Annotated in this window: 41 protein-coding genes and 1 tRNA gene (1 of these 42 running past the window's edge); 26 read left to right on the top strand and 16 right to left on the bottom strand. The window is 52.6% G+C overall.

Going from position 1 to position 57,671, the window contains the following annotated elements; all coding sequences use genetic code 11:
* Positions 1-1,861 carry the 3' end of an HYR domain-containing protein gene (locus FUA23_RS11615; protein ID WP_147930912.1) on the top strand. 8,783 nt of this gene lie to the left of the window's left edge, so only the last 1,861 of its 10,644 coding nucleotides appear in the window; its start codon lies beyond the left edge, outside the window; the stop codon is at positions 1,859-1,861.
* Positions 1,862-1,986: 125 nt separating this feature from the next.
* Here FUA23_RS11615 and FUA23_RS11610 read toward each other — a convergent pair whose 3' ends face one another.
* The 5 genes from FUA23_RS11610 to FUA23_RS11590 all read right to left on the bottom strand — a co-directional run bounded on the left by FUA23_RS11610 (position 1,987) and on the right by FUA23_RS11590 (position 9,911).
* Positions 1,987-3,552, bottom strand: coding sequence for a class I adenylate-forming enzyme family protein (locus tag FUA23_RS11610; protein ID WP_147930911.1), 1,566 nt, complete (start codon positions 3,550-3,552; stop codon positions 1,987-1,989).
* 11 nt (positions 3,553-3,563) lie between these two features.
* Positions 3,564-4,553, bottom strand: coding sequence for a 3-oxoacyl-ACP synthase III family protein (locus FUA23_RS11605; RefSeq protein WP_147930910.1), 990 nt, complete (start codon positions 4,551-4,553; stop codon positions 3,564-3,566).
* Positions 4,554-4,564: 11 nt separating this feature from the next.
* Entirely contained in the window at positions 4,565-6,064 is a 1,500-nt protein-coding gene (locus tag FUA23_RS11600; RefSeq protein WP_147930909.1) for a sodium:solute symporter family transporter, read from the bottom strand.
* 151 nt (positions 6,065-6,215) lie between these two features.
* Positions 6,216-8,705 (bottom strand): TonB-dependent receptor, encoded by a 2,490-nt coding sequence (locus FUA23_RS11595; RefSeq protein ID WP_246144172.1) that lies wholly within the window; start codon positions 8,703-8,705, stop codon positions 6,216-6,218.
* A gap of 255 nt (positions 8,706-8,960) precedes the next feature.
* A complete protein-coding gene (locus FUA23_RS11590; RefSeq protein ID WP_147930908.1) occupies positions 8,961-9,911 on the bottom strand; it encodes an alpha/beta fold hydrolase in 951 nt (316 codons plus the stop codon).
* Between the two features lie 232 nt (positions 9,912-10,143).
* Here FUA23_RS11590 and fabG point away from each other — a divergent pair, with 232 nt between their 5' ends.
* On the top strand, positions 10,144-10,887 hold the full coding sequence (gene fabG / locus FUA23_RS11585) for a 3-oxoacyl-[acyl-carrier-protein] reductase (protein WP_147930907.1): 744 nt from the start codon (positions 10,144-10,146) through the stop codon (positions 10,885-10,887).
* 108 nt (positions 10,888-10,995) lie between these two features.
* Positions 10,996-12,399, top strand: coding sequence for a tetratricopeptide repeat protein (locus FUA23_RS11580; RefSeq protein ID WP_147930906.1), 1,404 nt, complete (start codon positions 10,996-10,998; stop codon positions 12,397-12,399).
* 234 nt (positions 12,400-12,633) lie between these two features.
* On the opposite strand, the gene nadA is transcribed toward FUA23_RS11580, so the two are convergent.
* Entirely contained in the window at positions 12,634-13,641 is a 1,008-nt protein-coding gene (nadA, locus tag FUA23_RS11575; protein ID WP_147930905.1) for a quinolinate synthase NadA, read from the bottom strand.
* Positions 13,642-13,994: 353 nt separating this feature from the next.
* Here nadA and FUA23_RS11570 point away from each other — a divergent pair, with 353 nt between their 5' ends.
* Positions 13,995-15,551 carry a T9SS type A sorting domain-containing protein gene (locus FUA23_RS11570; RefSeq protein WP_147930904.1) on the top strand — a complete coding sequence of 519 codons (1,557 nt, stop codon included), beginning with the start codon at positions 13,995-13,997 and terminating at the stop codon, positions 15,549-15,551.
* Positions 15,552-15,585: 34 nt separating this feature from the next.
* Here the strand turns inward: FUA23_RS11570 and FUA23_RS11565 are convergent, their stop codons facing one another.
* Both FUA23_RS11565 and FUA23_RS11560 read right to left on the bottom strand, forming a co-directional pair.
* On the bottom strand, positions 15,586-17,274 hold the full coding sequence (locus FUA23_RS11565) for a hypothetical protein (protein WP_147930903.1): 1,689 nt from the start codon (positions 17,272-17,274) through the stop codon (positions 15,586-15,588).
* Between the two features lie 123 nt (positions 17,275-17,397).
* The gene (locus tag FUA23_RS11560) at positions 17,398-18,561 is read right to left on the bottom strand and encodes an acyl-CoA dehydrogenase family protein (RefSeq protein ID WP_147930902.1); all 1,164 of its coding nucleotides are present in this window, start codon (positions 18,559-18,561) and stop codon (positions 17,398-17,400) included.
* A gap of 507 nt (positions 18,562-19,068) precedes the next feature.
* On the opposite strand from FUA23_RS11560, the gene FUA23_RS11555 reads away from it, so the two are divergent.
* The 7 genes from FUA23_RS11555 (at position 19,069) to FUA23_RS11525 (ending at position 25,822) form a co-directional block, all read left to right on the top strand.
* Positions 19,069-19,761 carry a response regulator transcription factor gene (locus FUA23_RS11555; RefSeq protein ID WP_147930901.1) on the top strand — a complete coding sequence of 231 codons (693 nt, stop codon included), beginning with the start codon at positions 19,069-19,071 and terminating at the stop codon, positions 19,759-19,761.
* 10 nt (positions 19,762-19,771) lie between these two features.
* Positions 19,772-21,157 carry a HAMP domain-containing sensor histidine kinase gene (locus FUA23_RS11550; protein ID WP_147930900.1) on the top strand — a complete coding sequence of 462 codons (1,386 nt, stop codon included), beginning with the start codon at positions 19,772-19,774 and terminating at the stop codon, positions 21,155-21,157.
* Between the two features lie 121 nt (positions 21,158-21,278).
* Positions 21,279-21,764: a hypothetical protein gene (locus tag FUA23_RS11545; RefSeq protein ID WP_147930899.1), complete on the top strand. Its 486-nt coding sequence runs from the start codon at positions 21,279-21,281 to the stop codon at positions 21,762-21,764.
* Between the two features lie 32 nt (positions 21,765-21,796).
* Positions 21,797-23,473: a SulP family inorganic anion transporter gene (locus tag FUA23_RS11540; protein WP_147930898.1), complete on the top strand. Its 1,677-nt coding sequence runs from the start codon at positions 21,797-21,799 to the stop codon at positions 23,471-23,473.
* Between the two features lie 547 nt (positions 23,474-24,020).
* Entirely contained in the window at positions 24,021-24,563 is a 543-nt protein-coding gene (locus tag FUA23_RS11535; RefSeq protein WP_187270989.1) for a TlpA disulfide reductase family protein, read from the top strand.
* Between the two features lie 40 nt (positions 24,564-24,603).
* Positions 24,604-25,359, top strand: a complete 756-nt coding sequence (locus tag FUA23_RS11530) for a thioredoxin family protein (protein ID WP_222707028.1) — start codon at positions 24,604-24,606, stop codon at positions 25,357-25,359.
* A 166-nt stretch (positions 25,360-25,525) separates the two neighbouring features.
* On the top strand, positions 25,526-25,822 hold the full coding sequence (locus FUA23_RS11525; protein ID WP_147930896.1) for a DUF3817 domain-containing protein: 297 nt from the start codon (positions 25,526-25,528) through the stop codon (positions 25,820-25,822).
* 8 nt (positions 25,823-25,830) lie between these two features.
* On the opposite strand, the gene FUA23_RS11520 is transcribed toward FUA23_RS11525, so the two are convergent.
* On the bottom strand, positions 25,831-26,622 hold the full coding sequence (locus FUA23_RS11520) for a hypothetical protein (RefSeq protein WP_147930895.1): 792 nt from the start codon (positions 26,620-26,622) through the stop codon (positions 25,831-25,833).
* Positions 26,623-26,879: 257 nt separating this feature from the next.
* Here FUA23_RS11520 and FUA23_RS11515 point away from each other — a divergent pair, with 257 nt between their 5' ends.
* The 3 genes from FUA23_RS11515 to FUA23_RS11505 are packed head-to-tail and all read left to right on the top strand — an operon-like array spanning position 26,880 to position 27,708.
* Positions 26,880-27,158, top strand: a complete 279-nt coding sequence (locus tag FUA23_RS11515; protein WP_147930894.1) for a transposase — start codon at positions 26,880-26,882, stop codon at positions 27,156-27,158.
* Positions 27,159-27,178: 20 nt separating this feature from the next.
* A complete protein-coding gene (locus tag FUA23_RS23120) occupies positions 27,179-27,589 on the top strand; it encodes an IS3 family transposase (RefSeq protein WP_147930893.1) in 411 nt (136 codons plus the stop codon).
* Positions 27,586-27,708: a helix-turn-helix domain-containing protein gene (locus tag FUA23_RS11505; protein WP_147930892.1), complete on the top strand. Its 123-nt coding sequence runs from the start codon at positions 27,586-27,588 to the stop codon at positions 27,706-27,708. Before FUA23_RS23120 ends, FUA23_RS11505 begins: the two co-directional genes overlap by 4 nt.
* Here the strand turns inward: FUA23_RS11505 and FUA23_RS23115 are convergent.
* Positions 27,683-28,042, bottom strand: coding sequence for a CHC2 zinc finger domain-containing protein (locus tag FUA23_RS23115; RefSeq protein WP_147930891.1), 360 nt, complete (start codon positions 28,040-28,042; stop codon positions 27,683-27,685). The two genes, FUA23_RS11505 and FUA23_RS23115, sit on opposite strands and share 26 nt — an antisense overlap.
* A 177-nt stretch (positions 28,043-28,219) precedes the next feature.
* Between FUA23_RS23115 and FUA23_RS11495 the strand changes: the two genes are divergently transcribed.
* The gene (locus FUA23_RS11495; RefSeq protein ID WP_147930890.1) at positions 28,220-28,558 is read left to right on the top strand and encodes a helix-turn-helix domain-containing protein; all 339 of its coding nucleotides are present in this window, start codon (positions 28,220-28,222) and stop codon (positions 28,556-28,558) included.
* A gap of 58 nt (positions 28,559-28,616) precedes the next feature.
* On the opposite strand, the gene FUA23_RS11490 is transcribed toward FUA23_RS11495, so the two are convergent.
* Genes FUA23_RS11490 through FUA23_RS11480 form a run of 3 tightly spaced genes read right to left on the bottom strand, consistent with a single transcriptional unit; the run spans position 28,617 to position 32,025 of the window.
* Positions 28,617-29,054, bottom strand: a complete 438-nt coding sequence (locus tag FUA23_RS11490) for a hypothetical protein (RefSeq protein ID WP_147930889.1) — start codon at positions 29,052-29,054, stop codon at positions 28,617-28,619.
* A gap of 11 nt (positions 29,055-29,065) precedes the next feature.
* Positions 29,066-29,794 (bottom strand): RHS repeat-associated core domain-containing protein, encoded by a 729-nt coding sequence (locus FUA23_RS11485; protein WP_147930888.1) that lies wholly within the window; start codon positions 29,792-29,794, stop codon positions 29,066-29,068.
* 14 nt (positions 29,795-29,808) lie between these two features.
* On the bottom strand, positions 29,809-32,025 hold the full coding sequence (locus FUA23_RS11480) for a RecQ family ATP-dependent DNA helicase (protein WP_147930887.1): 2,217 nt from the start codon (positions 32,023-32,025) through the stop codon (positions 29,809-29,811).
* Positions 32,026-32,328: 303 nt separating this feature from the next.
* On the opposite strand from FUA23_RS11480, the gene FUA23_RS11475 reads away from it, so the two are divergent.
* From FUA23_RS11475 to FUA23_RS11445, 7 genes are all read left to right on the top strand, one after another.
* A complete protein-coding gene (locus FUA23_RS11475; protein WP_147930886.1) occupies positions 32,329-33,303 on the top strand; it encodes a KpsF/GutQ family sugar-phosphate isomerase in 975 nt (324 codons plus the stop codon).
* Between the two features lie 499 nt (positions 33,304-33,802).
* Complete coding sequence (gene dusB, locus FUA23_RS11470; protein ID WP_147930978.1) at positions 33,803-34,801, top strand: tRNA dihydrouridine synthase DusB; 999 nt, start codon at positions 33,803-33,805, stop codon at positions 34,799-34,801.
* A gap of 175 nt (positions 34,802-34,976) precedes the next feature.
* Positions 34,977-36,125: an AraC family transcriptional regulator gene (locus FUA23_RS11465; protein ID WP_147930885.1), complete on the top strand. Its 1,149-nt coding sequence runs from the start codon at positions 34,977-34,979 to the stop codon at positions 36,123-36,125.
* 156 nt (positions 36,126-36,281) lie between these two features.
* Entirely contained in the window at positions 36,282-37,391 is a 1,110-nt protein-coding gene (locus tag FUA23_RS11460) for a serine hydrolase domain-containing protein (RefSeq protein ID WP_147930884.1), read from the top strand.
* Between the two features lie 335 nt (positions 37,392-37,726).
* On the top strand, positions 37,727-38,251 hold the full coding sequence (locus FUA23_RS11455; RefSeq protein ID WP_147930883.1) for an RNA polymerase sigma factor: 525 nt from the start codon (positions 37,727-37,729) through the stop codon (positions 38,249-38,251).
* Positions 38,252-38,305: 54 nt separating this feature from the next.
* The gene (locus FUA23_RS11450) at positions 38,306-38,773 is read left to right on the top strand and encodes an Hsp20/alpha crystallin family protein (protein WP_147930882.1); all 468 of its coding nucleotides are present in this window, start codon (positions 38,306-38,308) and stop codon (positions 38,771-38,773) included.
* A 211-nt stretch (positions 38,774-38,984) separates the two neighbouring features.
* Complete coding sequence (locus FUA23_RS11445; protein ID WP_246144168.1) at positions 38,985-39,320, top strand: phosphoribosylpyrophosphate synthetase; 336 nt, start codon at positions 38,985-38,987, stop codon at positions 39,318-39,320.
* Between the two features lie 72 nt (positions 39,321-39,392).
* On the opposite strand, the gene FUA23_RS11440 is transcribed toward FUA23_RS11445, so the two are convergent.
* The 3 genes from FUA23_RS11440 to rlmN all read right to left on the bottom strand — a co-directional run bounded on the left by FUA23_RS11440 (position 39,393) and on the right by rlmN (position 42,662).
* Positions 39,393-39,463, bottom strand: a tRNA-Cys gene (locus FUA23_RS11440).
* Positions 39,464-39,634: 171 nt separating this feature from the next.
* On the bottom strand, positions 39,635-41,386 hold the full coding sequence (locus tag FUA23_RS11435; protein WP_147930880.1) for a T9SS type B sorting domain-containing protein: 1,752 nt from the start codon (positions 41,384-41,386) through the stop codon (positions 39,635-39,637).
* Between the two features lie 223 nt (positions 41,387-41,609).
* Complete coding sequence (gene rlmN / locus FUA23_RS11430) at positions 41,610-42,662, bottom strand: 23S rRNA (adenine(2503)-C(2))-methyltransferase RlmN (RefSeq protein ID WP_147930879.1); 1,053 nt, start codon at positions 42,660-42,662, stop codon at positions 41,610-41,612.
* A 224-nt stretch (positions 42,663-42,886) separates the two neighbouring features.
* On the opposite strand from rlmN, the gene FUA23_RS11425 reads away from it, so the two are divergent.
* From FUA23_RS11425 to FUA23_RS11410, 4 genes are all read left to right on the top strand, one after another.
* Positions 42,887-43,813 (top strand): tetratricopeptide repeat protein, encoded by a 927-nt coding sequence (locus tag FUA23_RS11425; protein WP_147930878.1) that lies wholly within the window; start codon positions 42,887-42,889, stop codon positions 43,811-43,813.
* Positions 43,814-44,535: 722 nt separating this feature from the next.
* Positions 44,536-49,161 (top strand): cadherin-like domain-containing protein, encoded by a 4,626-nt coding sequence (locus FUA23_RS11420; RefSeq protein WP_147930877.1) that lies wholly within the window; start codon positions 44,536-44,538, stop codon positions 49,159-49,161.
* 104 nt (positions 49,162-49,265) lie between these two features.
* Complete coding sequence (locus tag FUA23_RS22280; RefSeq protein ID WP_187270987.1) at positions 49,266-54,341, top strand: hypothetical protein; 5,076 nt, start codon at positions 49,266-49,268, stop codon at positions 54,339-54,341.
* 111 nt (positions 54,342-54,452) lie between these two features.
* On the top strand, positions 54,453-57,671 hold a 3,219-nt coding region (locus FUA23_RS11410), incomplete at its 3' end, for a hypothetical protein (RefSeq protein WP_147930876.1).

Genomic DNA, 57,671 nt, shown 5'->3' with positions numbered 1-57,671 from the left:
TACCGACGACTGTTCCGACGCGCAGGTAACTGCTCAGCTCGACCTCGACTTCAACGAAACGGCCGGCTTTGTGTCTACCCGCCAACTCACGCCGGCAGAACTGACGATCGACGTGACCGGCACCTACATCATCCGCCTCAATGAGGCGCCCGTGGGTGCACACGCTATTCTCATCAATGCCAACGACGGTTGTGGAAATTCCGAAAACGTCATTCTTGAGTTCTGTGTAGATCCGGTGCTGGCTCCGACCCCAATCTGTGTTCAGACCCTCACCGTTACCCTCTCCGACGACGGTAACGGAGGAGGAGCAGCAGCCATCTGGGCTTCCGACTTCATTGCCAGTCCGATTACGGACTGCTTCGGCAATGAGATCGACTCCTACAGCCTCTACTCCGAAGCGGAAGCATCCACCTTTGGCTTCATCGCGGAGGAAGACCAATTGGGAATAACCCTTACCTGTACTGAACTCGAAGAAATTGGCAGCAGTGGCTATCCTGTCCGGGTCTATGCTTTCGATGCTGCGGGAAATAACGACTACTGTACCGTCTTTGTCGAAATTCAGGAGGGCTCCACCTCTCCCTGCGAATTTGGCGAATTGCTCGGCCATCTCGCCGGAGTGATCGTTGACGGAGAGATGAACCCAATTGAAGGAGTTACGGTAAACCTCACCGGGCCAACCGGCATGAACACCGATCTGACAACTCCTGCTGAAGGAACATTCACCTTCTCCGGCCTTCCGCTTGGTCAGGACTACACCATCAGCCCCACTCATTTCGAGGACTATGGCAATGGCGTCCGCACCTCAGACATCGTCGCTGTCACCCGTCATATACTGAGCACCCAGTCGTTACCAAATGTATTCAGTATGCTTGCTGCCGACGTCGACGGCAATACAAGCATTGACGTGGGAGACATCATTTCCATTCGTCGTCTCATCCTGGGGCTGTCGGATGCTTTCCCCGCAGGTATGCCAAGCTGGATGTTTATTCCTGCGGACTATGACTTCCCTGCTGCACTCGACCCCTGGTCTGCAGAATTCCCGAATGTTAGTAATTACAACAACCTCGTCGGCACCATAGCCGACGCCGATTTCATCGGGGTGAAACTTGGAGACGTCAACCAGTCCGCACAACCAAATTCACTGGTTAGTGGTGCCCCGAGGAACCTGAACGGAACCCTGGAATTCGAGATCAACGAAGCAGAACTCCTCCGTGGTCAAACATACCTGGTGCCCGTTTATGCATCCGCCCTGGATGAGGTTGATGGCTACCAGTTCACGCTCCGGTTCAACCCGTCCGTTCTTGAGGTCACAAGCATAGAACCAGGTCTGGTAGCCGCAGGTAACTTTGGCTGGAATTTCGCTGATCAAGGTTTAATCACGACCAGCTGGAACTGGGCAAGCGGAAACGTTGCTTCAGACTGGCAGGCAGACGAAGTGCTCTTCACCCTCAACGTTCAGGCCAACGCCAACGGAAAAATCAGTGAAGGCCTCGAGATCAACAGTCGCTACACCCATGCGGAAGCGTACGAACGCGACAGTGGCAACCTGCGCAACCTCGCCTTAGTTTTCAACGAGGATGCGTTGAGCGTGGGTACCAACGAGTTACTGCAGAACGTACCCAACCCGGTACGGAATCAGACCCTGATCGGTTTCCGCCTTGCGACCGCTCATCCCGAGGTAGTTGTTTCTGTCCGTGATGCCGCTGGCCGCCTTGTGGGTGAATTCAAGCAGGAAGGTCTTGCGGGAAGTAACAGCCTTGTAATCGACAACCGTTTGCTTGGCACACCTGCCGGCGTTTACTCCTACACGGTAAAAGCCGGTGACTGGGTAGCTACAAAACGGATGATTATACTCCGGTAAGTACACTCGGTACAAACGATAAAAACGCCGTCTTCCTTCGGGTAGGCGGCGTTTTTACTTTACCGAAGGGGCATCCGGGCGCGGCCGCGGGTGCAAAGAAAAGCTTGGGGAAACAGAGACGCTCCTCAGAGATTGGCCAATGCCCGACGGTCAATTTTCCCCGTAGCGTTTTTAGGTAGTTCCGTTACCAGGAGGAAATACTTAGGCACCTTGAACCGGGCCAAACCTTCCCGACAATAACCACCAAGTGATTCTGCCGAAGGAGAATGGCCGGGCACCGGAACAACGAAAGCGCTTCCAACCTCCCCCCATTTTTCATCTTCGGTTCCGACGACGGCAACCTCCGCGATTTCCGGATGCTTCTCCAGCCAGCGTTCGATCTCGGCGGGGTAGACATTTTCACCTCCGGAGATGTACATCTCTTTCAGACGGCCAACGACAAAGAAGTAGCCATCTTCGTCCCGTTGTACGACATCTCCCGTTTTGAACCACTCGCCCTGAAAGGCAGATTGGGTCGCAGCCTCATTTTGCCAGTAGCCCGGCGTTACCATCGGGCCACGCAGGAGCAATTCTCCGGAAACGTTAGCCGGGCAATCTCTGCCGTTCTCATCTACTATTCTGGTCTCAACGTAGAAATTGGGACGACCGATAGACCCGATCTTTCGGGTAGCATCGTTTTGGTGGAGTGAGAACAGATTTGGCCCGACTTCCGTCATCCCGAAGCCTTGCCGAATGGGAATCCCCCTTCGGTGCCACTGCTCGATAACCGGTAAAGGCAAAGGCTCGCCGCCAACAATGATGTAGCGCAAGCTCGTGAGATCCGCAGTTGCAAAAGCCGGGTCGTCCGTCAGCATACGCAGCATAGTGGGCACGGCCATGAATACCGTCGACTTGCTTTTTTCAAGCCATTCCAACACCCCGCCGGCAGAGAACTTCCTCAGTAGAACGGTATGTCCGCCCCGGTGAAGCAGCGGAGTGACCAGCACATTCCAGCCTCCGGTATGAAACGGCGGCATAACGTTGAGCGTGCGGCTCTCGGAATTGATGACCAACGAAAGCGCTGTATTCACGCTGTTCCAGAACAGCATCCGGTGGGTGTACAAAGCCCCCTTCGGGAAGCCGGTCGTACCGGAAGTGTAGAGAATGAAAATTGGGTCTGTTTCTGACACTGTTGGCCATCGAGGTGTGCCCAACTGACGGCTGGTTCTTTGTGGTTCTTCGCCCTCTCCCCCGGCCGCTCTCCTTCGGAGAGGGGGTACGGCTCCGGTTGCTTCTACGGCATGGTTGAACACTTCTTCCAGTAACCAGCATTCCGGGTTAAGTCCGGACTGTTGGCAGGCAGCAGCCGCCAATGCTGAAAATTGTGCTTCTGCGATCAACAGAGCAGGTGCGGCATCCTTCAGGATATAGGCGAGTTCGTGCGCGCTGAGCCGGTAGTTGACCGGAACGAGCACGAAGCCGGCTTTCTGAGCAGCGACGAAGAGCAGAGGATAAGCCAGACTATTTTCGGCCAGAATTGCGATGCGGTCTCCGTGACCCAAACCAAGGGTTGAAAGAAAATGAACGACGAGGTTCATCCCTCCCTGGTTCAGTTCTCCGTAAGTAAGTTCTTCTCCCGTATCCCCATCCGTAAACGCGATGGCTTCTGGCGAGTACCCGGCCCAGCGGGCGGCCCAATCTGTGGCAGTCATGGTTTTTGTTTTTACATCCTGAAAGCAGCGCTGGCAAAAGCAAGTCCGCCCCCCGAGCCAATAAAGTACACCAACTCACCGGGTTTGACCAAGCCTTTCTCCCAGGCATCATTAAAAGCCATCGGGATGCAGGCCGAGCCGGTATAGCCGTAGTGATGCATTATGGTGTGCGCCTTCGCTTCGTCCGCTTCCAGCAGGTTCAGGGTTTCCCGGATGGCGTTGATGTTGATCTGAGTGATAAAGTAATGGTCTACCTGAGGAGGAGCCACGTTGGTTCGGTCCGATAGTTTCCGGGCCATATCGCTCCAGGTAAGCGGGTTCAGTTCTTTGGGAAAACGATGGACAAACTGAAGTTGGTGCTGGTGGTTAGCCATACTCTCCGGGGTATTCGGGTAGCGGGTGGCGCCGCCGTAAATGCCCATCCATTCGTTGTACTCCCCTTTAGACCGGAGCTCGCTGGCCAGGAAGCCTTCGCCTTCTTTTTCGGTGGACTCAAGTACAACGGCTCCGGCCCCATCGGCGAACAGGGTAACAGTCTTTTTATCCTCCATATTGAGGTATTTGCTCATGGCGTAAGCACCTATGATCAGGACGCGGTTGTAGGCCTCGTCGCTACGGACGTACTTGGAGCCAATGTCCAGCGCGGTGACGAAGCCCGCGCAGGCAGTGTTTATATCGAATGTACCAGCGTTGCCCGCCCCGAGGCGGGCCTGCACAACGGACGCCGTGGAAGGAGAGACAAACTCCGGTGTATCGGTTGCAACGATGATCAGGTCCAACTGGTCCGCTTTCAGGCTGGCGCGTTCGAGTGCCTGACGGGCAGCGTGCTCGGCCAGATCGGCACAACTCTCATCTGGTGCAGACCAACGCCTTTCAAATATTTCGACGTTGGTGCGCAGCCAGGTATCTACGTCTTCGCCCAGTAATTCGTTGAAATAAGCGTTGGGGATGACACGTGCGGGAGCGTAAGCGCCGCACGCACTGATTTTTGCGTTTCGCATAAATAGAGATTTTAGTCCTTTACGGGAGCAGGCCGGTTACGGAGGGCCCAGGAGATTATGGTTGAAGGAACGGCCGTTGCGAGCAGGGCAATTGCGGCCGTAACGCCGGGGTTGGCAAACGCCAGCGTTGTGTCGGGGAACCAGATGGTTCCGTAACGGTAAAGCGTAAAATGGATAAGCAGAGCCAGGACGGAGAAGGCCCAGACAAGGCCTTTATGAACATTTGTGAACAGCACACCAGCGAGTAAGGGCGGGACCGCTGCAAGCACCAGCCCGTAAACCCCCACCTGTCCGAAAATGCCCAGTAGTTGCGGTGGGTGCAACGCGACAAAAAATGCAGCAATGGCCACCAACACCAGCACCAGTTGGCTGACCCGCATGGCCAGCCGCAGTTGTTTTTCTTCGTCTCCTTCCTTCTTCCTGCGGAGCAGATTGAGCACCAGGTCGTTGGCGGTGATCGTTGAGATACCCACCAGCAAGCCATCGAGGGTCGACATAGCTGCGGCCAGCAGAACCACACTGACGATGGTGAAGAGCCAGTCGGGAAAGGTTTCTTTCAGGTAGGCCGTCATCACCAGGTCCTGGCGAAAGAGCCCGGTAGCAGGATCGGTCAGTGCTTCGGCTGGCACCGCAACGTGGGCCCAGAAGCCCACGAGCAAGAGCATCGTGAAGAGGAGGTACACCACCGAAAAGATGGCGATGTAGCGGCCGACTTCCCGGTTGGTTTTTACGTACAGCGCCTTAGTCAGGATATGCGGCTGACAAACCAGGGCACCACCAATACAAAACCCGGCGATATACGTCGAGAAAACATCTTTGAAGAACCGGCTTTCGGGGTTAACGTACCCCATTAACCCTTCCCCGGCACCTGCGATCGCGCCCCAAAAATCTTCGGTACCGGCCATGAGTACGATGCCAGACCCGATAACCAGCACCGATACACCCACCATCAGGAAGCCCTGAAACATATTGGTGTAAACGTGGGCGTAGGTGCCCCCGATCAGTACGTAGCCCGTAACGAAAACGAGCGTAATGGCCAGCGCAACCAGGTTGGAAACCTCCAGAAGTTGCTGCATCACGATCGATATCCCACCAACCAGCAACACGATGAAAGCGAAGCTCAGAAGGTTGATGACCGCGAAGTAGAGGGAAAAATTCCGGGAGTTGTACCGTTTACCGATCCAGTCAGGAATGGTCAGGGCGTGAAACGCCGAGCCAAGCTCCCGAAAACGAAACGAGAGCAACAGCAACATGAGGACGAAACCTAAATACACGCTCAGTCCCAGGTGCATGAAAGCCGCCAGTCCATCGACGTAAACGAAGCCCGGGTTGATGATGAAGGTTGCCGCCGAGGCCGTTGCGGCCGCCAGGGTAACCCCCACCTGCAAAGGAGACAGGTCTCCCTTACCAATCGCAAAGCTGCTGAACCCGTCGGTTTTTTTCAGGCCCAACCACCCGAGGTAGGAGGTACCCAGCAGGTAGAGTAAGAAAAGCGTCCAGGCAAGTACCATTTGGAGGGTTAATATTCGAAGAATCTTGAGTTTCCCAAAGCTAACCCACGGGAGAGTCAGGCGGTATGCCTACTCCCCCGGCGGGCAGACTATGGGGTTAGGGTTCCGGTTTCTACATCCGGGGCTGTGCCAATCGGAATTCCAGCGCAGCTTACTTCTTACCACTACGGATAGCCGGCAGATTGAAGCGGAGCTCGAGGGTGTAGAGCCCTTTAGTTGGCGCAGCAGCGGTGAATTCGCGCAGTTCGGTATTGAAGAGATTGTTGGCGGCGGCAGACAGGGTAACCTTTTCGCTGAAACGGTAACCGAGGCTGGCATCGAAGGTAACGAAGCCACCGAGCGGACCGTAGTTGAAGGAGTCACCCGAGCGGGCACCTTCAATGATCGGGAGGCCCCGGTAGGTGAGTTCGGGGTAGCTGCGGCTGGCGATCTGGAAACTGCTGAAGTAATCGTACTCCTGCACCCAACGGCCGAAAAGGCTGCCGAACCACTTATCGCCGGAGTAATTCAGGCCGGCTCCCATTTTGTGGGTAGGCGCATTTACCAGCAGGTCGAGGAAGTTGACCACACCGTCGTTGTTGAAATCGTTTTCCGGGTCGTCTTCGTCGGCGCTGTAGTCGAAGTAAGAATAGTTGAGGAACCCGCTGAATTCGGGTGTGAAGTAATAGGTGAGGCCAATGTCGAGGCCGTAGGTATTGATTTCACCGAAGTTGACGTAAGTAGCCACCAGGCCACCGTACACCGCGAAGGCATCCTGAACGTCGGCGATGGGCGTGTCTCCCCTCTCGGTCGTAACGCCAACTACGGTCACCGGACTGAGGAAGTCTTTGGACTTATTATAGTAGGTATTTGCGTCGATGAACAGCTTGTTCTTGATCAGCTGCCCGCGGTAGCCCAGCTCGAGGGTAGAGATTTTCTCCACACGTTGCTTTTCCACTTTGGAACCGTCGGTAAGGGTGAATCCCTCGGCGTTGCCGAGGATGAGGCCACCAAAGAGATTACCGTACAGGTTGAGAATGGTTGGCGCGGCGATGCCCTGACCGTACGTCAGGCGCCAGGTTCCCATCTTGCCGATGTTCAGCAAGCCGACTTTGGGTACGAAGTTGAAATCGTACACCTCGTGGTTATCGGCTCGTGCCGCCGCCAGGGCCCGCCAGCCACCACCGAAGTCGTAGGTAAGGTGAGCGTAGGCACCGAGCTGAGATACGGTGATGTAGTCATCAGCGTTTTCGTCCAGCAGGTAACTCCCCCGGCTGTTGGCATTGTCCAGTTGGTACTGTACCCCACCAACTACCTTCAGGTCACCAAAAGAATTATTGTACTGCGCCTCGGCGTTCACCCGGTTTGAGGCATCCTGGAAGATGGCTCCCGTCGAGTAAGAGAGCGGGCCACGGGCTACGGCGTCGGATTGGCCGGCATCGAGGAGCGAGTAGTAGGCCTTCGTCCGGTCATCAATGGAATAGGTACTGTCGGTTTTAGAGGTAGTGTAGTAAGCCTGGGCGAACCAGTGCTCGCCACTGGCCTTGAGCTGAACGTAGCCTACCTGCCAGTCTTTGATCTGGTTGCGGCCAACGTTGGTGGGCGAGAGGTAAGTACTGTTGCTCATACCGCCCGCGAGTTCAAGCTTGAGCTTATCGGACGGATCGTAGTGCAGGGCAAATTCACCGCGCATGAACTCGACATCGCGGTCCAGTTCCAGCTCTTCGTATCCTTCTTTGATACCATCGGGGATAGCGTTGCCCATATCATCAAAGGCTCCGGTCCGGTCGATGAATACCGAATCGGTGTATTCAAACTCCGTACCGGCGGTGTATTCTGCGGTTACCTTGAAGGCAAATTTGTCGTTGAGGGCCTGCGCGTGACGAATCCGCGCGCTGTAGTAAGCGTCGCCGTCGCCGGTCACTCCCGGGTTAAGGGTAATCGTGGTTCCCTGGTACTGCCGTGGGTCTTTGGTGATGGTATTGAGCAAACCATTGTGGGCATTCGGACCATAGAGCGTTGAGTTGGGCCCCAGAATCAGCTCAACCTGTTCGATGTCTTCTTTGATCGTGGTGTTCAGAGGCCCCAGTGGTAGTCCCGTAGCCACCAGCGTACTGAAACGGCCATCGGTTACCTGCAGGTTCTTGGCGTTGAAGTTGGAGTTGAAGCCCCGGATGTTGAAGGCCGGCGCAGCGAGGCCCGCGCGGAAGTAATCCACGCCTTTTTGCCGGGCGACGAGCTCCGCCGGATTACCGGCGTACTCCAGAATTTCGCGGGAGTAGATTGTTTCGATCGTAGCCGGGCTTTCGGTTATCCTTTCCGGTTTCCGTGATCCGGAAACCACAATTTCGCTGAGTTCGAAGCCCTCCTTCAGCATGAAGTCGAGGGTCGCGGCTTCGCCGGCAGCAACCGTAACGGTTGCTTTTTCTACCGAAAACCCCGTAAAACTTACCTGAACGATGTAAGTGCCCGCCGCCAGCGAAAGAGAGTATTCCCCGTCTTCGTCAGAGAAGGTACCCAGGGAGCTGTTCTCTACCCCAACCGTGGCACCGGGCAGAGGCTCACCATCTCCGGTAGCCACTCTTCCCGATAGCGTTGCCTGCTGGGCCATGGCCGCCGTGGTGAAAAGACTTAAGATTAAAACCAGTAGTGTATTATGCATGATCTCTAATTTAAAAACAGTCACATATTTGGCAAATAGTTTCATTTTCGGACACGAACCCAAATACTGGCCCATCCCTCCAAACAATATTTACTTTGCCAATGTATGCGCAGGCAGGAAAGCCAGACACTGTATTTTTCAATAATACGGGGTTGACTGAAAAGACACTATACCCCTAAAAATTCCACAAAACCTAGAAATACTGTAAATTATACACCTCTCAAAAAAGGGTTGACCGAAAATTTCGAAATCCTGTTATTTTTTTTCGATGAAAGCCCGCACCTCATTATTGAAGGCCTGTGCCTGGTCCCACTGAACGAAGTGTCCTGCTTCATTAAGAAAGACAAGTTTGGACCCTTGAATTGATTGTTGGCCAAATTCGCCAACCGCTTCAACGCTCAATTCCGGGTGCAATAATTTGTTGGGGATCAACTGGTCTTCGTAACCAAAGATCAGGAGCGTCGGCAGGTCCAGGGCAGCCAGCCGGTCGGCGACCGGCTCATCGAGCATTCCCAGTACGCAGCGGGGAATCATTTCGGAGTAATAGTGGTAAGCCTGGGAGTCTTCCCGCATCTCCAGCCGGTCTTCCACCATGAAGCGGGCATCCTCGGGCATGTCGTAAAAATTCATGGCAAAGTTGGCCTCAATCTGCGCCTCGGTGGCCGCCCTCACGATGTGCGGTTGCACATAGGTGGCAAAAAACACCCGGTTTTCGGCCGAGAAGGTTTCCAGTCCGGCGGGCGCGGCCAGCACCAGTTGCTTCAGGTACTTTGGTTGCTGCAAAGCGAGGGTGATCGCAACCTGTCCGCCCATCGAGTGGCCCACCAAAGTGACCTCCTTCAGCCCCAATGATTCAATAAACGCGGCGACCTGGTTCGCAAAAAAACTCATCCCGAAGGCGTAGTCTCCCTGGCTCGACTTCCCGTAACCGGGCAGGTCAAGGGCAATACAGCGGTAATCGTTGCTCAGGCCGGCGATCGTTTTTTGCCAGGCCTGAAGGTTAGAGCCCAGGCCGTGAAGGAAAAGGAGGGTTTCCGGCCCGGTCCCTTCGTCTACGTAAGCGAGGCGTACACTGTCGTTCACTTCAGCGTAGTGGACATTGAAGGGGTAGTTCCAGGTAGTCACGGTAGCGGGGTTTTGCGCTGTTGCACAGGAGGTTAACAGCAGAATGATCGGAAAGAGAGTCAGGTATTGTAAAAAGCGCATGATCGAAAGTTTTCAGATGGCAAATTAGGGCGCAGCCGCGGGTGCAAAGCGGATGTAGAGGGCAAAGTTTGAAAACTGGTCAACCCTTTATTTTTGAGATATAAAACCCTTATTTTCAGTAGCTTAATTTCACCTACTTCGTTTAGTCAACCTTTATTACCTTGCATTCCCCTAACTACTCCCCCACCGGAGCCGCTAGTTTTCGGACCTCACCTCATTAAAAACGAAGGTCATGCAACAACTTAAAGACAGAGTAATCATCATCACGGGCGGCGCCCGTGGTATCGGCAAAGCAACCGCGCTGAAATGTGGCGCCAAAGGCGCCACCCTCGCCATCTGGGACATCGACGAGGCCGCTGGCCACGAGCTGGTCGAAACCCTCAACTCCACCGGTTACCCGGCAAAATTCTACGCCGTCAACACCGTCACCCCGGAGGCCTGCGAAAAAGCCGCAGCCGCCGTCTTTGCCGACTTCGGCCGCATCGATGTCCTCATCAACAATGCCGGCATCACCCGCGACAGCAGCTTCAAAAAAATGACCCATCAGCAATGGCAACAGGTCATTGACGTCAACCTAACCGGTGTATTCAACTGCACCAAGGCCGTCTATACTTACATGGCCGAAGCTAAGTTCGGCCGGATCATGAACGCTTCTTCCGTCGTCGGTCTCTACGGCAATTTCGGACAAACCAACTACGCCGCCACCAAGGCCGGCCTCATCGGGATGACCAAAACCTGGGCCCGCGAATTCGGCAAGTACGGCATCACCGTCAACGCCGTAGCCCCCGGCTTCATCGCCACCGAAATGACGGAAGCGATGCCCGAAGCCGTCCTCGCCGGAATGAAAGACAAAACACCACTCCGCCGCCTCGGCCAGCCCGAAGACATCGCCAACGCCTACGCTTTCCTCGCCTCCGAAGAAGCCTCCTTCATTACCGGAACCTGCCTTAGTGTAGACGGGGGACTTATCCTCTAATTCAATTTCGGCATGCAGCAATCAGAATACAGCGCATAAATTTTACTGCACTCTGATTGCTGCACACTGGCTACTACCGGGCTTAGGTCTTTAACCAAATGTAAAACCATGCGCAACCGCCTGCATAAATTCACGGAATTCACCGGGCAACTCCTCCCGCATGAAACCGCGTACCTATTGCGGACGCAGCAACTCGAAGACCCCGAACGCCTCGCAATCCTCCGGCGGGTTGACCTCAATTGCCGCCAGGTGGAGCAGTTTACACCCTACGACCTGGAGATCGACAAACGGAAGTACCATCACCTCCAAAACTGGATCCGCCAGCGCCTCGACGACATCGACGTCGACGTACACCACGAATGGCTCCTCGAAGTCGAACGGCGGATCATGACCGATTCGATCGAAAAGGAAGACGAAAAGAAACTGTTGAAGCAGGTTCGCCACTACCAGCACCCCAGTTACTTCTTCATGAAGTTCTACGAGGTACTCCAACACTACCGTCATTTCCTGCACATCAGGCTGCGCTACCAGGACCACCGGCTGGTGAATGACTTCATCGTTGCCCACGCTGCATCCTACCGGCAGAGCAAAGAGTGTTATGATCAGCTTCATGCTGTCACCCAGGACGTCGTGGAACAATACGCCAGCCAAAGCAACGAAAGCGAGCAATGGCAGGACTTACTGGAAGGTGTTTTTCTGAACGAAGAGATGGACGGGCTGAACCGTTACCTTGCCCTCGTCCGACTCACCTTTATCGGCTTCAATTACCACAACTACGACCGGGTACTGGCACATTTCGATTATCTCGATGAATCCTTTCAGGAAGGCAACAATTATTCCCGGCGCATCCTGGCCAATTACTATGGTAATCGTCTCCTGCTCCACTCGCAACGGCGGGAGTACAATAAGGCGGTCTACTACGGCATGCTTTCCGTCCGGGCCCGAAACTACGACTACCTCTTTTACGTCAACAACCTCGCCGCAGTTTTACTGCGCCTCGGCCGGCAGCAGGAAGCACTGAACTTGCTCCAATCCGCCAAGGAGCCCGCCAAGACGACCGTCAACCCGCACAACCGGATCGGATACACCGCTTTCTACCTCGAAGCACTGATCAGAAACGGGCGCCACGCCCAGGCCGAATCTTACGGAGACAGCTACCTGAGGGCCTACCGCAAAGAAATCCTCAGGTACCGCTGGCACCTGTTCTTTACCGTCTACCTCCAGGTTTTGCTGCTGCAAAACCACAACGAGAAGGCGCTGAAGCTGTCCCGCCAGTTCAAACTGGAAGACAAAGACCGGGCGTATTCCGTTAAAGCGGGCTACTTACCCACCATTCCCATACTCCTCGACCTTGCCCGCTGGCGGGAAGGATTTACCGACGACAAGACTTTCCAGCAACGCTTTCAGGAGAACAGGAACGCTGTGCCCGGTAACGAAAAATACCAGGAGCGGTTTGCGGTTTTTTGCCAAAGTATCGGAGCCTTGTTGCCGGAGGGAGTGGTGAGGAAGTAGGTAGATTAACGACCCTTTCCTTCCAATACGCCACATTCGCGCAAATTATAAAAACCGGTCTCCGGTAGAGGCGTTGTACTCCGACCTATCCTCAAGCTAAGGGTTAAACGGGCGCAAACCAATCTCCAATCTTAAAATCTGAACCAACGCCAAATTCACGCGACTTGAAGGCGCTCATCCCGGCTGTTTACCGGAGGTGAAGGCGGCAGATCTCTCGTGAAGGCATTGTTGCCCCTACAACCCTGCCTTAGCCGAGATCTCCAGCATCCGGTCGATTGAAGCAACGCCTTGCTCGATCACCCACTCGGGCAGGTGAATTTCGGGCAGTTCGTGCTTCATGCACAGGTAGAGTTTCTCCATCGTATTACGCTTCATGTGCGGGCATTCGTTACAGGCACAGGCGTTGTTCGGCGGCGCGGGAATGAAGACCTTGTCCGGGCTCTCTTTGACCATTTGGTGGATGATGCCCGGCTCGGTAGCCACGATGAACTCCTGGTAGTCGCTCTCGCGGGTGAAGCGCAGCAGGCTGGAAGTAGAACCTACGTGGTCCGCAATATCGAGGATATGGGCTTCGCACTCAGGGTGGGCGATGAAGGCCGCATCGGGGTGCTTAATGCGCAGCTTAGTGATTTTCTCGTGGCTGAAGATTTCGTGCACCATGCAGGATCCGTTCCAGAGCACCATATCGCGACCGGTTTCCTTCACGAGCCAGCGGCCGAGGTTTACGTCTGGCGCAAAGATCAGTTTTTGCTCGGGCGGGAAGGAGTCGATGATGTGCTTGGCGTTGGTGCTGGTGCAACAAACATCGGTGAGGGTTTTCAGCTCGGCCGTACAGTTGATGTAGCTGACTACTTTATGGTCGGGGTACTTCTCCTTGAATTTACGAAAAACCGGAGCGGGACAGCTATCGGCCAGAGAGCAGCCGGCCTTCAGGTCAGGCAGCAGAACCTTTTTGGAGGGGCTCAGCATCTTGGCCGTTTCGGCCATGAAGTGCACTCCGGCGAAAACGATGATGTCGGCGTCGGTCTCGGCGGCCTGCTGGCTCAGGCCGAGGCTGTCGCCGATATAATCCGCAATGTCCTGAATTTCCGACTCCTGGTAGTAGTGCGCCAGGATGACGGCGTTCTTTTCTTTCTTAAGCTTATTGATTTCGGCAACAAGGTCGAGGGTAGGGTCTACATCGAGTTCGAGGTAGCCCATCTTATTCAGGTTCTTAGTGGCAAGGTTCAGTTCAGCGGACATAAGTTTTACTTTTGAGACGACAAGATAACGAGAAGGTTACTGATTTAGTTTACTTATTTTTTAAGCTAACCTTTTTTTGGGCGCGGACGCGGGTGCGGGCTTGGTTAAAATGATGGGATGGACCGGGAAGTGAGGGTACGATCTTTTATATATGGTGACTAACAAATGTCCGGTGTCCGCTCATTTTGGCTGTATTGTTGAATATTTTCTTCCTAAATTACAAAAAAGCCCCCCTAGACACTATACAAACATGAATCTGAACGGAATACCCCCCGGCACGTACTTCCTTGAGGTAAACATCCCCGGAAACCAACATTACACCAAGAAAATAACTGTGATCAAATAAATAAGGCATGCTTAAATCCGCTGCTATTTTGTACGCGCTGCTTCTCGTTTCGGTCCTGTCGATTGACCTTGACGCACAACCAAATTTTTCTAAGACTTATCTTGTTGAAGGGGGCAACTTGTCTGTAGGGACAAATCTAAACTTAGTGGATGGTGGTTACTTGTTCACCCTGTCAGACTATCCTACATCTTCACAAGAGTATGCCCGGATTCGGTATTTGAAAGTAAATACTCAAGGTGATATTTTAGAAGAATATTTGGTGGACGACTTTGATTTTAACATATACCCAGTAAAGTCGACGGGAGACCAAGTGTTCAACGACAAAGTATATAGTTTGGTGTTTAATTTGAGACAAGGCCAGCCTCAATCATTAGGGCTGTTAGACCTAGACTTTGCTACAAGTGCAGCTACTCACAAGAGCTACACGGATGCGAGTAGCTTAGCAGGCTATTCCCTGATAAAAGGGAAAGAAGATAGCTTGATTTTATATATTGATGAGATAAGGGGAGATGATACATCCAAGTGGGTTAACTCTCTAACTTTTTACAATACTGAAACAAGGGTAGATAGTACGATTTCCTACAAGGGTGTTTACCATAGACCACAACCAGGAGAGATTAGAAGTCTACCCAACGGAGACTTACTAATGGCTTTTGGAGCAATCGACTATTCTTTATCAAACGATAGAGAGCGGGGCTTTTTACAAAAAATTAGTGCTGACGGTAGGGTGCTCTGGGAAAAAGACATCTACCCAGGCCTTAGAATAGACTTTCACCCGAAGCTTCTTCCTTTACCAAACGGAGACATAGTCTACGGCTGGACGAAGGATTCTTTCAGCACTAGTCATCCACCTGCATACTACGTTAGAGATCCCGTGGCTGTTTTCTTTCTGGACAGCTTGGGAGAATTCAAAAGTCGGACCATGTTAGGGCCTATATTCGGGAAGCTGCACAACCTAGAGTTGCTCGCGAACGGTGATGTGCTAGGGATGGGCTGGAAGGGAATGGTACTAGATGGTGCAGCGGGCAACGTTGGCTGGGTCTTTAGGCTCTCTCCTACGGGAGAAAAGATATGGGAGCGGCTCATTGCTTATCCCACCGCCGAAGTAGCTCCTCAGCTCGTGTTTTATGATGGGGTGGAAACGCCTAGTGGGGACTTATTGCTTGCGGGAGCACGTGATCTAGAAGAAGGCAAACGAGGCAGCTGGCTGCTGAAATTGAGCGCAGACGGTTGCTATGATCCGGATGATTGTACGGAAATAAAAGATACCATTTTCATCCACGAGGACGTCGTCGCTACAAACACCCCAGAACCAGCGGAAATCGGACTGGGAATTTTCCCGAACCCGGCAAGCGAATCTTTCACCGTTCGCCTGCCCGCTGCGTATGAGACATCAGGAGTTAAGACCCTGAGTGTTTTTGATGTAGGTGGTCGGGAAGTTTATCATCGGCGCTTTACGGCAGCGGAAAACGTGGTGCCCGCCAAAACCTTAGCTCCGGGTGTCTATTTGTTGATGGTTGAAACATCGCTGGGGATAGCCCGGGGAAAAATCGTCATCAGATAAGTCCAATACTTAATGGGCTGTCGGAGGTTGGCAATCATTGAACCAACTCTTCAATCTCCTCCCGCGAGACAATATGCAACCGCTCCCGCAGGAGCATCCCGACCGAGTCGGGCAGCTGCAACAGCGTTCGGTCTTCAACATTTGTACCCTTCAGGCGATCCTCAAACTGGCGGCGAAAGGGCACGAAGGAACTGAACTCTGCTTCCCGCAGTTGCTGTCGGTCGATGATTAGGTAGTCGATGTCCCACTTATTCATAAAGGCGACCGTTCCGGCCAGGTCATTGCCGGTAGTTGTCATCGCTTCGATATAGTCCTGATAGCGGGGAATCACGTAATCGTGGTAGTTCTGAAAGTAGAGGGCGTGGGCCGATTCAAAGCTGATGAACACATTACGCCGTGCAAAGACGGGCACCTGGTCGGCCATGTGAGGAGGAAGCGCAATAAGTGCACTTTCCGGCAATTGAGCGATTGCATCGAAGAGATATGCTCGGCCAGACTCCGTATGGACAGGCATCTTCGACGGGGGCTGCCGGTAATAGCCAAGGCCCAGCAGCAGCGATCCGCACAAAACCGCCAACCATGTTTTAGGATAGTAAGACCACCCTACCGCCAACAGAAAAGTAAAGAGCATAGGAATCCAAAGGCGATACGGGTAAGCCAGGTAGCGGCTTGGCAGAAAAAGCAGGGGAAACTCGTGCCGGGCAAAGTAAAATAAAACAAGGGAGCTGACGCCGAAAGCAATTAGCCAGGCACCCGGTTTTCCCAGTTTCTTATAGCGTAAACCGGTAAAGATGACCACCAACACGAGTACCGCGTTAGCAAACCAGTCTCCAAAAGGAGTTCTTGCGTCGTTGTAGAAGAAGTACGCTATCCGTCGGGAGGGAGTTGCCCGCAGCGCGCCACTGATGTCTACCCGTCCTCCGATGCCAAGTTCCGGCAGGCTCATCATTTCCTCGTTGGGCAGGTACCCGCCCAGTGTCGGGTGCGTATCTACCCGCTGGGCGTGCGCCAGCACCACCAACAGGGCGATTCCGAAACCCAGCAGATGAACGTACCAGCGATGGAACGGAGAACGAAGCTGCTTTGCTTCTTCAACCTTTCCTTGCATCCTGCGGCCGCGCCCACGTAACCACTGTACCAGTTCGCCCAGTTTCCACAAGCCAAAAATGCCACCGTTGAGCAGCAGAGCCGGCGGATAAAACAATGCCGACGCTACGGTAACCCCCGCCAGCCCCCAGGGCTGGTCGGCCCGCAAAAGGTAATACCCAAAGGCAAGCAACAGCGGCATCAAAAACGATCTTGCCAAAAAGCCGACACTGGTGTGAAGCCCCAGGTGAACCGCCAGTAAACAGCCCGCCAGAGCAATGAAAAAGTGCGTGTACCGCCGCAGCAACCCCATACCAAAGCCCACCGTAAGCAGGGATATAAGGAAGGGGCCTCCCCGCGAAATCGTGATGGGATCAAATACCCGGCCAAGCAGCCAAAGCAGGTAATAAAAACCGCGCGGCTGAATGGCTGCCGAAGCATCGGCGTAAAAAGTATCCTTCCAATTGAGCCCGTAGTAATCGACGAACAACCACAGGTAGTGCTGCACTACGTCATCGTTGAGCATATACGGCTCGGTTAACATCGGCTGGTAATAGAACCAGGTGTAAACCAGGGTAAACGCTGCAATTGCGAGTTTGAGCCAAAAAGGGAGCTTGGTGTGGTTTGGGGGGTGCATCTCCGCAAAGGTAGGGACAGAAGGCAGAAGGCAGGAAGCAGAGTACAGAAGGCAGAGTGCAATGTCAAAACATTCTGCTCTCTGCATTCTGCCCTCTGCATCCTGATTTCTGCAATCTGCCCTCTACTCCACCGGCACGTAAAGGTCTCCCTTCAGCAAGCCCCGGCTGATGACGATCTTCTGCACCTCGCTGGTTCCTTCGTAGATCTGGGTGATCTTGGCGTCGCGCATCAGGCGCTCCACGTGGTATTCTTTCACGAAGCCGTAGCCGCCGTGCACCTGAACGGCCTCGACGGTGTGCTTCATGGCGACGGAACTGGCGAAGAGTTTGGCCATTGCACCGGCCTGGTTGTAGTCTTTGCCTTCGTCTTTGAGCCAGGCAGCGCGGTATACGAGCATTTTGGCTGCTTCGATGTCGGTCGCCATATCGGCCAGCTTGAAGGCGATGGCCTGGTGGTTACTGATGGGCTTGCCGAACGCTTCGCGTTCGTGGCTGTATGCCGTAGCGAGTTCGTAAGCACCTCCGGCGATGCCAAGTGCCTGCGCTGCGATCCCGATGCGGCCACCGGCCAGGGTTTTCATCGCAAACTTGAAGCCGAAACCATCGTCGCCAATGCGGTTTTCTTTGGGCACCTTGACGTCGGTGTACATGATGGTGTGGGTATCGGAACTGCGGATGCCGAGCTTATCTTCTTTTGCTCCGATGGTTACCCCTTCCCAGTCCGCTTCCACGACGAGGCAGTTGATACCCCGGTGGCCCTTTTCGGCGTCGGTTTGCGCCATAACGAGATGGACACTGCTGCTACCACCGTTGGTGATCCAGTTCTTGGTTCCGTTCAGGAGGTAATGATCGCCCATGTCAACAGCGGTGGTCCGCTGGCTGGTTGCGTCGGAGCCCGCTTCGGGCTCGCTGAGGCAGAAAGCACCGATCCACTCGCCGGTAGCGAGCTTGCGGAGGTATTTGTCTTTTTGCATCTCGGTGCCGTAAGCTTCGAGACCATAGCACACCAAACTGTTGTTAACGGACATGATGACCGAGCAACTGTTGTCTACTTTCGAGATTTCTTCGATGGCCAACACGTAGCTGAGGGCATCCATACCACCGCCTCCGTACTCGGGGCTCACCATCATACCCATAAAACCGAGTTCGGCCATCTGGCGGACCTCGTCGGTTGGGTAAGTCATGTGCTTATCGCGTTCAATAACGCCGGGTTTGAGGACGCGCTGGGCGAAATCGCGGGCGGCTTCCTGTACGGCTAGTTGTTCTTCAGTTAGGGAAAAATTCATGGTTTTCGACTTTGTCGCGAAGTTAGCGAAAATTCGCGGGAGGGAATAATCAGAGGCTACGCAAGTGTGTATACAAATGCTCCGCCAATCCTCTGACCTGTATTAAGTTGCGGTTGTTTTGGCGTTAAAAATGGCGCGCCTGCACAATCTAAACTAATGCTATTGATGTAATTAAGTTTAATTCTTGTGGGCGCGGCCGCAGGTGCAGGGGAAGGTTTTTGGGAGCACCGGGTTACTCCTCCCACCAGGGTTGCTGCAGCCTTCGGCTGCGAACGGCCAACGCGACCTCCGGGCGCGGGCGTATCACGAAGCGGTATGTTTTGCGCCCCGCTCACATCATCACCGGAACCAGCAGCCGGAGGATGCCCGGAGCGCGATTCGGCCAGGGGCGACACGACAACCCGCCGTATCTTAGCGTTTCAGGACCCCACCGAAGATAAACACTCTCGCCCTCCGGACCAACCATTGTTGAACGCTGGTTCCTCGTGATACCCAAACGCCCCTTTCATGCAATCTTCCACCAAGCAAATACTGATCATTGAGGACGAAGCAAACGTTGCCTCTTTCATCAGGCAGGGCCTCAAAGAGTCCGGTTACAACGCCTTTGTAGCCTTTGATGGCCCAACCGGGCTTGAGTTACTCAAGCAAAAAAATATCGACCTGGTTGTCCTCGATGTTATTCTCCCCGGAATGAGTGGCCTTGAGATTGCAAGCACCATAAGAGCGATGGGCTATACTTCCTTACCCATCATCATGCTCACCGCCCTTGGCGCTACGGATAATATCGTGAAGGGGCTCGACGCTGGCGCGGATGACTATCTCGTAAAACCGTTTAAGTTTAAAGAATTGCTCGCGCGGATCCGGGCACGCACCCGCAACAAAAACAGTAAAGAGACCAACCTCAACCTTCTGTCCGTTTCCGACCTGGAGCTCGATTACGACGCCAAGCAGGTTATAAGAGCCGGGAAAGAAATAAAATTAACGGCCACCGAGTTCCGGTTGCTGCACTACCTGCTGCTCAATAAGGGGAAAGTCCTTAGCCGGATAAGTATTCTCGAAAACGTGTGGGACATCAACTTCAATATGGGCACGAACGTGGTTGATGTGTACGTCAATTACCTGAGAAATAAGATCGATAAGGAGTTCGACACCAAGCTGATCCACACCGTTGTGGGAATGGGCTACGTAATTAAAACCTAAATCCGGGCAGATGCGCTTAAGAACCAAAATCACTGCAGTATTCGTAATACTGACCAGTTTCTTTCTGACCGGAATTTTCATCCTGATCTACTACTCTTCCGAACAGTACACAGAGAGCGAATTTTACCTGAGGTTGAGCCAAAGAGCAACCATTGCCGCCCAGGCTTACCTGGAAGAGGACGAAATGAACCTCGACATCTACGAAGACGTCAGGATCAAGCACCTGCAAACACTTCCGAACGAAACAGAAGTTATTTACCCCGTAAATGCTAAAGAGAAAAAACTGCTAAGTACGCCCGATTCAAACCTGCCATACACCTTCTTCGAGACCATCTTTCAGAAGGAGTACGCCGAATTACAACTGGGAGAGTATTTCTACACCGGGCTTTTGTACCGCGACAATGAAGGCGACTTCATTGTGGTGCTCTCGGCCCGGGATTTATACGGAGTCGGCAAGTTGAACAACCTCAGATCGATTCTGATATCGGCTTTCTTCATCAGTATAATATTCATTTTCATCCTGGGCTGGTACTACGCAAAACAAGCGCTCAGTCCTATTGCCAAGATCATAAACGAAGTCAACTCAATCAGCGCGGAAAACCTGTCGTTGCGCCTGGCTACAACTACCGGAAAAGACGAACTGGCACAGCTGGCCATCACCTTCAACAACATGCTCGACCGGCTTCAGATATCGTTCGACCTGCAAAGTAACTTCATCAACAATGCATCACACGAGCTGCGCAACCCGCTTGCCGCAATACTGGGGCAAACAGAAATTGCGCTGAATAAAGACAGGAGCGACCAGGATTACCGGGCCACCCTGAAAAGTGTGGAGCGTGAAGCATCCAGATTGGACTTTTTGGTGAATGGTCTTCTCAAATTGGCAAAAGCCAACTTCGATTCTCAGGGGATGATCATCGGTGAAATTCGGGTCGACGAGCTTGTTTTGGACGTAAAAAACACCCTTGATGTATCAATCCCTGAAAACAACATAATTCTGGATTTTGAAGACCTGCCCCGACAGCAGGACACCATTTCGCTTCTGGGGAGTGAGTCTCTCATTAGCGTCGCCCTTGGGAACATTCTGGAGAACGCCTGTAAATTCTCAAATAACAAAGAAGTAAAACTGAAACTGTTTTCTGATGCTCAGAAAATATTTCTGATCATAAAAGATCGGGGGGTAGGCATCCCCGAAAATGAGCTCAAGAAGATTTATGAGCCCTTTTTCAGAGCCTCCAACGCAAGGGGAATCACCGGTTTCGGCTTCGGACTTCCCCTCGCCTACCGCATCATACAAATGCATGGGGGAGAAATACAAGTCTTTTCTAAAATAGACAAAGGCACCGTCGTGAAGATAATGCTCCCCAACAAAAGAACCCGGAAGGCAAAAGTATAGTCTCCTTTACATAATTCTTTCCGGACATCAAGCGAATTTACCGAATTCTAATTTCATTCTAATCTGGCTCTTATTCCGCTCTAATTGACCGTACCTACTTTTGTTGCAAACGCAACATAAGATGAAAAGAATACTCATCCCCACCGATTACACCCCTGAGTCTCTTCAACTTATTGAGTACGCATTCCTGAATTTCCCCGACACCCGGTTAGATATTGTTCTCCTCGCAGGCTGTAAGATGTTTGAATCTAAGTGGAGAATAATGCACTTCACTCCTCAGGATTTCATTTACCAACAAATGAACGATGAGTTCATTCAAGAAAAAAGGCATATGATCCTGGAGCACAAAGGGCAGTTGGGCCAGATTCAATTCGAATTGTTCACAGGAAGTAACTCTTTCGCTTTTCAGAACTTTCTTTTAACGCTGGATGCTGACACTGCTGTCCTACCCGACGACGGAGTTTTGATGAACCCTGACCGCAAATGGTTCGATACTACCAGCTATCTCCGCAAGAGTGTAGCAAACATCATTCAGGCCCCGGTAGAAAGGAGAAACAACCAACCTGCACGGCAGCAAACATTATTCAACAGTCTCTTCGACCTTTAAATCGGCCCATTGGGCTGAAAACTATATTTACTATGGAAAACTTCACAACGAAATATTTAAAATCCGACATAAAATCCGGCCTGGTCGTCTTTTTGGTCGCTCTTCCGCTTTGTCTCGGTATCGCTCTTGCCAGTGGTGCGCCTCTATTTTCGGGCATCATTTCAGGCGTAGTGGCGGGTATTGTTGTGGGCACGCTGAGTGGATCTCAACTTAGCGTATCTGGCCCGGCTGCGGGACTGACGGCGATTGTAGTCGCTGCAATTTCAAGCCTTGGATCTTTCGAGGCTTTTCTCCTTGCAGGAGTCCTGGCCGGAGTCATTCAGATTGTTTTGGGCTTTGCAAAAGCAGGTATTCTTTCTAACTACCTGCCTTCGAACGTAATTGAAGGAATGCTTGCCGCGATCGGTATCATCATCATCCTTTCTCAACTTCCGCATGCTGTCGGCTTCGATGAAATGCACGAGGGAGATTTCTTCTTCATTAATGCCGAAGGACAGCATCAGCTCTTTGTTACCCTGGCTGATACCATTAACTTCATCCATCCGGGAGCTCTCATTGTGGTTCTTGTCTCTCTGGCAATCCTCATTGCCTTCATGAAGGTCCCCTTCCTGCAAAAAATCAAATCGATTCCCGGGGCACTGGTAGCAGTTCTCGCCGGTATAGCAATCAACGAAGCTTTCATCGCTACCGGTTCTTCCCTTGCTATTACACCAGATCACCTCGTAAGTCTTCCTGTTCCCCAAAGCATGGATCAGTTCTGGGGGCAATTTAGTCTACCCGACTTTGCCCAGGTAGGAAGAATGGATATCTGGGTTGTCGCGCTTACCATTGCCGCAGTAGCCAGCATCGAGACGCTGCTTTGCATCGAAGCTGCCGACAAGATGGACCCGCTCAAAAGATACACCGACACCAACCGCGAGCTGAAAGCCCAGGGTGTAGGCAATATGGTTAGCTGCCTCATCGGCGGCATCCCGGTTACTTCGGTAATCGTAAGAACTTCCGCGAACGTAGCTTCTGGCGGACGCACCAAAATTGCAGCCATCTCACACGGTTTCTTCCTCATGATCGCGGTATTGAGCATTCCCTTTCTCCTCAATAAAATCCCCCTTTCATCACTCGCAGCAATTCTGCTCGTGATTGGTTTTAAGCTGGCAAGCCCTCAAAAATTCATCCACATGTGGAACAGCAGCAAGAAGTTCCAGTTTATTCCTTTCGTAGTAACCGTAGTTGCTATTGTCTTTACCGACCTTCTGGTTGGAGTAGGAATCGGACTTGCTGTTAGTGTATTCTTCATCCTTAGCGGCAACCTCAAACTTGCGTACTTCTTCCGGAAAGACCAGTACAACGAAGGTGAAATCATCAACATGGAACTGGCCCAGGAAGTATCTTTCCTCAACAAAGCAGCCATTAAGAGGACCTTCGCGAACCTGCCCGAAAACAGCCAATTGGTCATAGACGCTTCTAATACCGTCTACATAGATCACGACGTACTTCAGACCATCAAGGAATTTGTCGAAGAGGGTGCCGAAGAACGCGACATTTCAGTAAAAACTATCGGCTTCCGGAAGGAATACAACATCGAAAACTCGCAATCACACGTAACTTCAGCCGCCTCCGAAAACGGTGAAGGGTTATCGTCCGGACAGATAAAGAATGGCACCAGAATCCCTTCTAACCAGTTAAACATCACCAACTTCGAAACCACCTAACCGGACTTCCTTATATACCGGAAACGAAGTGATTTGGGACAATTAGCGCGCCGTTAGCGTGGTGGCTGGTAAGGCGCTGAAAGCCGCGCCTGGCCTGAGCCAGGTAAGGTTTTCAACAACGCTGCCAGACGCCGCGATAACAAGCGATAAAGTCCCAAACCACTTTGGTTCCGGTATAAGCAAGGATAGATCACTGATGCCTTTTGGCGCTGCGTAAAGCGAAGGAATACTTCCGTAACAACAAATACGAAAGAAAACCTCCTGCGAAACCCGGCTCCAAAAGGCATCTTTTTTTATTTCACCACCTGACGGCACCCGGCCAAGTCGCTTTCTGAGCGAGAGTAGCCCAAGCAAGCCGCAAGCTATAGCGGCAGAAGCTGGTTGGTCATCGTCACGGAATCACCTCCGCAGCCGGAGGCTGCTTCAGCCAGGAAGTAAAGACATGCCTCGGAAAAATGCGCTGTTGCAAAGCGAAGGATTCATCGTTTTCCTGAGTCAAAGAACAAACCTCCTCCGTTTCCCGGGGTTAAAGGGTAAAATCAGTTCTATGCACAAACTACTTTCAGTAGCTGCAATTCTTGTTTCCTTCCTGTACCTGGCCTGCGGCCAGTCCATCTCTCAGGCCTCGGCTCCAACGCTTCCTGAACCAGTGCGGGATACTGTAACGGAAGTATCGGTTTACGACTTTGCAGAATTAGAAAAACGCCTCTACACCAGCAGTGACTCCACTTACATCGTCAATTTCTGGGCAATGTGGTGCGCACCCTGCGTAAAGGAGTTGCCTTATTTTGAGCGTTTCCTAGCCAAACATGCTGGCGAAAAAACCGCCGCCCTGCTGGTTAGTATGGACTTCCCCAAAGACATAGACAGCAAGCTGCTGCCGTTCCTGAATACACGAAAAATTTTCCGCTCCGATGTAGTCCTGCTCGACGCACCAGATGCCAACAGCTGGATTCCCCGGGTAGACCCCGCCTGGTCGGGGGCCATCCCCGCCACCCTGATCTTCAATCGCGACACCAGCGTTTTCTTTGCCCGGCCATTTGCCGATCTGGAAGACCTGGAAGCCGCTGTAGCCTCCATTAACCAGTAGAGCGCTCAGTCATTAAATCATCATCCACCAAAATTCATCAATGAAAATCAAGCATATTTCCTTCCAACTCCTGCTTATTGCGGGCCTGGGCCTTTTCGTGGCCACCTCCTGCAAGAGCAGCGGAACCTCTAACGACAAAACAGCCATGGAGCAATCCGATCGCCCCGGACCTCCTCCCGGCAACCGCCCGGGGCCGCCCCCCGGTGATCGCCCCGGCCCGCCCCGTGGCGGAGGCGGCGGCCCCGAGCAAACCAAAACCCTCGAAGAGATCGGCGGTTACCAAATCGGAGCTACCGCTACCGACTTCAACCTCAAAGACGTAAGCGGCAAAATGGTCTCTCTGGCAGGAATGACCGATGCCAAAGGCTACGTTGTAACTTTCACCTGCAACGAATGCCCCTTCGCCAAAATGTACGAAGACCGCCTGATCGAGCTGCACAACAAGTGGGCGCCTAAAGGCTATCCTGTTGTTGCCATCAACTCCAACGGCGGTGCCGGTCAGGAAAGCATGGAGGCCATGCAGGCCCGCGCCAAAGAAAAAGACTTCCCCTTCGTATACCTCATGGACGAAGGACAGGAAATCTTCCCGCAGTACGGTGCCGTGCGTACCCCTCACGTTTTCGTTCTCGATCAGGATCTCGCCGTTCGCTACATCGGAGCCATCGACGATAACGCGCGTGACGCGAGTAGCGTAAAGACAAGCTACGTAGAAGATGTACTCAAAGCGCTAAGCAAAGGCGAAGCTCCCGGGGTAACTTACACTAAGGCGATCGGCTGCCCGATCAAGCACAGCTAACAACCCGCCATGATTGACGGCCCGCTATAATCTACCGGCAAAACACAGCGCCCTGTAAACCGTATTGGTCTGCAGGGCGCTTTTCTTTGTCTACACTGAGTGTAGACAGGCTTAAACTTACCTTCTCCTGACGGTAGCTTACGGTTGAATTACAGACCTTTGCGCCATGCAAAAACTACTAAGCAACCAACTTGGGCGCCTGCGTGTACTGGGCTTCATCGAAGGAGTTTCCTTCCTGCTCATCCTCTTCGTTACCATGCCACTGAAGTACTGGTACGACACGCCCGGCCCCAACAAGGCCATCGGCATGGTTCATGGCCTCTTGTTCATCAGCTATTGCTTTCTCGTTCTCAACGTTGGCATCGACCGGAAATGGAGCTGGCAAAAGATCGGCCTCGGCCTTTTGGCTTCTATCGTTCCCTTCGGGACATTCTGGGCCGACGTCAAGCTGTTCCGTGAATAGCTAGTGTATTAATGCCCGTGTGTACTGTGGTCTTCGGCGGGCCGCTCCACCCGTTCCAGGAAAGTATCCATATCTACACGCTCCGTTAGCCGCCCCCCCAGGGTGGCGCCTACACTCAGCACGCGCTGGTATTCTACCAGACCAAGGCCTTTTGCATAAATCTCGAACCCGGTAAACTGAGGGCTGATGTCTCCCAGCTCAGTATCCCGTTCACTCACCTCTCCGGCCAGGTCAAACACAATAGCCGGGTAGCTTTTGCCCAACACCGTGATGGAGGTATCTCCCCGCACTGTCCGGTTCAGTGAGACATAAGTAGTCGTTGTTTCGTTGGAGGGAGCCTGGAAGCGGAGCCGGTAGCCGTTGGCTGCATTGTCCGTCATACCGTTTAGGTAAAACGGGAAAGCCCGGTCGTAGAGGAGTTCTGTCGCTACGGGAACAGGTACTCCTGAGCTGTCGGTTTGTAGTAACATGAGGTCACGGATGTACACTCCGTCATTTTTTATTTCCTGCCGGGTTTGCTGGCGGGGGCTGAAATTCCCATCATACTGGGTTACGCTCAGGAAGAGCGCTGTATCCTGAGCCACCCCCAGGCAGTAGGTAAATTCCTGATCGGGGCCGGGCAGCGAACCCGTGTTTTCGTATACGTACACCAGCCCCCGTTCTGCCAATTCGCGGGCGGGGAAGTAATAATCCCGGATATCCCGCGGAGCGGGATCACAGGCAAAAAACAGAGATAATAAAAGAACTAAGGGAAATAAAGCCGGCATCTGGGCGCGGTCGCGGGTGCATAGTGAGGTCATAAGAACAAAGTTAGAAACGCCAGGCGAATTCCTTCGCACTGCCTTTCAACGTTTTTTTGCACCTGCGTTCGCGCCGTAATATCTGATAGCAAAACCGTAGCGGAGGCTTAGTCCGTCTAACTTGAGCTACCCGATGGGTGGCGTGGCAGCTGCAATCAGGTGCTCACCCCGTACATCTGAGATAATTTGCTTTGAAGTATTCTTCTCTGAGATGGTCCTGAAATACCGGACAGAAAATTTTTGTAATTTTCAGTCTAATGAAACAAGAAGCGAATACAAAGAAGAAGTACCGAAAGTACGACGCGGCCTTCAAAGCGGAGGCAATCCGTCAGATGGAACAAGGTCGTTCTGTAGCGGAATTATCTACATCTCTGGGGGGGGGGCAAAGTCTACTTCACCGCTGGAAGAAGCAGTCTAAAGGAGGATCCACGGGTCCTTCTGCAGAGACCCTACAGCTTCGCAAGGAGATGAAGCGGTTGAAAGAAGAAAATGAGATTTTAAAAAAAGCATTGAGCATTTTCAGCCGTCTCGATTAGACCGCTACCGGTTTATTGAGATGCACGGAAATGCTCACTCGATCTCCTTACTTTGTGAGTTGATGCGGGTCAGCAGGAGCAGTTACTATGACCGTTTCGAACGCGTTTCGGTCACGTCATCACAAAGCGAAATAACCCGTAAATTGATTGCGGCTTTTCACTTTCACAAACGCAGATATGGTACCCGGCGTCTGGTGTCGGAGTTGGCTGACGATGGAATTCAAGTAGGTCGTCAAACAGTTCGAACTATTCTGGCAGACCACGGATTACGGGCGATTCAGCCTAAATCATTTGTTCCCAAGACGACGAGAACTCACCCGAACTTAAGGCGTAGTCCCAATTTATTACTGGAAAGGGAGCCAGCCAGAGCACCGGATGAAATCTATGTTAGCGTTATCAAGTACAAAACAGTAACATCTAGCACATTATGAGCGCAGATTTCGGACTTCGACTAAAAACTATCAGAGAAGAGAAGGGCATGAAGCGGGACGAGGTCGCCCAAAAGATCGGTACCTCCCAAGCCATCATCGGCCGCTACGAACGTGGCTAGCGTACGCCGTCTGTCGACATCGCCAAGAATATCGCTCAGGCTTTCCCGCTGCCGCTTTCACTATCGGCCCGCCGCACAACTCTTTCGCCTTCATAATCGCCGTCCGCTTATCGCACTTTTCCATGTACAGAATGAAGTCGATGACGTCCACGCTCTGTACTTCGCAGCTCCTCGCGAAGCAGTAAGCCGTGTTCGTGTCCGGGTAGACTTTCATCGAAGCCGCTTTGTCATCGTGGAAGGGGCATTTCATCGCACCCTTTGCTCCCGCTTTCAGCCCGTAGTGAGCCAGGACGGTTTGGATCGAGAGAGTAGATTTTATGGCGGGGATGGTCATATTTGGTTGATTTCAGTTCTTTTTTCAAGTGAAGAAAAAATTGAGTCTGTAACTATCGGACACAAACATACCCTTTAAGACATTAAAGCAAAGAAAGTATTGGCTTCTTTTTTACCCTTTAGTTCCGTATTTTTGACCTGCACAAGCAAAATCAAGTATTTTCATACCCTTTCAGACATGACAACCGGTAAAATCATCGCGGAACGACGGGAACATTTAGGACTCTCCCGCAGCCAACTGGCTAAACAAACGGGCAGTTCCCACGTCATGATCGGTAAATACGAACGGGACGACGCCGTCCCTTCGCTCGAAGTGGCACGCAAAATTGCTGATGCCCTCGATGTCAGCCTGGATTACCTCGCGGGCAAAGACTCAGCCAAAAAGCTGAACAGTCAGAACCTCCAACGACTCGCGGAACTGGAACTACTGGCCGGTGATAAAAAGAAGATCCTCTACGATCTGATCGATACTTATATCCGGGATGCTAAAGTGCAGATGACTTACGCCGCAAGGTGATTTCGGCTTTCAGAATCGTTGAAAAAGGGAAACTATAGATTTTGTACTCCTGTTACTCTCAGGTTGGTATTGACCCAAGTTCACTAATATTAGATAAAAATTTGGAACTTATACTTTCACCATTCACCCATTTAGAAAACACACTCTTAGATTCAAGCCTTATAGATGGATATAAAAAATACTCAGGATCACGATTAAACAGCAAGGTTACAGAACAAGGTAAACTATCAATGAAAGAAACAATCTTTCCTTTACATGAGAAGTTATCACCTCCATGAGGCACCCTATTGAATAAAGACTCCTTTGCGAACTCTGTCCAAAGCCATACCTCAAAACCTAATGTATCGACTGGATCAGGAAAATTTAGTGAACCTAAAGTTATTACCTTCTCCTTATCTACTACAAAAGTATGCTCCCCCAGTTGACTTATAGTTTCACCACCTTCCTCTAAGAAAGCGGAAAGATCGGGTGGCAACGGAAATATAATTTTCTTCATGTTTGTTTTATTTATATCCCTGGGGGATTGAATGCATTTCCTCCCATCAATTGAATCAATCCATCAAGAGCTTCCTTTTTAGGGTTCGGCCTCGGTTTCAAAATCATGAAGTCTGGCCGCCCAGTACTAGCATTACCAACGGGAGGTGTTCCTTGGCTACCTCCCACTATTCGCATATAGTCATTTGGATTACCTGTGGTAAACGTTCCTCCCCTCTGACCACTTACTGATGCCCCGTCTACCATATCTGACAATTTAGCCCACGTCTCTCCAGCAGGAACTCTTGCTCTCTTTGCAGCTTCAGCAATTCCCGCCGCAGCTACCCCACTCTTTGCAGACAATACTGCTCCAGAGGACGGCACCGCTCCCGCTAATACTAATCCAGAAGTTGTGTTATCGAATACTCTACTTGCGGTAGAAGGCTCAACACTACTTTCCGAGTAAACAACAACAGAGCGCTCACCATCCCATTCCGTAGAGTAGGTACGATATGGGATATCCTCTGGTTTCTTACCTCCAAAAATTATTTGTGCATTTCGACTAATACTGTGAGTTAATTGCTTGCCTGCAGCAACTAAACTTGGTATTATCTCATCTGCAATTGTTGGTCCTCCGCAACAATCTTCACTACTACGCCCATCAGGGTCAGTCTTGCCGATCGGATTGTCTTCTACGTAGTTGTAAGGACTCCAAGCTGCGTAGTCACTAGCCAGCGGATCCACCCCTAAAAACTCCCGCAAAATCCCAACCAATTCTAGTTCGCCACTTCCGAGAGGAACTTGATCCGAACGAGCTTAATTTCCTCGATGGTGATGTCTTCTTCCTTCAACGTCTGGAAGGCGATGTCGGGATCATCTGTTTCAGCCTGCATGAAATAGTCTGTCGTTTCTTCGAGGCTGTATTCGTCTACTTCATCTTCGATGTAGTAATCGATGTTAAGCTTCGTTCCGGAGAGCACGATCGAGACCATTTCTTCCATCAACTCATCCATGCTCAGCTGGTTGCCGGAGGCGATGTCTTCCAACGGGATTTTACGATCTACCGCCTGGATGATATTGACTTTCTTCTTCGACTTATTGGCCACTTGCTTCACCACAAAGTCGTTCGGTCGGCTAATATCATTCTCCTCAACGTATTTCTCAATCAGCATCAGGAAGGGAGTAGCATAACGCTTCGCCTTACCAATGGAAACACCGTTGATGTTCTTCATTTCTTCCAGCGTAATCGGGTAGCGCGTAGCCATTTCGTGCAACGACGGGTCCTGGAAGATCACAAAAGGCGGCAAGTCAAGGCGCTTGGATTCTTTCTTACGCAGGTCTTTGAGCGCGAGCAGAAGCGCTTTGTCCAGTACTACAGCGCGGGCGTCATCGGCCGCATCTTTCATATCTGCAGCCAGTTCTTTTTCGAAATCGTGATCGATTGGGATTTCGAAACTGACGGGTTTCTTCAGAAAAGCATGCCCCTGCTCCGTCATCTTGATGGTGCCGTAGCTCTCGATGTCTTTACGGACCATGTTGTTGAGCAATGCCTGCCGGAAGACCGAGCTCCACATCACTTCGTCTTCTCCCTTCCCGAAACCGAAGCCGGCACGGGTAGTGAAGCGGTAGTCCTTCATTTGCTTGGTTTCCTTACCGAGTACAAACTCAATCAGGGTTTTCAGCGGATAATTTTCGTCCAGTTCAATAACGGCCTTGAGCGCAGCAACCAGCTTGTCCTTGGCTTCAATGCGCTCCTTCGGGTGGCGACAGTTATCACATTTTTCGCCACAGTTCTTCTCGTCGTACTCTTCTCCGAAGTAGTGGAGCAGGAAGCGGCGGCGGCAAGCGGTCGTTTCTGAGTACGCCATTACCTCCTGCATCAGCTGGGCCCCCATTTCGCGCTCCATCAGAGGCTTGTCGCGCAGGAATTTCTCCAGCTTCAGGATGTCTTTGTAAGCATAAAAAGCAATGCATTTGCCTCCCAGTCCGTCGCGGCCGGCACGGCCGGTCTCCTGATAATAATTTTCAATAGACTTCGGGATATCGTAGTGGATCACGAAGCGAACGTCGGGCTTATCGATCCCCATCCCGAAGGCAATGGTGGCACAGATAACGTCGGTGTCTTCCATCAGGAACTCATCCTGGGTCCGCGAACGGGTTTTAGGATCAAGGCCGGCGTGGTAAGGCAGTGCCTTCACGCCGTTTACGCGCAAAGTTTCGGCAATTTCTTCGGCCGACTTACGGCTCTGAACGTAGATGATCCCACTCTCACCGGGCATCGTTTTGACGACCTGAATGATTTGCTTGAAGGTATATTCTTTCTTTCCCTTGGGCCGGACTTCGTAGTAAAGATTGTCGCGGTTGAAGCTGGACACGAAGGTGGCGTGATTCTCCCCCATCCGCAGGTTCTTCACGATGTCCGACTGTACCTTCGGGGTAGCAGTTGCCGTAAGGGCAATAATCGGAATCTGGTGACCGATTTCATCGAGCATCTCACGAATTCTGCGGTATTCAGGGCGGAAATCGTGTCCCCATTCAGAGATACAGTGCGCCTCGTCGATGGCAACAAAAGAGATGTTCGACTCCCGAAAGAACTCAATGTTCTCTTCTTTGGTCAGCGTCTCCGGAGCTACAAACAACAACTTCGTTTGTCCGCTGGTAATGTCTTCTTTTACCTGCCGCATTTGAGTCTTGGAAAGCGACGAGTTCAGGAAGTGAGCAACAGCATCATTATCACCGTAAGACCGGATGCTGTCTACCTGGTTTTTCATCAGCGCAATGAGGGGAGAAATCACCAGTGCGCAACCGTCCATCATCAGGCCAGGCAATTGGTAACAAAGACTCTTCCCACCACCAGTGGGCATGATAACGAACGTATCGCGCCCTTCGAAAAGAGCTTCGATGATGGCTTTTTGATTACCCTTGAAGGTATCAAATCCGAAATGATCAAACAATGCTTGTTCGAGGTGACTGTTTACTGGTTTTGCGGTCATTTTATATTCGCTTTGCTCCGAATCTTATGTACGTCATGCTCACCGTATAAATTCCTATGGAAAAACGGCGTCGGATTGTTTTAAACTCAGGGCGATACCTTTGCAGTACCGCCGGATGAAAGATTTGTCAAAATATTAAATGGGCAAAGTAATAGGCGATGGAGGAAAGGCAACTAGGCCAACCCGGTTGTTAAATTAAGGGTTTAAAATGAGATTACTTCTTCTTGGACCGCAAAAATCGACTGAAATCTTCGTCAAAACAAGAGAAGATTTCTCTAACGGCGCTCAAAAATACACTTTTACGTGAAAAATACAAGCCAAATCATTCGTGTTGCCCGGAATACACTTCAAATAGAAGGGCAAACCCTGCTTTCGTTGGTGGACACCATCGGAGAAGACTTCGTGGCCTGCGTCAACAAGGTGTATAGTTCGCCCGGCAGACTGGTTGTTAGCGGAATAGGTAAAACGGCGATCGTAGCTAAAAAGATTGTGGCCACGCTCAATTCCACTGGCACACCTGCGCTTTTTTTACACGCCGCAGACGCAATTCACGGCGACATCGGGATGGTAAGGCCAGAAGACCTCGTTATGTGCCTTAGCAAAAGTGGAGAAACCGCCGAGTTGAAGATGCTGGCCCTGCTGGTTCGCCAGTCCGGCAATCCCCTCATTGCTATGGTAAGCCGCGAAGACTGTAGTCTGGCCCAGCTTGCCGACCACATTTTGCTTACCCCCGTTGCCCGCGAGGCTGACCCCAATGACCTTGCCCCTACGGCCAGCACTACGGCCCAAATGGCAATGGGAGACGCTCTGGCCACGGCCCTGCTGGCCCTGCGGGGCTTCAAGCCCAACGATTTTGCCCGTTTTCACCCCGGCGGTTCGCTGGGCAAGCAACTTTACCTCCGGGTCTCCGACCTCTACGTAAACAACCAGGTTCCGGCCGTGAACACCGACAGCCCCCTCCGGGAGATCCTGCTGGAGATGACCGGTAAACGTCTCGGTGCAACGGCAGTCCTCTTCCCCGGCTCCCGCCTCCTGGCGGGCGTCATTACCGACGGCGATTTGCGCCGCATGCTCAACGGCAACCCCGACCTCGAGGAGGTTACCGCAGCCGAAATCATGACGACCAACCCAAAAACCGTCGATCACGACACCCTGGCCATCAAGGCGCTGGAGTCGTTACGAACCCACAACATCAGCCAGCTGGTCGTAACCGGCCGGGCCGGCGAGTACCTCGGCTTTTTGCACCTGCATGACCTCATCCGGGAAGGACTGGTTTAGGGAGTTTGGGAGTCGGGAGTTTGGGAGTCTTGAGTCTTGAGTCGGGAGTCGGGAGTCACGCGGCAGCGCCTTCAGACTCCCGACTCGAGACTCCCGACTCAAAGCGTAGCGCTTCCAGACTCCCGACTCCAGACTCCAAGCGAAGCGCCTCCCGACTCGAAACTCCAAAGCGGCGCGAACGCAGGTGCGAAGAAAGGTTTTAGAGTCCGTCCCTACCGTCAATGCTTTCATCGGGACGAAGCAAAAAGCTCTCTCCTTCATACCCGACAAGGCCAAACCCTGCCTTTCAACACCCCTTGTACCTGCGGCCTCGCCTTGTGAGTCGGGAGTTTGGGAGTCGGGAGTTGGGGAGTTGGGGAGTCGGGAGTCTTGAGTCGGGAGTCACGCGGCAGCGCCTCCAGACTCGAGACTCCAGACTCCCGACTCAAAGCGTAGCGCTTCCAGACTCCAGAACCTCCACCCTACTTCAATGGTTATTATCTTTGCATCCGCAAAGCCTATGGTAAAAATAGCCGACATCGAACTCGGGGAATTCCCCCTCCTGCTCGCTCCCATGGAGGACGTGAGCGATCCTCCCTTCCGTGCCCTCTGCAAAGAGCAGGGTTGCGACCTGATGTACACTGAATTCATCAGTGTCGAGGGCCTCATCCGTGACGCCACGAAAAGTGTCGAAAAACTCGACATCTACGATTACGAACGGCCCATCGGCATTCAGATCTTCGGAGCCAACATCGAGAGCATGGTAAAAGCCGCCGATATCGTTGAGGCCGCGCAACCGGAACTGCTCGACATCAACTTCGGCTGCCCCGTTAAAAAAGTAACCTGCAAAGGTGCTGGTGCCGGCATTTTGCAGGACATCCCCAAAATGGTCAAACTCACGAAAGCCATCGTTGACCGGACCAACCTGCCCGTGACGGTTAAAACCCGCCTGGGCTGGGACGACAACACGAAATACATCGAAGAAGTAGCCGAACGCCTGCAGGATGTGGGCATCAAAGCCCTCTCTATCCACGGTCGTACCCGCAAACAGATGTATAAAGGCGAAGCCGACTGGACCCTCATCGGCGCCATCAAAGACAACCCGCGCATCACCATTCCCATCTTCGGAAACGGAGATATCGACTCGCCGCAAAAAGCCGAAGCTTACCGCAACCGCTACGGCGTGGACGGTATCATGATTGGCCGTGCCGCCATCGGCAATCCCTGGATTTTCCGGGAGATCAAGCACTACTTCGCTACCGGCGAAATACTGGCTCCGCCCAATATCGATGAGCGCGTTGATGCGGCCCGCGACCACCTCCGCCGCAGCATCGACTGGAAAGGGCCGAAACTCGGCATTCTGGAAATGCGCCGTCATTACACCAATTACTTCCGCGGCTTGCCCGGCGTGAAGGAATACCGCAAAACACTCGTTTCCGAGTACGAGCCGGAGACGCTATTCAAGGTACTCGAGGAAATGCGAAAAATCTACGCCGGGGTAGATACACTGTTGGTGTAAAACAGGCACGAGTCTCTGCCAACCGTTAAAGTGATCTAAAATCCGGAACAGCGGCACAGCTACCTCAGGGAGTAAGCGTTGCCTGTTTGGGCCCCAACCCCGGGCCAGAAACACACCCTTCGCTCGGGACGCAGACCTTTTTTGGTCGGCCGATGCCCCCACAGATACAGCCCTGATGATCAGTTTAGCCCTCCTCAGTATTGCCATTTTTCAGGGAATTGTGGTTGGCCTTATCCTCTTGTCTCCTCCTCTTTTCCGAAGCAACGCCAACCGCTACCTCGCGTTCGCAATTTTCTCGCTTTCGTTGTCTCTGTTGAATCTCTTACTGGACGACGCGCAGGCGTTTGAACGCTACCCCTTTCTTGGCGTCATTGACGTAGTGGACTCTGCCTTGCTGTTTCCGGTGTTGGTCCTGCTTTTCGTAGTTGCTAAGGTTGGTCATCCCCTGCAGAAAAGCCGGAAGCCGAAATGGCTGTTTATTCCGGTGCTTTTCCTGATTTTGACCAGTGCGTTCGATGAGTACGCAACGCGACTACATCCCACCGATCCCATCGTCAGCATAGTCAGTAACGTTGCTGGGCTGGTTGCTTTTTTAATTACTCTGGTCCTCATTCCCTTCATTCTGGTTAAAACGCACCGGATCATCCAACACGCAGCGAGTAAGCAGGTGAGAAGATGGCTCACTTGCTTGTGGATTTTTGAGATCATTTTTCTGGGTTCCTGGCTCCTGGCGATCCTGTTGAGCCCGTTCATTGAATCCGGACTGACCAACGCGATGCAGGTGCTGGCCCTTTTCTCGACGCTGCTGATTCACTGGATCGCCTATTCCGGAGTATTCAGGCTAAAACTTGCCAACGACCGGGAGAAAATAAGGGTTCTGCTTTCTTACCATAAGCCGGCCACTGCAGCACCCCCTGCCCCCTCTGTACCACTGCTCAAAAAAAGCAGCAACGCTGTGCAAAACCTAACCGTTCCGCCGCAGGAAAATAAGTACTTTCAAACGCTGAGTAACCTTTGCCTTGAGCACAAGATCCACCGGGACAGTAGCCTGGACCGGGCATCGGTAGCGAAGATGCTTGACATCAGCCCGGGTTATGTTTCTCAGATCGTCAATGCCGCTACCGACGACAACTTTGCCACTTACATAAACCGGCACCGGGTAGAAGACGTCAAGAAACTCATTCTGGACGACGACTTCGCCAATTACAGTCTCCTGGCGATTGGCCTGGAGTGCGGCTTCTCCTCCAAGTCCACCTATTACAATTCCTTCAAGAAAATCACGGGCGTTACGCCCAATGCTTACCGGAAAGCACACCGGGGATAAAGAAAATCTCAGGGTAAATCCTTCAATCGGTTTCAATTTGTACAGTTCAGAGCTATCGGGACTCTCCGGAACGGGGATGCGCCTAGGTTTGCCGTGAAACCAATTGACAACCAAAATTTCACAACTGCGTAAACCGCAGTAAAAACCCTCCATAAAATGGCAAAGTTCCTCCCCATCATCATTCTTTTCTTTACCCTTTCCTCGTGTTGTATTATCACAGATTGCCCCGACGAAGACAGCCCCCCCTCCCGGCTGTCGGATGAGATAGGCAATCAGGCTTACGTACAGATTTTGGACAATTACCTCTCTGGCTTGCCGAACAACGCTCAGGTAGCCATCGGCTTAGTGGACGACACGCATACCGAATACATCGGTGTTACACGCGAAAGCGATGTACTGCAGACGACCGACAACGCCGACAACGTATTCGAGATCGGCTCTATCACCAAAGTGTTCACCAGCATCTGCCTGTCCGACATGATTGCTTCCGGAGAAGCCTCCCTGACGGAGACCCTTCAGGGCCAATTCGATTACGATATACCTACCGGCGGAGACATAACCTTCCTGCAGTTGGCCAACCACACCTCCGGCCTCCCGGTAGTGCCTACCAATGAGGAGGAAGTTCCGCAGTTCGACCCTACCGATCCTTATGCTGTTTACACGCCGGAGAACCTGCAAAGTTACCTCCAGAACCACTTAGTTTTAAGTGCAGCCAGTGGCACCGAATATTCTTACTCAAACCTGGGTACGGGTTTACTGGGTTATGCTTTGGCTCAAAAAAGAAACACCACCTACGAAGAGTTGGTGCAGCGCACTGTCCTGAGCCCATTGGGTATGGAGCAAACCACTTCTGTTCTCGAAAACACGGATACAACTAAACTCGTGGAACCCAGAGATCAAAACGGCGACATTGTACCCCACTGGAACTTCTCGGAAATCACTACAGGAGCAGGGTCTCTGAAATCTTCGGCAGAAGATATGACCCGGTTTATCCGGAAGAACTTTGAGAATGACGCAGTGTACGATCTTCCACAGGAAACGACATTTAACCGGGACGACAACTTTGCACTCGGCTTGGGCTGGACCATTTTCGAAGAAGGAGAATTCAGTCTGCTTGTTCATGACGGCGGCACCGGTGGCTTTTCCTCCATCCTCATCCTCGACAAAAACAAGCGAACGGGGGTGATCCTCTTAGCCAACGTCGCCGATTACACTACTGTGCTTACCTCGCTGGGTAACGCTCTTTTCCTGGAAGTAAACAATTAGGCGAATACTCCGCGCCTCTGGCGTAGCGAAGTAGAGAACGCTTCCCCGACCCGAAAAGATAGTGGGTCATGGCTGAATACCGGGGGGACTATCCGGCGGCTTGCCAGTCTGGTGCTTTTACCCCGCGCAGCCGGGGTGAGTTGGCCTGGCGGCTGCCGGTGCTCCCGGGTCCTCGCAAGAGGGGAGACGTGAGAGGTGGCAAGGGGAACAAGTTAGCGGTGGTAGTGCATCTGGCGACATACTTTGGAAGCTACAGTCTCCTGAAACTCTTAAAAAACGCCTAAATTCAGGAGTCCGGTTAAAGTAATTGCTCCGGGCGGCGTCTACAGATGTGAATGACAGATAAAAACCCCAAATATGAATGGGACGAAGCCTACCGAGAATATGACACCGAGTTAGCCGCCTTTGTCCGCGATCGCATCCCCGCCGATGAAGCAGCCGACCTCCTGCAGGAAGTCTGGGCCAGCTATCTCACCGCCCTACACAACAGTTCTATCAACCAGCCCCGCGCCTGGCTCTACCGCGTTACCCGCAACCGTATCACCGATTATTACCGGCGGCGCTCGGGCCGCCCTGCTTTCCAGGACCTTACGGAAGACATAGATGCGGAAACCGACGAACAGTACAGTGAAGCCGACCCCGACGATGTCTGGGCCGACATTGAGGACGCCCTTGACCTGCTGCCGCCCAACCAGCGCGAAGTATTCGTCCGCAATGAACTCGACGGAGAAACACTCCGTGAAATAGCTGTGGATCTCGGTGTCCCGCTGAAGACCATCATTTCCCGTAAAGGCTACGCCCGGACGCGTCTACGCAGCCTTTTACAAACGACCTACGACAATTATTTCGGCTACGATTAAAGTAATCACCGCCCTACCCCGTCTACCCTACTGAACCAAATAAAACAATTAATTATGCGCAAGCAACACAGACGTGGCCCCGGAGGCCACCCCAACCACCCTCATCATCGTCCGCACCGCCACGGTGGCCCTCGCGGACATCATCACCCAGGCGGAGGCCATGGTCGCCGTATGGGCGGCCCCGGGCGCCGTCGGCCCCGCCACAACGTGCCGGTCAACATCGAAGAGACCGCCAACAGCTTTATCGCCCGCGTTTACTGCGTCGGTTTTGCTAAGGAAAACGTCAAGATCAATCTGATCGACAATATGATTTACATCAGCGGCTCCCGTCAGCCAGAAAATGAGTTCCCCGACTGGCTGCTGCAGGAATTCCCCATTAAATCGTTCGAACGTTGGTTCGAGCTCAGTGAGCACGTAGACCAGGAGGCCATCACGGCCACTTTCGAAGACGGTATTCTCGTGATTACAGCTCCGAAAACGTCGGCTGCTCAGGCTCCGGAACGGGAGATCACCATCAGCTAACCGACAGGGCTAAGCACCCGACGTCGTCCGGATATCGGGCGATAAAAGCCTGGCTTCCGGTTGGTTGCCTTGCCGAACAGCGTTCAGCGTTCGGGCTGCCCTCCGGGCAGTCTGAGTACTGAACGCTTTTTTTGTTGAGGGCACTGAAAGCGAACACAGCGGGGGGATGATGCGGTTTTAACTGCAGAACATAACCAAATCCACCACAGCCATGCCAATCATTCAGAAAAACCATTACTCTACCCTTACCGACGGAATCGCAGATCTCCGCGAAAAGGGATATGACCATGATTTCGATCAGGCTGAATTTCACCTTGAGTGCAAAAAACTTAAGAAGAACTTCAAGCCCGAAAATTTCACCATCACCCATACTTACCGTTTTGAGGGAATGACCAACCCGTCTGACAACTCCGTACTGTACGGTATTGAAGCCGACGACGGCACCAAAGGCATCCTGATCGATGCATATGGTGTGTATGCTGATGCAATCAGTCCGGAAATGATCGAGAAGTTCCGGGTAGAGTATAAATCCGTGGATGAAGAGTAAAACCGATTTCAGCCAAATAGCTGTAAAACAGAAAAGCCCGGAGCTGCGCAAGCAGTCCGGGCTTTTCTTATGAGGTCGGTAGCGGACTTGAACCGCTGTAGCAGGTTTTGCAGACCTGTGCCTAACCGCTCGGCCAACCGACCATCGGGGCGCAAAAATAGGCTCATTGAAACCGTTGAACCAAACTTTTGCCTGGCTTTTTTCACGACAGAAGGATAACGCCGTGATTAACAGACAAGTTGCGTCAAAATAAATTTATCCGAATTTCAGAATCTTTAGCCATTACCATCCTAAACCGGACAAGCAGAATCTTTTTACCGCAGAAGGTTAACGGTACCGCTACGGGTGTAAACCAGGCCTTCACGGGCCTGGTAGCGCAGGCTGTATACGAACACTCCGTTGGTCATCAGCTTACCCCGGTAAGACCCATCCCACCCTTCCAGGGGTACGTTGGACTCGAAAACGAGTGCTCCCCAACGGTCAAATACGAGAAGCTCGTAGTCTGCCTCCGCCGGGAGCGGAGAAAAGAAAGGACGAAATACATCATTGATTCCGTCTCCATTGGGGCTGAAAGCATTGGGCACGAACACCTCAGAAACGGGGGTAATGCAGTCCGTGTTAGAGCTAAACACATAGGTTTCCGCCGTAGCGGCTCCCTCCGGCCGGAACGTCGCCCGAATTTCGTAGCAGACCTCTCCTCCGGCACCTGAGTTTTCGTCCAGAAAACGCAGATCGGTAAGCCCTGTGGCCAGGGTTACCGGAGCGGAGCCGGCATCGGTGCGGAAGACATCGTAGGTAGTTTCGCCGGCCAGGCCATTGATGAGGGGCGTCCAGCTCAGTTGATGCTGCCCCGGAAAGAATTCAGTAGCGGTGAGGTAAACGGGCTCCACCGCGTTGGTGGTTATTTCGCGCATACAGTCATCGGTGAGGCGAAAGGCTACTGTTTCGCCACTTTCCAACGGGTCGGCCAGCGGTCCGGCGAGGGTTGCCTGGCCTCCGGCGGCAGTCAGGTCGGTTGGCAGGGAGCTGTCCTGTTCGAGTACGCCGTTGGTGCGGGCGATGAGGTAGACGGATTCGGTCAGTACCGGTTGAATAACGCTGGCGTCGTACTGGAAGAGCAGGTCGCCGTTGTCACTAACTTCAACACCGTAGAGATCCATCTGCCGTGCGGGTTGATTGATCACGACCGAGGTACAAAACACGGTAGAGCGGGCGCGACTGTTGTTTTCGGCGATAGCAGCTTCGAGGTAGAAACAAAGATCATCGCCGTCGTTTGCGCCGTCGTAGTCAACGGTTGGTGCTGCGGGCCCGAAGGTGCCCGCCGAGACGTAAGCGCTGCCGTTGGTAGAAACGAACAACTCGAGTGCGGTAGCGGGCAGGTAGCGGCTCAGACTCGTCAAATCCGGCATAAGTGTGATCTCACTCGTACAGCCCGATCCGCCCGTTGCGCTCAGGTTCATCGCGGAAACAATGGAGCCCTGCGGGCTGTCGTTTCCGCATGGATCAATAGCTACGAGGCGAAACTCGCGGCTGGCCGGGTCGGGGTCGGCTGCAGAAAACGGAAACCGGTAGTCTGTAACTCCGTACACGGTATCAAGTGGAATGAAGGCCGTTGGGGTAACCTCCAGGATGATGTAACCGGTTACTTCGGGTGAAGAAGAGGCCCTCCAGTCGATGATTATTTCGTTGTCTTCTACACTGACGTACCGCACCACCGGGCTGCGGGGGATGAAACTGTCCAGGGTATCACTGTTCATGGCCGTCTGGCCAGGGCAGTTATAGCGGTAGCTCATGTAGTAGTAGCGCAATTCTCCCGTTGGATTAGCGTCGGAATACATCGTTTCGGCGGGATCGTTCACTTCGGCCAGCAGACTGAAAGGGCCATCCGGAGCGGTGGCGGAATAAATCTCGGTGGCTTCGTAAGGGCCGCAGCCGACGGCTGCGTTTTCCCAATTGAGGATTACGGCGCCGGATTCGGAGCGGGTACACAGCAGGTCAGGAGCAGCAATCTGGGCGCTCAACGCGGGTGCAAGGCCGAGGATGAAATAGCAGAGTAGAAAACGCAAGGCAAGTATGTTTCTGGGAAAATGTTCGTGAGATATGGATTCAGACACTTATATGTGTGTGGGCACAAGGCCCTTTGTAACGTTTGTTTTTTGTGTTGGTTTCAGTAGAACGCAAGGATGCTTTGGTCGTTGCCCTCGGGGCCTACTTTTATCCTGCATCCGATGTTTTTGAGAACGTTCTTTGCACCAGCGGCCGCGCCCCCTGAACAGCACGGCTGACTTACTATCCTTTGTTCGCCAACTGTCCGCAGGCAGCGTCGATGTCTTTACCCCGGCTACGGCGGACGGTCACCATCACGCCCCGATCCCGGAGGTAAGTGGCAAAATCATCGATGTTGTGCTCGGCAGACTTCCGGAAGGGTGCATTGTCGATCGGGTTGTACTCGATGATGTTGACCATACTGGGCACCTGCTTACAAATCTGGTAGAGTTTCTCGGCGTCCTCCAGGGTGTCGTTGAAGTCCTGAAAGGTGATGTACTCGAAACCGATGCGCTTCTTGGTCTTTGCGTAAAAGTAGACCAGAGAGTCGACGAGTACCTCCAGGTTATTGCTTTCGTTGATGGGCATAATCTCGTTGCGCTTCACGTCGTCTGCGGCATGGAGGCTGATGGCCAGGTTGACCTTCGTATCGTCGTCGGCCAATTTTTTGATCATTTTGGCAATACCGGCAGTAGAAACCGTCAGCCGCCGTGGCGCCATATGCAAACCGGTGTGGCTGGTAATACGATCGATGCTGCCAACAACTTCTTTATAAGCCAGCAACGGCTCGCCCATTCCCATGTAGACAATGTTAGTTAGTGGCTTGCCGTACGTCTCCATGCACTGCTGGTTGACGAGGAACACCTGATCGTAAATTTCAGCCGCGGTGAGGTTGCGCAGGCGCTTCATGCGGCCGGTCGCGCAGAAAGTACAGGTAAGGCTGCAGCCCACCTGGCTGGAGACACAGACGGTGAAACGATCATCAGCCACCACGGGAATCAAAACGGATTCGATCAGGTGGCCATCGTGGAGCCGGAAGCGGCTTTTGATGGTGCCGTCATTACTGCGCTGCACCTTATCTTCGGTAACGACAAGGAGGCTGTAGCGTTCCTTCAGTTTTTCGCGCAGCTCGAGCGAAAGATTCGTCATATCGTCGAAACTGCGGGCTCCTTTTTCCCAAAGCCACTGGTAGACCTGCTTGGCCCGGAACTTTTTTTCTCCGGTCAGGATGAGCTGAGAAGTGAGTTCTTCCAGGGAGAGGGTCCGTATGTCGGTGAGCTTTGTAGCAGTATCCATAAGGCGGGGTAAATCAATAGTTTAGCGAAAGGATTTGAAGTCAAACAGTTTTCCTCCGAAGAGGGTTTCCCTTAGCGGCCGCAAAGGTACAACCGTTGCCCGACTCTGCCTACCGATCCTTCGGGGGATGTTACAAAGGAGGCCGGACCTGGCGTGACCTTCCTAAGGTCACAAAGTGCTCATCTTCGCGCTCCGACTGAGCAGCAAACGTACTTAACACAACTTTGCACCCTGATCACCGTTATCTTGCACCCAACCAAAAGAACAACGAATTGCCCCACGGCTCCCCACATGATCCCAACCCCTGGGCCCTTTACGAAGAGGCGTTGCGTTACGACAAAGTCGGAGACGTTTACACTGCCGTGAAGTTGCTGAAGAAGGCAATTCGGATCAATCCGGAGTGGACAGACCCTCACGCTGCCCTTGGTCAGATTTATCATCGCAGAAGAGAATGGAAGCCTGCGTTTCATTACTGGAAAAAGACCGTTGCCCTTGACGCCGACGACCGCGAAGCCTGGTGGCACCTTGGTCTTGCTGCGGTTGGTCTTGGCAGAATGAGGGTTGCGGCTACTGTTTGGGCTAAATTCGGCTTTGAAAAGCCGGACCTCAGCCATCCTCTGTCGCTAGAAGTAAAAGGAGCCAACAGGTATGAAATCCTGTGGATGCAACCTTTGGACGCCAGCCGGGGTCGGGTCCTCAGCATCCCCCACCCAGGGGGCAACCTTCGCTACCGCGATCTCATGCTGTACGACCGTCGTCAACAAACGGGAACAAACGTGGTCAACAATCGTCGTATTGCGGTATATGCTTCGCTCGATCGCATCAAGCGCTCGCCGTACCAGACCTTCAGCTGCCTCCTTCACACCAGCACCCCAAAGGCGATCAACCAGCTTGAAGAGCTTTGCTTTGACGCCGGTCTCGGCTTTGAGGTTTGGAGCAACTCCAGCCACGCTACCCGACTCAACAAAACAGAAGCCGGAGAAGCAGAGAAGAACAACTTCCCTGAATATTATAATGACCTGGTCCCCCGCCCCGACCACGGCACGACCCTTGTTGCTATTGCAGCTATCCACCCCGCCGAAGTAGAACGAACGCTGAATGCCTGGCAAATTATCAGCCTGGAGCAATACTCTGATTTACGGCAGTATTAGAACACCCTCGTACTCCCCCTCATAAACTGGCATATCAACCCTGTATCCAACTCACTATGCATCGTGGTTACACCCTGGCATTTTACGATTTTATAAGACGTATTAAAACAAATAAAAAACATAACAATGCAATTACGTTCGACACTAATTTAACATCCTATTTACCCCCCAATTCCTTCCAAATAAACCGACAAAAAAGAAGAGAAAAACATGTATTCAACTTGTTGCTAACACCCCTGAACCCTGTATAAACAATAAATACATAAGCATACATTTGCAACACAATCATGTTTGCACACAATATTACAAATATTGATAGAATGAGGTTTAAACACCTATTTAAATCATTTTGAACCCAAAAATAAAAAGTGTTAAATTTTAATTTTACCCCCTTGAAACCCTGATAAATAGCGGGGAATGCCTTAGCTTAGTGACGCTTAAGGTACTTATGCCAACTACTAAAGAACAGACAATCCTATAGTTTAGGATATTTCATATGTCTATTCTTCGCTTGACACACAAGTTGCATTCGTGACCACTTCAAATACACAATTCCAAACCCACCAATACATAAACTTATATCCTGATACAGGTAAGTGTTTTTTTTCAACTTTGCGTATAAAATCATTAGCCTGCTGCTGATTTTTATTCATTGATGAGCCCTTATCTTTTTATTGCCTCCGGGCCGTTTTTTTTATTCAACTCGTGAAATAAACCTTTATATGAGACACTCCATCCCGGTGTCAGGCACTTCTGTGCCCAGACGGACCTATTTCCTCTCACTCTTATTCATATTACTTTTGCCTTCCACGGCATTCAGTAATTCATCACTTGGGCCTCCTGACGACTGCCCCCCTCCGGAAACCGTGACGGGTTTAAGTTTACTTCCGCCGCCCGAGGATTGTAACAACCCGATGGCCGGAAAGTCATACGTTGTTGACCTTGTCTCTTCCGGTCTGGTAGGCGCTTTGCAATCGGGAACCACACTCGGCAATCTTGTAGATACCGACTTGAGCAATTACGCAGAGGTTGACCCTACTGCGGTCGTACTGGGCTCTTCTCTGGCCTCTGTAAAGAGGGTCAACGGCTCATTTCCTGCCGGCCGCAGAGCAGGCTTCGTTATCGAGAGCAATAATGGCCTCTTATCAGTAGATGCCCTCGGAGGCCTTGGAATACAAACCTATCAGAACGATGTACTTCAGGAAACCTTTTCTCTCTCCGGCGGATCAGTACTGAGCCTCGGCTTGCTGGGTACAGGTACCGATGGAAAGCAGAGAATTGCCTTTACCACCTCTCTACCGTACGACGAGATAGAACTTGTCCTCAATACAGCGTTATCAGTAGGCACCAGCATCCGGGTCTACTACGCATTTGATGAAGATCCTACCTGTGATGCAGACTGCAGTACGGAGATAATTCCGGCCAACGGTTTCTCTCCAAGTATTGTAGCAAGTCGTACAGGTATCGTTTCGGGGGTTTGTGTCATATGCGGCGTTTACAACACCGATCAGATTATCGATAACGACCTCACCAACGGAGCTCTGATTGACTATAGTGTTACGGTCGGTGGCGTTTTTGCAACATCTGTTGCTACCGGCACCGTTGAGAGTGCAGGTACAGATGTTGGCTTCGTTGTAAGGCAGTCAGGCGTTCTGGGTCTGCTGGACCTATCTGTTCTTAGTGGCTTCACCATTGAAACCTACTTTTTCGGACTCCCCAGGGAGCAGATTTCCGTGGGAGGAGGACTAGCCAACATAGCATTGTTGCCAAGTGGAGACGAGCTGTCTTTATCCGTTCCGACTACTCAAAGTTTCAATGAAGTCAGGTTGGTTATAAACTCTGGTCTTCTTGGCCTGCTCAGTAACATAACGGTTCAAAACGCTTTCGTTCGGTACGACACGGATGGCGATGGAGTCCCCGATTGTATTGACAAATGTGTCGGAGACGACAACGCCCTAAACATCAATGGCTTGCCACTCGCATGTAACCCGGTGTGTGATGTCGACGCGGGGCTTGACCAGAATGCATGTCCTTCTACTGATGCCGGAACGGCCCAACTTATTGCAGCCCAGGCCGGCCAGACCTGGTCCGCAGTACCGGGGAACCCGAGCCCCGCAATCATTAGCAGTACCGGGGAAATCACCGGCTTAGACGCCACAGGCACCTATTCTTTCGTTCTTTCTAACGGAACCTGTTCCGACACTGTCTCCGTGCTTTACGTAGACAGCGCCGCGAGTTCCGGATGTAACGACCCCATCACCGGTCCGGACGTAATCGTCGACAACTCAGGCGCCATCGGTGGTATATGCCTACTCTGTAACACGGGGGATGCCCAGAATGTCGTAGACGGAAACCTCCGTAACTTTCTAGAGTACAATGACCTGGTTTCACTACTTGGCTCCTCTTCACTTATATCGGTTAAAGACACGGTTAACGTCTACCCTGCGGGTAGTCGGGCAGGCTACGTGATTGCATTCCCCGGAGGGCTGTTGAACGCAAGTGTACTCTCTGGAATCGAGATCAGAACTTATCTCAACGATATTTTACAGGAAACCGGAAACACCAGTTTAGGTCTCGTTACAGCAGCAGCACTCGGTGGTGCGAACCAACAGCGAGTTGGCTTCGTCACTACTCTTCCTTACGATGAAGTAGAAATCCTCTATAACAGTACAGTAAGTGCACTGGGAAGCATCCAGGTCTACTATCCCTTTACCGAAGATGCGGCCTGCGACTTTGGCGAAGACTTTGCTTTAGACCCCTCTGTATTGTGCATCGAACCACTCATTGCCGAATCTGACTATTGCGCTACCATTAATTATGATGCAACAGGCTTTAGTGGTATTGCGTGTGTGAGTTGCAATATGTCCCCTTTATCAGCACTGGTAGACAATGACCTGACCGATGGTACGAGTCTCAACGTCGTTGCCGGCGTTGCCAACAACAGTACCCTTGCTGTTAAAAGCAATGTAATTATGCCTGCAGGGTACGAAGCTGGTTTTGCGCTCAGCGGAAATAACGGCTTACTGGGGGCTGCGGTCCTTGGAAACATATCTATTTCCACCTACCTCGGAGGACTTCCCGCTGAGTCCTTTGCCGCATCCAGTCCACTGGTAGACCTGTCTTTATTGAGCGGCAGCAGCGACGTGAGTTTTCTCGGATTCACCACTTCCCTGCCTTTTGACGAGGTCAGACTTACGGTTGGGGGGCTTGTAGAATTAGGAGTTCTTTCTAATCTTGAAATCTACTATGCCTACATCCGTGTCGATTCGGACGGAGATGGCGTCCCTGATTGTATGGACCAGTGTTGTTCCGGAGATGATCTGATGGACGACGACGGTAACGGTATTCCAAACAGTTGTGACGGAGTCCCTGTCGCAGAAGCAGACACTTACCAGGTATACGATACAGCCCCTGTAACCCTTAACGTTCTGCTCAACGATGATTTCGGTCCTGACTCACCAGACACTGCCGCGATTGAACTGATTTCCCCCCCATCGTTCGGCACTGCTGTTGTCGACGACATGGGTACCCCTCTAGATCCTACCGATGACATGATTGTGTACACTGCCTCAATGGGCATGGGGATGGACACCCTTATTTATCAGATCACTGACTTGAATGGTTCTTCGGACACCGCTCTGGTCATTATAGAATTCGACCTCAACGACGCTCCCCTCGCAGTCAACGACACCCTCAGCACCAATGAGGACACCGAACTTACCGGCGATGTAGTTGCTAATGACTCCGACGGTGACGGACCGGGCGTCTCGGTAACCCTTGTTGACGATGTGGACAACGGAAGCCTCACCCTCTATCCTGACGGAACCTTCTCCTACACTCCGGACGATGATTACAGCGGCCCCGACAGCTTCAGCTACTCGTACTGCGACGGCGGCACGCCTGATCTGTGCGATACTGCGGTAGTGATGATTACTGTAGAAGAAATAAACGACGCTCCCCTCGCGGTCAACGACACCCTCAGCACCGACGAAGACACCGAACTGACCGGCGATGTAGTTGCTAATGACTCCGACGGTGACGGACCGGGTGTGTCGGTTTCTCTGATTGACGATGTAGACAACGGAAGCCTCACCCTCGACCCTGACGGAACCTTCTCCTACACCCCGGACGATGATTACAGCGGCCCCGACAGCTTCAGCTACTCGTACTGCGACGGTGGCACACCAAATCTCTGTGACACCGCAATAGTGATGATCACCGTAGAAGAGGTAAACGACGCCCCCTTCGCAGTCAACGACACCCTCAGCACCGACGAGGAAACCGAACTTACCGGCAATGTAGTTGCTAATGACTCCGACAGTGACGGGCCGGGCGTCACGGTTGCCCTGATCGACGACGTAGACAACGGAAGCCTCACCCTCGACCCTGACGGGACCTTCTCTTACACCCCTGACATTGGCTACGACGGCCCCGACAGCTTTAGCTACTCGTACTGCGACGGCGGCACGCCTGACCTGTGTGATACTGCGGTAGTGATGATTACTGTAGAGAACGTACCAGCAGCAACCTTGAGTCTGAAAGTGATGCTTCAGGGGGCACTATTTGATCAGCCGCTACCATTGATGCGGGATGACCTGCGTGCCGGAGGGTACCTCCCGTTAACCGAGCCGTATGCCGCCTTCAACAACCCCAGGTTCCTTCATAAAGGCGCGGGAGGCGGAGAAATAACAACTCAGTCCGTTTTAGACGCAAACTCAGGCACCGCAGACGCAATCGTCGATTGGGTATTCGTTGAATTGAGGAACGTTTTGACGCCATCATTAATCCTGGAAACCAGATCGGCCCTCTTACAAAGGGACGGAGATGTGGTGAGCCCAACCGATGGTACATCACCCTTATCCTTCAGGGGATTAATCGGTGAACAGTACTACGTCGCAGTTAAGCACCGTAACCACCTTGGCGTAATGACTGCGTCCCCGGTCACCCTTGATCTTACCGGAACCTTAGTAGATTTCACAACAGCCTCTGCGGCCGACGTCTACCATCTCGTTGAGAATTTTGATGGTCACGAGCAAGTTACCGTTAACGGAGTACAAGCCCTTTGGTCTGGCAATACAAATGCCGACAACCAGATAAAGTATCAGGGGCCGGGAGCGGACGTAACCTCTATCCTGATCAACGTGATCATTGATGCCGAAAACCTTGTTCAGACTTACAATTACGACTCAGGATTTGGCTACTTCTTGTCGGACGTCAACATGGATGGCAAGTCTAAATACCAAGGGGTAAGGAATGATGGATTGTACGCCTTCATCAACCTTGTCAGTTTCTCTCTGAACGATCAGAACCTATACAATTTCAACATTTTTCTAGAGCAATTGCCCTAGATAAACCACTTAAAATGTCCAAAGAACGCCGCTTGATTAAGTGGGCGTCTTTGGACACCTATACCTTTCAACAATCAGTCAGTTTCTCATAAAATAAAACCTAAATGAAAAAGCTAATTACTTTATTGGCGGTGATATTTTTCACTTCTGCTACTGCGCTTTTTGCGCAAGAGATGGAGTTCAATGTCCGCTACAATTTCACAGAATCCCGCTATGAGGTCTACGCCTTGCCAGCAACATCCAGCCAGCCCTCTGGTTTTTTCTGGGGCCCCTCTCAAATTACCTTAGTTGTACCAGCATCAGTAAATGACGTTCAATTCCCAGTAACCAGTGTTCAGGGTGGAGCATGGCTAGACAACTCCAGGATTTATGCCCCTACTGTAACTCCGGATGTCGACTACCATGCCGTAGGTACCCTGGGAGCTGCAACTCCCCTTGTAGCCGGCGTGGAAACCCTTATTTTTCACTTCACGATCCCTGGTTCAACGTGTGTACCAGGCATACGCTTGTTCATTAATGGTTCAGATCCTGACTCCTCCGCTCCTGGTATGGGAATGGGAGATTTCTCGAACACCGTTTTTGGCGTAGGAACTGCCGGAGGCGGAGAGTATTATACAGGAAACTTCGACAACAGCGGTACAGTATGTGATACTGACGGTGACGGAACCGATGATGACATGGACGATGAGCCTATGAACCCTTGTGTAGATTACACTATCGGCAGCGAAGACCCGACCAATCCTATCTGGGGTAGTGCCGACTGTGATGGAGATGGAGTCACCAATGCGGACGAAGACGCCGACACAACCAGCCCGTATGATGCTTGTAGCCTGGTGCTAAGCAGCGTAAGCATGCATGCCACCAGCACCGGTGACTGTGACGGCGATGGTGTCACCGACGCCGACGAAATCAACGGCACTGATGACGACTACGCTACCACAGGTGACAACACCGACCCGCTTGACCCTTGTGATTACAACGAAGCGGATCAGGGCACACCAAGCGTGGCCTGGGATGCAGCGGACTGTGACGACGACGGCAACCCCAACGGCGGCGATCCCAATCCAGTAGACGTAACCGCAACGGACGACACCGGCAACGCAACACCCGGAACTCAGGCGATGATCGACATCCTCGCCAACGACGACTTCCTCCCCGATGGCGCTGCGGGCAACCTCGGCACCACCACCATCACTGAAGGAGCAGGCAGCACCGCTGCCGGAACCGTGTCCTTCGACGCAACAACCGGAGAACTACTCTACACTCCTGTCTTCTCCGAAGCAGGCATGATGGTAACTATTGTGTACGAAGTCTGCAATACCGACCCTGACCCCGACGTGTGTGCCACCGCAACCGTAACCGTTACGGTCAGCGATCAGGATACCGATGGAGACGGCGTGCTCGACTCCGACGAAATCGACGATATGACCGACCCCGAGAGCCCCTGTAGCCTCATCATCGCCAGCGTAAGCATGAACGCGACCAGCACCGGCGACTGTGACGGCGACGGCGTTTCCGATGCCGACGAAATCAACGGTACCGACGGAGACTACTCCACCCCCGGCGACAATACCGACCCCAACAGCGCCTGCTCCCTGAACCTCGGCGACGTAAGCATGAACGCCACCAGCACCGGTGACTGTGACGGCGATGGTGTTATTGACGCCGACGAAATCAACGGTTCCGACGACGACTACGCTACCACAGGTGACAACACCGACCCGCTTGACCCTTGTGATTACAACGAAGCGGATCAGGGCACACCAAGCATGGCATGGGACGCAGCAGACTGTGACGACGACGGCAACCCCAACGGCGGTGACCCCAACCCCGTAGACGTAACCGCAACGGACGACACCGGCAACGCAACACCCGGAACTCAGGCGATGATCGACATCCTCGCCAACGACGACTTCCTCCCCGATGGCGCTGCGGGTAACCTCGGCACCACCACCATTACCGAAGGAGCAGGCAGCACCGCTGCCGGAACCGTGTCCTTCGACGCAACAACCGGAGAACTACTCTACACTCCTGTCATTGCGGAGTCAGGCATGATGGTAACTATTGTGTACGAAGTCTGCAACACAGACCCTGACCCTGATGTATGTGCTACCGCAACCGTTACTGTTACGGTCAGCGACCAGGACACCGACGGCGACGGCGTACTCGACTCCGACGAAATCGACGACATGACCGACCCCGAGAGCCCATGTAGCCTCGTCATCGCCAGTGTAAGCATGAACGCTACCAGCACCGGCGACTGTGACGGCGACGGTGTCACCGACGCCGACGAAATCAACGGTACCGACGGAGACTACTCCACCCCCGGCGACAATACCGACCCTAACAGCGCCTGCTCCCTGAACCTCGGCGACGTAAGCATGAACGCCACCAGCACCAGTGACTGTGACGGTGACGGTGTCACCGACGCCGACGAAATCAACGGTTCCGACGACGACTACGCAACCACTGCGGACAACACAGATCCGCTTGATCCATGTGATTACAACGAAGCGGATCAGGGCACACCAAGCGTGGCCTGGGATGCAGCAGACTGTGACGACGACGGCAACCCCAACGGCGGTGACCCCAACCCCGTAGACGTAACCGCAACGGACGACACCGGTAACGCAACACCCGGAACTCAGGCGACGATCGACATCCTTGCCAACGACGACTTCCTACCCGACGGCGCTGCGGGCAACCTCGGAACCACCACCATCACTGAAGGAGCAGGAGGCACGGCTGCCGGAACCGTGTCCTTCGACGCAACAACCGGAGAACTACTCTACACACCAGTCATTGCTGAGTCAGGCATGCTGGTAACTATTGTGTACGAAGTCTGCAACACCGATCCTGACCCCGACGTGTGTGCTACCGCAACCGTTACTGTTACGGTCAGCGATCAGGACACCGACGGTGACGGCGTACTCGACTCCGACGAAATCGACGATATGACCGACCCCGAGAGCCCCTGTAGCCTCATCATCGCCAGCGTAAGCATGAACGCGACCAGCACCGGCGACTGTGACGGCGACGGTGTCTCCGATGCCGACGAAATCAACGGTACCGACGGAGACTACTCCACCCCCGACGACAATACCGACCCCAACAGCGCCTGCTCCCTGAACCCCGGCGACGTAAGCATGAACGCCACCAGCACCGGCGATTGTGACGGCGATGGTGTTATTGATGCCGATGAAATCAACGGTACCGACGATGACTACTCCACTCCAGGTGACAACACCGACCCGCTTGACCCTTGTGATTACAACGAAGCAGACCAGGGCACACCAAGCATGGCATGGGACGCAGCAGACTGTGACGACGACGGCAACCCCAACGGCGGCGACCCCAATCCCGTAGACGTAACCGCAACGGACGACACCGGCAACGCAACACCCGGAACTCAGGCGACGATCGACATCCTTGCCAACGACGACTTCCTCCCCGATGGCGCTGCGGGTAACCTCGGCACCACCACCATTACCGAAGGAGCAGGCAGCACCGCTGCCGGAACCGTGTCCTTCGACGCAACAACCGGAGAACTACTCTACACTCCTGTCTTCTCCGAAGCAGGCATGATGGTTACTATTGTGTACGAAGTCTGCAACACTGATCCTGACCCGGATGTATGTGCTACCGCAACCGTAACCGTTACGGTCAGCGACCAGGACACCGACGGTGACGGGGTACTCGACTCCGACGAAATTGACGACATGACCGACCCCGAGAGCCCCTGTAGCCTCATCATCGCCAGCGTAAGCATGAACGCGACCAGCACCGGCGACTGTGATGGCGATGGTGTCTCCGATGCCGACGAAATCAACGGTACCGACGGAGACTACTCCACCCCCGGCGACAATACCGACCCTAACAGCGCCTGCTCCCTGAACCTCGGCGACGTAAGCATGAACGCCACCAGCACCAGTGACTGTGACGGTGACGGTGTCACCGACGCCGACGAAATCAACGGTTCCGACGACGACTACGCAACCACAGGTGACAACACCGACCCCAACAGCGCCTGCTCCCTGAACCTCGCCGACGTAAGCATGAATGCCACCAGCACCGGCGACTGTGACGGCGATGGTGTCACCGATGCCGACGAAATCAACGGCACCGATGGCGATTACTCCACACCAGGTGACAATACAGACCCGAACCTGCCTTGCTCGCTGAATTACCTCGATGCTACGGTTCTTGCTACAGATACCGGAGATTGCGACAATGATGGAATTTCTAATGCCGACGAAATCAACGGCACCGACGGTGACCCGAATACGCCCGGAGACAATAGTGATCCGCTGAACCCATGTGACCCGAACCAAAACTCTGCAGCTTGTTTGAGCCAGCTAGAGCTGAAGGTTGCTCTGCAAGGCTCACTGTTCGATACCGGTTCCTCCCTGATGCGCGACGACCTGCGTACAGGAGGATTCCTGCCCACAACCGAGCCCTACACCGCTATGGGGGGCAAGTTCACTCACTTCGGTGACGGTGGTGGAGAAACCACGACTTCCGCTGTATTGATGGCCAATGACGGCACTCCGGATGCGATCGTTGACTGGGTATTCGTGGAACTTCGTGACGCTACAGATCCGTCAGTAATCGTAGAAACCAGATCTGCCCTACTTCAACGGGATGGAGACGTGGTTGAAGCGGCAGACGGAATAACTCCGCTCACGTTCAGCGGAATCGTTGGCACCACCTACTACGTAGCCGTAAAGCACCGCAATCACCTTGGTGTAATGACAGGCTCAGCAGTTCTCTTCTCTTCTGCAGGAGTTACCGTTGACTTTACAATTGCAACTGCAACCGAAATCTATGACCTTCCCGGAGTCATCAACTTCAATGGTTTTGAGCAAGTCACCATGAACGGTGTACAGGCTCTCTGGGCTGGTAATGCAAATGGTGACGACCAGATAAAATACCAAGGCCCAGGAACGGACAATGGTCCGATCCTGACTGGTGTTGTTTCTGATGCTGGAAACGCCGCTTATTCTTACAACTATAATAACTCCCTGGGATACAGCCTGACGGATATTAATATGGATGGTAAGACTAAATATCAGGGTATCCAGAATGATCCCAGCTACCTGTTCATCAACCTGCTGTTCAACTACACTTTGAACGCCGGAGGATTGTACAACTATGACTTTCTGACCGAGCAACTCCCCTAGCGAATAGCACAGGGACATCATGTTTCATTATCAGGATGTTAGGCACCTTAACCCAAGGTGTCTAACATCCTAATTTGACTTATTTATATTAGCTTATTTAATCTCATAACAATGAAAAAAATATTACCAGTCATCGCCATCTTGGTGATATTATCTACCTGGATACAGGCTCAGGACCTGGAATTCACGCTTAGGTATAATGCAGACGACGATCAATACGAAGTTTATACGCTACCCGCCAGTACAGCGACAACGTTTTTTTGGGGACCTTCCCAGATATCCATCGTTGCCCCGGCAGAGGTTGCTGATGCCCCATTCGCAATCACCAGTGTTGCTTCCGGTGCCTGGGAAGACAACTCTCAAATCTACGGTCCTGCCGTAAGTCCGGACAGCGATTTTCACGGGGTCGGTACACTGGGAGCTCCGGTTTCGCTTACCGCGGGAGAGGAAACCCTCCTTTTCTTTTTCCCTAACCCTGCACCAGACTGTGTTGATGGATACCGACTATTCATCAACAACAGTGATCCTACATCCGCTGATGCAGGCATGCTGGGAACAGATTTTTTCAATACCATCATCGGAGGCCCTCAGGGAGGCACAGCAGGTGAACAGTACGCTGGCAACTACGCCAATGAAGGAACTGCTTGTAATACTTGCAACCCCGACGGCCCAATGATCACCGTTACTCCGACAACCTTAACCCTCAGCAGCACAGGATTTGCTTCTACGACCATTGAGCAACTTGCCTCAGCTACTGACGAATGTGATGTAGTATCTCTGGAGGCCAGCCAACTCACCTTTGGCTGTGAAGATATCGGTGTTGTTGATGTTGAAATTACCGCAACGAACGCCAGCGGCTTTACTTCAACAGAGACTGTTGCTGTAACAGTAGAATTTGACCAGCCTAACCTCGCCTGTATTGGTGAGATCAACCTTACGCTCAACGACGAGTGTCAGGGGCTCCTGATTCCTCAAATGATTCTGGTGGGCAATGTTGCTTGTCTGGATGCTTTCGGTTTCGAAATCATTGTCCAGGACAGCGACCCTTCCAACGGCCCGATCATCGACGGCTGTGGTGAGTTCAACTACATGATTTCTTCTACGGCTTCATCCGGTACAACAACCACCGGTTTCACCGGCGACTTCTCTGAAGACAACTTTACGGTAGTTTCCGGTGCTGATGCCGACGTAACCTTCACCGCTGACGAAATCAATATGGTTTCTCCTAACGTAACTGGAGGTACAGGTCTTGACGACATCGCATCGGTTGCTTACCAGTTCTCTGAAGAAGGTACTGTTTCTTTTTCTGCAGACTACAGCCTTGACGCTGACATCATCGTTGACCTGCTGATTATCGACTTCGACGGAAACGTTGTTTTCGAAACAAGCGGAGACGAAGTTATTACCAACGCTGGCACTATTGATATTGAGGAAGCCGTAATGCCCGGCAACACACTGATGATCACCCTGCAGGGTGATGGTTTCGCTACTGGTGGTCAGCAGAGCTTCGTGACGATTCGTGACTTCAGCTTCTCCACCGGTAACCTTCTCGGTCTCGACTTCGAGACCTGCTGGGGCGTTGTTCGCGCTGAAGACAAGACACCACCCGCAGTGGTGACTACTCCGGCCAACATCGACCTGCTTTGTGTTGATCTCGACGGTAACAACCTCGCCACTCTGCCTACCAGCGTCAGCCGCTGCTACACTGTTGACGCCTCTACCGGCGCCACCGTTCCCGGCACCATGGCATCTGCGCTCCGCGCACGCCTGCTGGCTCGCACTACCGCTCCGGTTGTACCGACCTTCACTGATGGTTGTTCCGACGAAATCGAAGTATGTGTGAGCGACGCCGTTGCTTACGGCGACGATCCTGACTGTGACGACGTGGTAATCACGCGCACCTTCGTAGCTACCGAGATCGCTGTTTGTGCTTCTGCTTCCGGCGAAGAAAACCCATCGGTTACTGCTTCTTACACCATCACCTTCGACCGTCCGACGCTGGACGACCTGGACGGGGACAACATCGAAGACGTTGTTGAGATCGAGAGCTGTGGCGCTGACCCATCAGTACGTCCTGCTCCACGTGCCAGCGACTACCCATTCCTGGCGATTGGTGACCGCACCTTCAACCTCTCCACTGGTACTGCAGTTTGCAACATCGGCGTTACTTACTCCGACGGACCGAGCATCGTTACCTGCCCGAACACGTACAAATTCGTTCGTACCTACACTGTCATCGACTGGTGTGATGCGGGCGACATCCGCACCTTCACCCAGGTGGTGAAAGTGGGCGACACTACCGCTCCGACCTTCGTTGGTCCTAACGTAGAGACCGACGCTGACGGCACCCTCGTTTACGGTACCAACGCCGGTAACATCTGTGCTGCTTACCTCCGCCTTGACGACGTGAGCGTAACCGACAACTGCGACGGTGACGTTACTGTTTCTGCTGAGATCTTTCCTAACGGCGACCTCACTGCTGCTCCGATCGGTGCCTTCACCGTGGTTCCCGGCGGATCACCTGAGCTCAGCTCTGCGATCCCAGCCGGTACTCACATCCTCCGTTACACTTACTCTGACGTATGTGGTAACACCGGTGTAACCGACTACGACTTCCGCGTGGAAGACCAGACGCCTCCGGTAGCTGTCTGTGAAGACGGCCTGAACATCTCTATCGCCGGCAGCGGTGCGAACAACGGTTTCGCTGTACTGACGCCTGAGAACATCGACAATGGTTCTTACGATGACTGTTCCGGTGTGACCCTCGAGATCGCCCGTGTGAACGACAGCGACCTTCCGATCGGCCTTTACGGTCCTCAGATCACCCTGACTTGTGACGACATTGGTACCGTTCGCGTTGGCCTCAAAGTAACCGATGCGCTTGGTAACATGAACTTCTGCTGGCTGGACGTTCTCGTTGAGGACAAGCTTGCTCCTACCTGTGTTGCTCCCGGTAACACCACCATCACTTGTGTTGACTACAACGCAAGCCTGCCCAACGACATCACCGACGCATCTTTCGCTCAGCTTGACGCTCTCTTCGGCGAAGCTGCGGGTGTAGACAACTGTGGTACGACCATCACTCAGACGGTATCCGGAACGATCAACAGCTGTGGCGTAGGCCGCATCACGCGTCGTTTCACTTCTACCGACGGAGCTGGTTTCACCAACACCAACGTATGTAGCCAGATCATCGACGTGATCGGCATCCACGACTACCGCATCACTTTCCCGACCGATGAGTCCGGTGACTGTATGGAAGTACCTTCTTACGACGCTGTTGTAGCCGAGGAACTTGCTTGTGACCTGATCACTACCACCGTTGACGTT

The organism is Neolewinella aurantiaca (genome assembly GCF_008014675.1).
In the GTDB taxonomy this organism is placed as follows: Bacteria; Bacteroidota; Bacteroidia; order Chitinophagales; family Saprospiraceae; genus Neolewinella; species Neolewinella aurantiaca.
The sequence above is the reverse complement of the archived record's forward strand: the minus strand, read 5'-3'. Positions and strand labels throughout refer to the sequence as shown.

What these genes read in the sequence shown, in the direction of transcription:
- FUA23_RS11605 (WP_147930910.1), bottom strand. Translation starts at nt 4,553, where the DNA reads ATGCGAAACGCAAAAATCAGTGCGTGCGGCGCTTACGCTCCCGCACGT.
- FUA23_RS11590 (WP_147930908.1), bottom strand. Translation starts at nt 9,911, where the DNA reads ATGCGCTTTTTACAATACCTGACTCTCTTTCCGATCATTCTGCTGTTA.
- FUA23_RS11525 (WP_147930896.1), top strand. Translation starts at nt 25,526, where the DNA reads ATGCAAAAACTACTAAGCAACCAACTTGGGCGCCTGCGTGTACTGGGC.
- FUA23_RS11505 (WP_147930892.1), top strand. Translation starts at nt 27,586, where the DNA reads ATGAGCGCAGATTTCGGACTTCGACTAAAAACTATCAGAGAAGAGAAG.
- FUA23_RS11550 (WP_147930900.1), top strand. Translation starts at nt 19,772, where the DNA reads ATGCGCTTAAGAACCAAAATCACTGCAGTATTCGTAATACTGACCAGT.
- rlmN (WP_147930879.1), bottom strand. Translation starts at nt 42,662, where the DNA reads ATGGATACTGCTACAAAGCTCACCGACATACGGACCCTCTCCCTGGAA.
- FUA23_RS11535 (WP_187270989.1), top strand. Translation starts at nt 24,021, where the DNA reads ATGCACAAACTACTTTCAGTAGCTGCAATTCTTGTTTCCTTCCTGTAC.
- FUA23_RS22280 (WP_187270987.1), top strand. Translation starts at nt 49,266, where the DNA reads ATGAAAAAGCTAATTACTTTATTGGCGGTGATATTTTTCACTTCTGCT.
- FUA23_RS11495 (WP_147930890.1), top strand. Translation starts at nt 28,220, where the DNA reads ATGACAACCGGTAAAATCATCGCGGAACGACGGGAACATTTAGGACTC.
- FUA23_RS11520 (WP_147930895.1), bottom strand. Translation starts at nt 26,622, where the DNA reads ATGACCTCACTATGCACCCGCGACCGCGCCCAGATGCCGGCTTTATTT.
- FUA23_RS11555 (WP_147930901.1), top strand. Translation starts at nt 19,069, where the DNA reads ATGCAATCTTCCACCAAGCAAATACTGATCATTGAGGACGAAGCAAAC.
- FUA23_RS11560 (WP_147930902.1), bottom strand. Translation starts at nt 18,561, where the DNA reads ATGAATTTTTCCCTAACTGAAGAACAACTAGCCGTACAGGAAGCCGCC.
- FUA23_RS11580 (WP_147930906.1), top strand. Translation starts at nt 10,996, where the DNA reads ATGCGCAACCGCCTGCATAAATTCACGGAATTCACCGGGCAACTCCTC.
- FUA23_RS11450 (WP_147930882.1), top strand. Translation starts at nt 38,306, where the DNA reads ATGCGCAAGCAACACAGACGTGGCCCCGGAGGCCACCCCAACCACCCT.
- FUA23_RS11570 (WP_147930904.1), top strand. Translation starts at nt 13,995, where the DNA reads ATGCTTAAATCCGCTGCTATTTTGTACGCGCTGCTTCTCGTTTCGGTC.
- nadA (WP_147930905.1), bottom strand. Translation starts at nt 13,641, where the DNA reads ATGTCCGCTGAACTGAACCTTGCCACTAAGAACCTGAATAAGATGGGC.
- FUA23_RS11565 (WP_147930903.1), bottom strand. Translation starts at nt 17,274, where the DNA reads ATGCACCCCCCAAACCACACCAAGCTCCCTTTTTGGCTCAAACTCGCA.
- FUA23_RS11420 (WP_147930877.1), top strand. Translation starts at nt 44,536, where the DNA reads ATGAGACACTCCATCCCGGTGTCAGGCACTTCTGTGCCCAGACGGACC.
- FUA23_RS11460 (WP_147930884.1), top strand. Translation starts at nt 36,282, where the DNA reads ATGGCAAAGTTCCTCCCCATCATCATTCTTTTCTTTACCCTTTCCTCG.
- FUA23_RS11545 (WP_147930899.1), top strand. Translation starts at nt 21,279, where the DNA reads ATGAAAAGAATACTCATCCCCACCGATTACACCCCTGAGTCTCTTCAA.
- fabG (WP_147930907.1), top strand. Translation starts at nt 10,144, where the DNA reads ATGCAACAACTTAAAGACAGAGTAATCATCATCACGGGCGGCGCCCGT.
- FUA23_RS23120 (WP_147930893.1), top strand. Translation starts at nt 27,179, where the DNA reads ATGCACGGAAATGCTCACTCGATCTCCTTACTTTGTGAGTTGATGCGG.
- FUA23_RS11540 (WP_147930898.1), top strand. Translation starts at nt 21,797, where the DNA reads ATGGAAAACTTCACAACGAAATATTTAAAATCCGACATAAAATCCGGC.
- FUA23_RS11530 (WP_222707028.1), top strand. Translation starts at nt 24,604, where the DNA reads ATGAAAATCAAGCATATTTCCTTCCAACTCCTGCTTATTGCGGGCCTG.
- FUA23_RS11610 (WP_147930911.1), bottom strand. Translation starts at nt 3,552, where the DNA reads ATGACTGCCACAGATTGGGCCGCCCGCTGGGCCGGGTACTCGCCAGAA.
- FUA23_RS11490 (WP_147930889.1), bottom strand. Translation starts at nt 29,054, where the DNA reads ATGAAGAAAATTATATTTCCGTTGCCACCCGATCTTTCCGCTTTCTTA.
- FUA23_RS23115 (WP_147930891.1), bottom strand. Translation starts at nt 28,042, where the DNA reads ATGACCATCCCCGCCATAAAATCTACTCTCTCGATCCAAACCGTCCTG.
- FUA23_RS11455 (WP_147930883.1), top strand. Translation starts at nt 37,727, where the DNA reads ATGACAGATAAAAACCCCAAATATGAATGGGACGAAGCCTACCGAGAA.
- FUA23_RS11465 (WP_147930885.1), top strand. Translation starts at nt 34,977, where the DNA reads ATGATCAGTTTAGCCCTCCTCAGTATTGCCATTTTTCAGGGAATTGTG.
- dusB (WP_147930978.1), top strand. Translation starts at nt 33,803, where the DNA reads ATGGTAAAAATAGCCGACATCGAACTCGGGGAATTCCCCCTCCTGCTC.
- FUA23_RS11480 (WP_147930887.1), bottom strand. Translation starts at nt 32,025, where the DNA reads ATGACCGCAAAACCAGTAAACAGTCACCTCGAACAAGCATTGTTTGAT.
- FUA23_RS11515 (WP_147930894.1), top strand. Translation starts at nt 26,880, where the DNA reads ATGAAACAAGAAGCGAATACAAAGAAGAAGTACCGAAAGTACGACGCG.
- FUA23_RS11595 (WP_246144172.1), bottom strand. Translation starts at nt 8,705, where the DNA reads ATGCATAATACACTACTGGTTTTAATCTTAAGTCTTTTCACCACGGCG.
- FUA23_RS11600 (WP_147930909.1), bottom strand. Translation starts at nt 6,064, where the DNA reads ATGGTACTTGCCTGGACGCTTTTCTTACTCTACCTGCTGGGTACCTCC.
- FUA23_RS11445 (WP_246144168.1), top strand. Translation starts at nt 38,985, where the DNA reads ATGCCAATCATTCAGAAAAACCATTACTCTACCCTTACCGACGGAATC.